The following is a 57,671-nucleotide window of genomic DNA, read 5'->3' on the forward strand; positions in this document are numbered from 1 at the left end:
CGATCACATAATCGGTGTCCAGGTAGATAGTGGTGACGGTGATATGCCCCTCGGGCTCCGAGCCGCACAGCACGTTCGCACCGAGAATCATCACGTCGCCGACGTTGACGGGCTTCTGCCCGAACTCGCTGAACAAGATCGCCGAGCCCGACCTGATGACGATCACCTTCACACAGTCGTACGCCACCGGGCCGACCGGCGAATGGATCGTCCGCGTTCGCGCGAGGATCGGTGCGAAGCCGAGTTGTTCTTCCGTGCCAGCGCGTTCGGGTGCGAGGTACATGAGGGGGTGTCATCGGGTGTGCTGGCCTGGCCCCGGCCGGCGTGCGCGTGCCCGGCTCACGACATCGGTGGATGCCGGATTGGGCACGCGCACGGCGCGGGTGCGGGTCAACGTCAACTCAGGCTCCGGCGGGCTGGTTCGTGCGCGGGGTCTTGATGAACAGCGCCAGCACCGCGGCGGCGAGCACGGTGATGATGGCGACGGTGAATACCGTGTCGAGGGCGTTCAGGAACGTCAGATGCGCCGCCTGGATGACCTCGCCGGCGATGGGGTCACCGAGTTGTTCGCGGAGCTGTTCTTGGGCACCGGCGGGGAACCCCAGGGCGACGCTCTCCCGCAGCCCGCCGTCGCCACCGAGGTCCGCGGCGAGTTCAGCGGGTGCGCTGGTCGCCCGGACCGCCTGGGCGAAGGTCTGGGCGACGATCGAGGAGATGATGCTGCCGAAGACGGCAATGCCCAGGGTGCCGCCGAGCTGTTGGGTGGCTTGCTGGATGCCGGAGGCGACGCCTGACTGTGCTTCGGGGGCGCTGCCGACCACGAGGTTAATGGCCGGCACCAGCAGGAACCCGGCACCGGCGCCGGCGAGCAGCAGTGCGGGCGCCAGGCCCAGCACGGAAGAGTCGGTGTCGAGGCCGAGCAGGATGAGCAGCGAGCCTGTGATGGCTCCGGCCCCGATCAGGACGGTGCCGCGGCTGCCGAGGCGTTCGGTGGTCCATCCGGCTAGGGGTGAGGCGATGGTGAAGATCGCGGTCAGCGGGAGCATCGCCAGGCCGGTGGCGACGGCGGTCTTGCCCTGGACGCCTTGGAAGAAGAACGTCAGGTAGAACATGATCGCGAAGAACACGAACATGGTCACCACGCTGAGCACGCAGCCGATGGCGAAGGTCCGGTCACGAAACAGGGCCAGGGGCACCATCGGTCGGCGCGCCCGGGCCTCGATGAGGATGAACACTCCGAGCAGTACGAGCCCGGCGACGAGGAAGCCGATGGTGCTGGCGGTCCACCCGTTTTCCTGGATGGCGGTGATGCCCCAGATGACGGCGACCATCGAGGCCACCAGGGTGATCGCTCCGGCGAGGTCGAGCCGGTCGCGCGACTGGGGCGGGGAGTGCCGCAGCACCCGCGCACCGACCAGCACGGCCAGCAGTCCGAAAGGCAGGTTGACCAGGAACACCAGGTGCCAGCTCCCCAGCGCCATCAACGCCCCACCCAGCAACGGCCCCGAGGCCAGAGCGGCGGCAGTGACCGCACCAAAGACACCGAGCGCACGGGGCAGCGCGCCGGAGGGAAACGCGGTGCGGATCAGCGCGAGCCCGGCCGGGCCGATCGCGGCGGCGAAGACCGCTTGCAGGACGCGCCCGCCGATCAGCATCTCCACGCTCACCGATACCCCGCACACCAACGAGGCAAGGGTGAAGCCGCCGACGCCGATCAGGAAGACCCGCTTGTGCCCAAGCCGGTCGGCCACCGTGCCCGCGGGGATCAGCAGACCGGCGAAGACCAGCAGGTAACCGGTGGTGACCCACTGGATCTGAGCCGGGCTGGCGGCCAGGTCCGCGGCGATCGCGGGGTTGGCGACCGAGACGATCGTGCCGTCGAGCTGGATCACCATGATCCCCAGCGCGACCGCCAGCAGCGTCAGCCACGAACGTCTGCTCACCCGCTCGGGAGCGGTCGGTGGGCTGTCGTGGTCGGGTGAAGTCGTCATCACAATTCCTTTCTTGTGCACTGCGCAAGTCCTACTTGTGCACCGTACAGGAGACTTGCGCACCGCACAAGAAGGCTCGTAGAGTGGGGCTCGTGGCCACCGAACGACTCGACCGGAAGCGCGTCATCGACGCCGCCGTCACCCTCTTGGACGCCGAAGGCCTCGACGCGCTAAGCACCCGACGACTCGGGGCAGTGCTGGACGCCTCGGCAAACGCGATGTACTGGCACGTCGGGAACATGGACAACCTCGTCGGCCTCGCCGCCGACACCGTCTTCGCCGAACTCGAACTGACCAGCGGCAGCGAGTCGTGGCGGGATCGGCTCGCTGCCACCTCCCGCGAGCTGCGCGGACTGTTCACCCGCCACCCCTGGCTGACCGCCGCATTCAGCGCCAACCCCCGCATCCACGGACCAGGGATCGTGCGGTTCCAGGACCACCTGCTCCAGGTTTGCCACCAGGCCGGCTTCACCGGCTTCGACCTCGACTGGGCCGGCGCGACCGTGTTCTCCTACGTCATCGGCGACGCCTGGGGCCAAACCCCGCCCCCCGGCATCCAGTCGTCGGACACCGCGGCGGAGCTGGTGGAGCAGGTCAAGGACGACCTCGCCGACTACCCGCTGCTCCTGGAGCGCTACACCGCCCTCGCCAACGCTGACCCGGCCGACGTCAACGACGCCAGCTTCGAGTTCGGACTCCGCACCCTGCTCGACGGACTCCAGGCCCACCTCGACCGCTGAGGTGCGACCGCGTAGAAGGGAAGCCGGATTCGTGAGTCCTAGTGCGGCATGGTCATGACACCGAGGCCTTGCGCCGCCTGAAGTGGGAGGACGCCGTTTCCCAGGGCGGCGAGCTGCTGATTGTCGGTGAGTCCATGATCGGGGTTGGTGACCCAGCCTGGTTCGAGTCCCATGAGCCACTCCACGAACTCCGGCGCGGGCCGTGGCCCCTTCGCCTCGCTCAGGAGCGCTGGCGTTGGCGCGCGTCTTCCGGTGATGTGTTCCCATCGGGCGATGGCTGGGGCGTAGCGTCCCCAGCGGTGAAGATGTCCTCGATCAGGAACCACAGCCTCTCGGACTCGGCGCTCTGCCTCGGTGAGCCATCGGGTCCGTGCAGGGCGAGGTCGATGATTTGGTGCGACAGCGCGATCGTCCCGCGACGGGCTCGCACCTGTTCCAGGCTCTCGCCACCGCGGGAGGAGTCGGAGGCCAACGGTGTCCGGAACAGGACGGTCGGCGAGGACGAAGACACGGAACCGCTGATGCGGAGCGCCGATGGCGGATGCCGGTAGGCCGATCCATCGCGCATCGCGCCGCAGGTCGGCCAGGTCTCCCGCCACGGCGCCAAGCGCCCGGAGAGGTCGGGCTGGCTCGTCTCCCAGATGCCACGGGTCGGGTTCCACCTCGCGAAGGGTTGCGCTCGCTTCGTCGGCGGGGGTTGCGGTGGCGGGGTTGCTTCGGGCATCGGTTGCTCCTTCCGGGAGGTTGCGGACCGCTGGTGCGGAGAGCAGACCGCGCACGTTCTCGATCACCACGAACTCCGGCTGCAACGCCTCGATTGCTGCCGCCATGTGCGACCAGAGCCCCGAGCGAGTGCCGGGTGCGAGTCCGGCTTGCTTGCCCACGGTCGAGACGTCTTGACAAGGAAAGCCGCCGCAGAGGATGTCCACTGGTGGCACGGCGTTCCAGTCGATGGTGGCGATGTCGCCCAGGTTCGGGGCGTCGGGCCAGTGGTGGGCGAAGACTCGGGCGACGGGTTGGTTGAGTTCGGAGAACCAGATGGTCTCGGCGTTGAAGACGTGCTCGACGGCGAGGTCGAGGCCGCCGTATCCGGAGAACAGCGACCCGACCCGCAAGCGACGGCCATAAGACGGGGCGGCGTGGTCGTGCATGAGGGCTCCGGCAGTTCGGTGACCCCGGGCCCGAACCCCTCACGGAGCCCATCGCCGGGCTGATCACCTGCCAGGTGCACGAACTCGCTCAACTTCCGCTGATGCCTCGCTGACGAGACGCCGAAGCGCACACGCTTCCAACCGTCAGGCCAAGGCCGATCTGCCTCTCGCTCAGCCCGCCATCGGAGCTGCCACGCCTCTTGCAGGTCGAGGGGGAAGGTCCCGAATCAACGCAGAGTTGACAGTGCGGGCGGGTGCTGGGGTGTGAATGCCTCCGTGGTCCGTGTGGGCCTCGTTGTCCGTCAAAGGCATCGACGCGGTGTGGTAACTTCAGGTTGGCATTGTCTAATCAAAGTTTACCGTTGGAGTGGGGTTGTCGATCGAGGTTCCGGGGTCCGCGCACTTGGTGCTGGCTTCCGGCGTCGTGCATCTGGACGAGCAGGCGGCGGTGTTCGAGGCGATGCTGGTCGGCTGGGAGCGGCAGCAGAAGTCGCGGCTGCTGTCAGATGCGACGATCGAGCCGCGGATCGCGTTACTGCGGCGTTTCACCGAGTTCGCGGGGTCGTTCCCCTGGCAGTGGAACGCGGGCGACGTGGAGGACTTCACGGTCTCGCTGATGAGCGGCGGCGCGCGGCTGGCGCCGTCGACGATCCGCAGCTATCACCTGACGTTGCGGATGTTCTGCGACTATCTGCTCGACGGCCGCTACGGGTGGACGACCGAGTGCGAGCAGCGGTTCCGCGCGATCCCGTCGCAGGTCTGTCACGACTTCAACACGGTCGCGCATCTGAGCGAGTACGAAGGCCGCCCGGGCCGGCGGCCGTTCACCTACGACGAGTTGCAGCACCTGTTCGACTTCCTCGATACTCGCGTCGAGCGGGTGCAACGCTCGCGCCGCAAGGGCGCGTGGGCTGCGTTGCGGGACGCGCAGATGGTGAAGACCTGCTACGCCTACGGGTTGCGCCGCCGGGAGCTCTGCAACCTCGACGTTGCGGACCTGCGCCCGAACCCGCACATGCGCCAGTGGGGCAGCTACGGCGCGGTGCACGTCCGCTACGGCAAGGGCGTGCGCGGCGGCACACCGCGCCGGCGCACGGTGCTCACCGTCCCGGAGCTCGACTGGGCCGTCGACGGGCTGCGGCAGTGGGTCGAGCAGGCCCGTCCGCTGCTGGAGCCCGGTGCGAGGGGCGCGCTCTGGCTGACCGAGCGCGGGCAGCGGATTTCGGTGAAGACGATGGATCACCGCTTCGCCTGGCTGCGCGAGCAGGCCGGGCTCGATGCGGACCTGTCGCTGCACTGCCTGCGGCACTCGTATGTCACGCATCTGATCGAGTTCGGCTACCCAGAGCGGTTCGTCACCGAGCAGGTCGGCCACTCCCACGCCTCCACGACCGCGATCTATACGTCGGTATCGAACGACTTCAAGACCAAGACCCTCAAGGCCGCGCTCGCGCGCGTCTACGAACCACGGGAGGAACGATGACGAGGAAGCTGACGATGCTTTGGCATCTGCGCCAGCTCATGGCCGCGAAGGGCATGTTCCAGACCACCGACCTGATGGAGCCGCTGCACGAGCGCGGCATCGAGCTGTCCCGGCAGATGGTGCACCGGATCGTCACCAAGCCGCCACAACGGATCAACACCGACCTGCTTGCCGCGCTCTGCGACATCCTGGACTGCACCCCCTCCGACCTGCTCGAACTGCACGTCGACCAGCAGCGCCAGGCGCCCGCGGTGGGCGATCACGGACCGGGCATCGGCGATATCAGGCCAATCCGCGCCCGAGTGCGCCGCCCTGACGGCATCGACGAGTGACCGAGTCCCGGTTTCGGGAATGCGTGCGCTGCGGGCTGGTCGGCACGACGATGATGCTCCCGACCGGGCCGATCTGCTACCGCTGCCGACGCAACATCGCCTACCACCCCGCCGTCTGCCCGGAGTGCTTCGAGCTGCGCCCGATCGCCTACCCGTCGATGTCGAGCTACGGCGTTCTGGTCTGCGCTGGCTGCGCGGGTGAGGTCTCGGTGTTCGCCTGCGCCCAGTGCGGGAGCGAGGCTCACCCCTACGGGGCCATCCGCTGCGCACGCTGCATCCTCGCCGAACGCCTCACCGCACTGCTGACCGACCCTGCCACGGGCGCGGTCCACATCGGGCTGCGACCTCTCTATGACGAACTGGCCGCCGCGGCGCGCCCGCAGAGCGTGCTCACCTGGCTGAAGAAGCCGCCCGCGACCGGCGCGAGGCTCCTCGGGCTCATGGCCCGGGGCGAGCTGCCAATCAGCCACGACACGTTCCGGGAATTACCCGCGGACCGTTCGCACAACTACCTGCGCGATCTGCTCGCCGCAACCGGCGTCCTGCCGCTCTACCAGGCTCCTATCGAGCAGATGGAACGCTGGCTCGACATCGCTCTCGCGCCACTGGCCGCCGACGACTCCGGGCTGATCGGCCGCTACGCCCGCTGGCACCTGCTACGGCACCTGCGGCAGGTTGCCGAGCGCGGGAACCTGACCAAGACTGCCCTCTACGGCGCGCGCTCGAACGTCAACGCCGCGACTCGCCTCGCCCGCTGGGCCACCAACCACCACGCCACGATCGCGAGCCTGACCCAACCGCAGCTGGAGTCCTATCTCGCCGAGCGCCCCGGCGCCCGCAACAGCCTGCAAGGTTTCGTCGCCTGGCTCGGCCGGACCCGGGCCAATCCCCGCATCAGCATCCTCACCCGCAAGTCAACCTTGCCCGAGGTCATCGTCGCCGACGCTGACCGCTGGGAACAGATCGACCAGCTCCTCCACGACGAGCAGATCGCCCTCTACGCCCGCATCGGTGGCTTGTTCACGCTCCTGTTCGCCCAGCCGTTGCAGACCATCGTCGCGATGCGCGCCAACCAGATCACCATCAAAGAAGACGGCCGGGTCCTCGTCACCTTCGACACCATCCCGATCGAGATGCCACCCGGACTGGACGAGCTGATCCGCCGCTACCTCCGCAACCCGGCACCGGCTCGATCGCCGACCGAGACCACGGCTGGCTGTTCCCCGGCAGGCACCCCGGCCGTCACATGGTCAGAGAGAACTTCCGCGCCAAGCTCGTCGCCAACGGCATCCGCCCCGGCCGCTCCCGCCACTCCGCGACCTTCGCACTCGCCACCAGCATCCCCGCTCCTGTCCTCGCCAAGCTCGTCGGCATCACCGACGGAACCGCGGCACGCTGGGCCACCCTCGCCGCCCGTGACTGGAGCGGCTACATCAGCGACCGCGCCCGCTGACCCTACTTAGCGCAGCGCTTCGATCGCGTCGGCCAGCTCGCGGACCGGCAGACGCCCGTCCAGTTCGACAGTCGCCCCTCGCCGAAGGAGAGGTTCGACATCCACCACATACTGCCGAATCTCGGCCTGCTGGTCCGTCGAGCGCCCATACGGGTTGTTCGTCCGAGTCGCGGCGCGCTCGATCAGAACCTCGACCGGAGCGCTCAGCAGCACCACATGCTCGAACCGGTCATAGAAGCGGCCCTGGTTCTCGACGGTCCCCGAGACCACCACGTCATCGTGACGATCCAGCAGCGCGCTCATCCGAGGCTCATCCCATACCGCACCGGGCAACTCCCAACCGTCGTAGTCGGTGTCAACGGTCAGACGTCCACGTCGAGCAAGCTCCTCAAGCAGCGTCGACTTCCCCGCGCCCGACATGCCGGTGACGAGGATGCGAGCCATGACCCAAGCCTACGCGGCCACTACTCGGACCACTTGAATACGGCACCTGCACCAGCAAAGCGGGCTCTGCGGCGACACGACCGGAGGTCGCTGCCGCCGGATGTCCACACTTCCTGCCTACGCTTGAAGGCATGGCAGACCAGGACCAACAGCATCTGAGTTCGCTCAAGTCGTTCGTTCTGCGTGCTCGTCGCATCCGCGCTCACTCCCTGGCGAAGGACGCCCGGCTTCTCGTGAAGCTGCACAATCCGCAGTTCAAGGTTCTCTTCACGCCGGCCACCGGAGCGATGAAGGTCGTGCTGGAGCTTCCTCCTGAGGAGCAGGTTGAGAGCGCAGCGGCCCGTGTCCGCCCACTGATCCTCAACGACGAGGACACCTATCACGCCAAGGTGATGAACGCTCTTCTCCACTTTGGCCGGAAGGGCAACCTGCCGGAAGAGGACATCAAGGTGCTGCGGGGATGGAAGAAGGAGTGGGCCAAGGTCAACCCGAAGGGAAAGACTCTCGGCTTCTACGAGGTGAGAGTTCAGATGCCGGAAGAGGCCGAGGCCCGGATCAGCGACAACGCCTTGGCCTTTTCCTGGATCTATGGAGACGTGGTTCACGCTGATGCCGCCCGGCGCGAGGAGGGGCGGATCTACGGAGTTGAAGAGCGTTTCAGAGCAGCTGTCCCTGTGGTCGTCCGACTCATGACGCTCGCTATGGTGACGCTCACTATCACGGAACGGTTGAACGCTCGCGGAGTTCTGCCTGACCTGGGTGGCGTCTTCGACGAGGACGTCGTCGTATCTGACGAGGCTCAGGAGGTAGAGACTCGCGTCTATGTAGCCGAGTACGACGAGAACGGAAACATCCCTGCTCCACCAGCGATGGATGAGGAGTTTGGAGAGGGATGGAAGCCTTTCGCAGAGGTCTTTGGCGCCTTAGCGCCCGGCCAAGAAGGTAGTCGAGAAGAACCAGAGGAGGCTTCTCCCTCCACCTCGGATTGAGTTGCATCGGCGGAGCCTTCGCCGCATGGTGTGCCTCACGTGGAGCGGCGGCTTGCACCTAGCGTCATGACGGTCTCGATGAGGGTTATGTCGGCCGGCGATGGCTATAAGTACCTGCTGCGCTCGGTCGCCGCTGTAGACGGCGACCGCAGTCTCTCGACTCCTTTGACGAGGTACTACGCGGAGGCGGGAACACCGCCGGGCCAGTGGCTCGGTTCTGGTGTCGCCGCGCTCGGCCAAGGCCAGCTTGCAGTGGGCGATCGAGTGTCCGAGGCGCAGCTTCAGCTTTTGATGGGGATGGGCCGCGACCCCATCACCGGGGACCCCCTCGGGCTGGCGTTCCCGAGCTACAAGTACGTGGCCGAGCGGATCGACGCCCGCATCGCCGACCTCGACGCGAGCCTGAGTCCTGGAGCGAAGGGTGAGGCGGTGGCACGGATCGAGGTCGAGGAGACCGAGCGTGCGACGCGCCGGGCGGTGGCGGGGTTCGACTTCACCTTCTCGATTCCGAAGTCCGCCTCGGCGTTGTGGGCGGTCGCTGACGCCGGGACGCAGGCGTTGATCGGGGAGGCGCATCATGCGGCGGTTGCAGAGGTGGTTGCGTTCATGGAGCGCGAGGTTGCAGCCACCCGTACCGGTGCAACCGCCGGTGACGGGGCCGTTGCACAGGTCGATGTCACCGGGCTGGTGGCGACGGCGTTCGATCACTTCGACTCCCGCGCCGGCGACCCCCACCTGCACACCCACGTCGTCATCTCCAACAAAGTCCCGACCGCCCTCGACGGGAAGTGGCGGAGCCTGGATGGGCGTCCGATGCACGCCGCGGTGGTCGCGCTCTCGGAGCTGCATGAGGCGGTGTTCGCCGACCACATGACCCGCACCTTCGGTGTCGAATGGGAGGCCCGTGACATGGGCCGAGACCGCAACCCCGCCTGGGCGATCAGCACCGTCCCGGAGGAACTGGTGGCCGAGTTCTCCACCCGCGCAAGGCACATCGACACCGAGACCGACCGCCTCATCGCCAACTACGTGAGCAAGCACGGCCGACGTCCGTCCCCAGCGACGATCATGAAGCTCCGCGCCCAAGCCACGCTGTCCACGCGGCCCGAGAAGGAGGTCCGATCGCTGGCCGACCTCACCGCCGACTGGCGCACCCGCGCCACCGGGGTGCTCGGCCGCGACGCCACCACCTGGGCACGTGAGGTGACCGAAAACGGCAAGCCGTTGCTGCTGCGAGCCGATGACGTACCGCTCGATGCCATCGGCGAACTCGGGCAGACCGTGGTCGAGGTGGTCGGTGAGAAACGGTCCACCTGGCGGCGGTGGAACCTGATGGCGGAGGCGTCGCGACAGACGATGGGCTGGCGCTTCGCCACCATTCAAGATCGCGAAGCCGTCGTGGGGATGATCGCCGACGCCGCCGAACAGGCCTCGTTGCGGTTGACGCCGCCCGATCTTGCGACCTCACCCGTGGCGTTCCGGCGGGTGGACGGCACGAGCGTGTTCCGCCCGAAGCACTCGACTGTGTTCTCCTCCGAGCTGCTGCTCGACGCCGAGGATCGACTGCTCGACCGCTCCCGCACAATGACCGCACCCACCGTGCCTGTAGCAGCGGTCGAGAAGACCACCGCACGGCCCGATGCCGAGGGACGGATGCTCGGTGAGGACCAGGCCGACGCTCTAATGAAGATCGCCATCTCCGGCCGCGTCGTCGATGTGCTCGTCGGCCCAGCCGGCGCGGGGAAGACGACGGCAATGTCGGCGTTGCGGCAGGCGTGGGAGAAGGAACACGGCGCCGGATCCGTGGTTGGACTCGCACCGTCTGCGGTCGCGGCGCAGGTCCTCGCAGACGACCTCCGGATCGCGACGGAGAACACCGCGAAGTGGTGGCAGAACCACCTCGTCCACGGCGAGGACTTCCGGGCCGGTCAGCTCGTCATCATCGACGAAGCCTCCCTCGCAGGCACCCTCTCGTTGGACCGGATCACGCACCTGGCCGAACGAGCTGGGGCGAAGGTGCTGCTGGTCGGTGACTACGCCCAGCTCCAGTCCGTGGATGCCGGCGGCGCGTTCGGGCTCCTCGTCGGTGACCGGGACGATGCGCCCGAGCTGGTCGACGTGCACCGCTTCGCCAACGCCTGGGAGAAGACCGCCTCCCTCGCATTGCGGCACGGACGCACGCAGGTGATCGACACCTACCTCGACCACGACCGCGTCCACGACGGTGACGCCGAGGCGATGACCGACGCCGCCTACATCGCCTGGCGCGCCGACCGGGAGCGCGGTTTGGTGTCGGTGCTGGTTGCTGAGACCCGCGACCACGTGACCACCCTCAACCAGCGCGCCCGTGCCGATCTGATCCTCGAGGGCACGTTGAAGCCCGGTCGGGAGGTCGAGTTGAACGACGGCACCATCTCCGGGGTGGGGGACACGATCATCACCCGACGTAACGACCGCCGCCTACGCAACGGGACGACCTGGGTGCGCAACGGTGACACCTGGACCATCACCGACGTCCGTGACGACGGGTCGGTCACGATCCGCAAGACCGGCCGCCGGTTCGGTGGCTCCATCGTCCTCCCCGCCTCCTATGTGACCGATCACGTTGATCTTGGTTACGCGATCACCGCCCACCGCGCACAGGGCGTCACCGTCGATACCGCGCACGTCCTGGTGGAGCCGACCACCACGCGGGAGAACCTCTACGTCGCGATGACTCGCGGCAAGCACTCCAACCGCGCCTACGTGATCCTCGACCGCGCCGACGAGCACGCCCACCCGCATCCCGCTGACGACCCCGACGCCACCGGCAGGTCGGTGCTCTACGGCGTCCTGCACCATGTGGGTGCCGAACTGTCCGCGCACGAGACCGTCACCGCCGAACACGAGCAGTGGGGCACGATCGCCCAGCTCGCCGCGGAGTACGAGACCATCGCCGGCGCAGCCCAACACGACCGCTGGGTGACTCTTGTCCGCGCCGCCGGCCTCACGTCGGAGCAGGCCGAGGCGGTCGTGGAGTCGGAGACCTTCGGTGCGCTCACCGCCGAGCTGCGCAGGGCGGAGGCCAACCACCACGACCTGGACCGGTTGTTCCCGCGCCTGGTCGCCGCGCGCGACCTCGCCGACGCTGACGACCTCGCCTCGGTCCTGCACCACCGGCTCGCCCGCGCCACCACTCGCCCGGCCGGGTCCGGGCGCGCCCGCAAGAGCCCCAGGCTGATCGCTGGGCTCATCCCGCCTGCCCAGGGCAAGATGAGCGACGACATGCGTCACGCCCTCGATGAGCGGCGTGACCTGATCGAGCACCGAGCCGATACCGTCCTCGACACCGCTCTCGACCAGGGCGCCGCCTGGATCACACCCCTTGGGACACCGCCGCGGACGGCAGCCCAGCGGCGGGCATGGCGCCGGCAGGCCAGGACGGTCGCGGCCTACCGCGACCGATACGGCATCACCGACGACACACCCCTGGGTGCTCTGCCCGCGTCGACCGCGCAGAAGATCGACGCCGCCCGCGCGAAGATCGCCCTCGACCACGCCAGCCGAATCATCAACAGCGCGCATGAGCCCACGACGCGTCGCACGCAGGAGCGGGACCCGCTCAGTCTGTAATCACATGAACCTGAAGCAGGCTTGGCCGATCCACAAGACCCGCACCACGCAGGTCCAGCCTCTGAGCGACCGTCTCGATCACAGGCCCGTCACGGTGCCGTCGATGGAGACGGGGGCTGGGTCGGGTTCGTTCACGTAGACCTGCGGCGGGGTCCAGGCGGCCCGCAGACGTCGCGCGCCCTGGTGGGAGGGGCCGAGCGCGAACGAGTCGATCCTGGACGCGGCCTGGTCGGTGATCAGCTTCTCGGCGAACAGCAGGCGCGCCACCGGCCGCAGGACGCTGTCGTCCAGGCCCAGTCCCCGCAGTGGCGCCAGGGGATCGATCGGCCGCGCCATCCACCCCATCTGTTGACCGAGCAGCGAGGTGCCGAAGAGCCCGTCGGACAGCGCCCGCTGCCCGACCTCGTCGGCCGATATCCCATTGATGGAGGCGCGCATGGTCGAGCCTCGCTGCTCCTGGGTGACCAACGTCAGCCGCTCCTCATGACCGATCGTCGAGACGGTCCTAGTGGATAGCTCCACGATCTGCACCGGCAGCGCGGTATGAGGGGAGGCGAACGGGACACCGCCGGCCCGGTTGTCCCGCAGCCGCACCAGCTCGGCATGGACCGCGTCGCTGCGCACCGCCGCGGTGAGCGAGATCGTCTTCCCGTCGTTGGTGATCTCCCGCGCACGAAACAGCGTCCGGCCCGCCCGCACCCACGGCGCCAGCTCCTCCGCAGCCAAGTCCTCCAGACGACGCCGCACCCGCCGACCGAGGTCGTCCGGGTCACTCCACGGACTCGTCGTGTACAGGTTGCGGGCACCCTGGATCAGATCGCGCTGCGCACCATCCATCTCCCCGCCGGTCTCGCCGTGCACGAACAGGCACAGCCGCAAGCCGTTGCGCTCGGCCTCCAAGAACTCAGCATGCGTGGCCGAGTACCCGTCGGGCATCCGCACGCCGTAACGCGAACCCCACATGCCCACGTAGACCTCGGAGCTGCGAACCCCGGAGAGGTAGGCCTGCTCGGCCGAGATGTCCTGCGCTCCGAGATCCTCGAACATCACCGCCATCGCCCCGACCGACTCGATCGCTGCCCGCACCGCGGCCCGCTCGTCGGGCATGTCGGTGATCAGGCTGGACACGAACACTCGCCGCCCGCTCGCCCACGCCCGCACATCCTCCCCGGCGGCAGCCAGGGAGGCCGAGCGCTGGTCGATCAGCAACGACGCATCATCCATGCCTCAAGTCCACCACGGACACGCCCAGACGCGGAGCGCACACGCGAGCCGCACACCCAGCGAGGGCGGGCGCCAGGTCACCTTCGCCTCTTCCCGGTGTCTGCGCGGCGTCGTAAAGTAGTTCCTGAGGCGGCCTCTTATGCGGCGCTGTCGCTCCTCGCGACGGTATGACCTTCCCGGGAACGGGCGGTCCTTTCAGGTTCTTGTCGCCGAACCCTTGAAGAGGTCTGTCCATGTTCCGACTTATCTGGGCTCTCAGCGTCCACACCCGCTACTTCCTGCGCCGCTACATGCCCACCAACGTCCTGCTCGACGCCATCCGCACCCGCCGCGGACTGCGCTGGGGCCTGCCGGCGATGCTGCTGACCATCTCGTACCTGTACGCCGTGAACCTCTGCGTGCAACTCATCGCCGGCGGCGGTCCCGGGTGGCTGCACCTGCTCGTGCTGCTGTTCATCTACAACGCGATGAAGTTCGCCATCATGGGACCGGTCAGCCTCGTCCTCCTGCTCCGCGCCCGCCTCCGCGAGCACGCCGCCCGCCGCCGCGAGCAGCGTGCCGACCACCGGCCTATGGTCGCCGCGTAGGAGCGGGTGTGTGATGGGCGCGTACGTGAAAAGACCGCCCGGCGCCGCTACGACAGTTCACCGTCCGCGCGGTGCCCCGTGACCCGCCCGACCTGCACAAGCTCTGCGAAGCCCTGATCCGCCTCACCCTGCAAGAGGTCGGCCAGTCACGGGCGCACCGCCGCGCAGATGAGGCTCCCGAGACCTACCGGAGCCCAGGACAGCCGGACTCAGCACGAGAGAATGACTGAGCCCCGGCGACGTGACCGAGGTCAGAGGTCCACGGGGGCTTGCGGTGTTCAGGGTAGCCGCGGTGTCGGCGAGGCTCGCTAGCCTCAGAGCCGCCGCCGGTAAAGTAGTCAGCAAACGATGACGGGCAACTGAGGGAGGCAGACCATGGCGCGTGCGGACCTGCTTCTGGACCTCGTCGAGGCCGAGCGCCGTGGCGATCGCGACCGCTTCCGCGTCCTCGTCGAAGCAGTCATCGCTGAGGAGCGAGCCAACCAGCATCATCTCGTCGCCGACCGCCTCTCCGAGCTGATCACCACCACCGGACAGAGCGCCCCGCGTGATGACCGCGCCGCAGCCATGCGTGACCTGGTGCAGGAGATCGTTCCTCATCGGCGCCTGGACGAGTTGGAGCTTGCTCCGGTACCGCACCGGGTCGTCACCGAGCTGATCGAAGAGCAGAAGCGCGCCGAGCTGCTGCGCAGCTACGGGATCGAGCCCCGCAATCGACTGCTGCTGTCCGGCCCGCCGGGCAACGGCAAGACCAGCGTCGCCGAGGCCATCGCCTCGGAGCTGATGCTGCCGTTCTACGTCATCCGCTACGAGGGGGTTGTATCCAGCTTCCTGGGCGAGACCGCCGCACGGCTCGACAACGCCTTCGAGTTCGCCCGCACCCGCCGCTGCGTGCTGTTCTTCGACGAACTCGACACCATCGCCAAAGAGCGATCAGACGAGCACGAGACCGGGGAGATCAAGCGGGTGGTCTCGACCCTGCTGCTCCAGATCGACCAGCTTCCCCCACATGTGCTGCTGGTCGGAGCGACCAACCACAGCGAACTTCTCGACCGGGCCGCGTGGCGACGCTTCCAGATTCGCGCTGAACTCGAACCGCCCAGTCGTGCACAGGCCACCCGCTTCCTGGAACGCCTCGCCGCCCGCTTGGGCGGCGACCTCGGATTCGCCCCCCGGACCCTGGCGGACAAGCTCGCGGGAGCGAGCTTCTCCGAGCTGGAGGAGTTCGCGTTGGACGTGCGCCGCAGAGCCGTGCTCGACCTGCCCGACAGCAACCTCCGGCGGATCGTCCAGGAGCGTCTTGAGCACAGGCGAGATCAGGCGGCGGGGTGACCGCGGAGCGCCGGCCGCTCCTGGCGTTCGGGTTGCCAACGGTGGTAGATCGGCCCAAACAAGGGACACCGAATATGCCGCGCGTGTCCAGACCCAGCGCCGGTCGGCAGGCGCAGCGGCTGACGCCGCAGTTTGGTGAGCTGAGCGCAGCGTTCGATGCCGAGCGGGCGCGTCTTTCCGCTGACACACCCGACGAGGTCGACCCGGCGCTGGTGGTCGTCTTCGACCTCGCCGGCAGCATCAAGGACTTCCGCAACGCGATCGACCAGATCGACGGACTGGAGTTCCTGTCCGAGCTGATCGGAGATCAGTCCGACCCAGACGACGACTTCCACATGACCAAGTCCGAGAGCGGCCGCACGGACAAGCCCGTCCAGCACTCCCTGTACTTGATGATGTCGAATGCCAAGGCGATCGACGAACTCCTGCGCCTGTTCACCGCCTGGCAAGCAGACCCGTCAGCGAAATTCGCCTACGGCTTGGGCAAGTTCAAGAACGCGTTCCAGCAGCTCACCGCGATCCGACGGTGGGGACCAGAAGATCGCATCCGAGAGACCGGCCTGCGCGAGCAGTGGCAGGAGAACCTCGACGTGGTCGGTCAGTCCGTCAGCACCGTGATGGTCGAAGTCGAGCTGTGGTACCGCCGCGACGCCACACAGCGCACCACAGCACAAGCACACGTCGAGCAGGTCATCTCCGACAGTGGCGGCCGTGTGCTCGACCGCTCCCAGATCGGCGAGATCAGCTACCACGCCCTGCTCGCGGAGCTGCCGATCCAACAGGTTCACTCGCTGCTGGCCTACGGGGCCGCGTCGATCCGGCTGCTGACCACCGACGAAGTCATGTTCGTCAACCCGTTCACTCCCATGAGCGTCGCACCGCCGACCACAGAACCGGTCAGCGAGGTTCGCCTGCCACCCGGAGAACGCACCGACGGCCGGCCCAGAGTCGCCCTGCTGGACGGATTGCCGTTTCCCAACCACGACGCCCTCGCCGGCCGGCTGGTCGTCGACGACCCCGACGGGCTCGGCGAGAACTACCCGCTGGCCGCGCGCCACCACGGCACCGCGATGGCCTCCCTGATCATCCACGGTGACCTCTCCGCCGACGGCGAACCGCTCGACCGGCCACTATATGTCCGGCCCATCATGCGACCCCACGAGTTCATGACAGGACACGAGCAGATCCTCCCGGACCGGCTGCTCACCGATCTGCTGCACCGCGCGGTGAAACGAATCGTCGAAGGAGAGGCCGGTCGGGGTCCGGTCGCGCCAAGCGTGCGCATCATCAACCTCTCCATCGGTGCGCAAGCCCGAGCGCTCGTGCGCCGGATGAGCCCTGTCGGACGGCTACTCGACTGGCTGGCCCACTCCTACAACCTGCTGTTCATCGTCAGCGCCGGCAACCACCTCGGCCCGCTCACGATCCCAGCCGATGCCACCAGTAACGCCGACGCGGCACGATCCGCCGCGCTCCGGTCCGTCTACGACACCGCACTGCTGCGGGGCATCCTCCCTCCAGGCGACGCCCTCAACGCCCTGACCATCGGCGCCACCCACAGCGATGGACTCGGCGACATCGACGTGCCGGACACCGCCTGGGACATCACCCACCAGGACGGCCCAGCCCACTACGGCGCGACCGGCCCCGGGGTCGACCGCTCGGTCAAGCCCGACCTTCATTACATCGGAGGCAGGGCGCTCTACGCCCGCCCTGTCACACCGCCGGGCGGGCAGGCAACCGTCGCGGTGGAACTGGCTCAGACCGCAACCACCGGTCCAGGCCTGCAAGTAGCCGCGCCCGGGCGAGCGGGCGCAACCAACAACACCGTCTTCACCATCGGCACGAGCAACGCCACCGCGTTGGTGGCCCGCGAAGCCAGCCGCCTGTACGACATCCTCGAAGCCGGCTCCGACGATCCCGAAGACGTGCCGCTGCCGGACCCGCAGTACCACCCGCTGCTCGTGAGAGCACTCCTCGCCCACGCCAGCAGTTGGGGCGAATGGGAGGCGCGACTGCGCCGCGAACTCGGCCTCACCAACCAGCAAGCCCGCCGCCACCTGACCGCGCTCCTGGGGTACGGCCGGCTCGACACTGACCGGCTCGGAACCGCAGCCACGAACAGGGCAGTGCTGGTCGGCGGGGGACTGATCGCACGCGACCAACGCCACACCTACGAGTTGCCGCTGCCGCCTTCGCTACGTGCACGCGCAGAGTGGCACCGCTTCACCATCACCCTCGCCTACATGGTCCCCACCGTCGGCCAGCTCAACCGCTACCGGGGCGCCAAGGTCTACTTCGCCACGCCAGACATGCAACTCGCCGGCGGCGACCGGATCGATGCCGAACACAACTCGGTCAGACGCGGAAGCCTCCAACATGAGATCGTGCAGGGCACACGCACGATGGTGTTCGGCGACGATGGCACCTTCCCGATCCACGTCGAGTGCATGGACGATGCCCAACGGCTCGGCGCCGGCAAGACCGTGCGATACGCGCTCGTGGTGTCCGTAGAGACCGCGGAGCAGACATCGACCACCATCCATGACGAGGTACGGGCGAGACTGCGCCAGCAGGTTCGCGATCGCGCACGCGGTCGGGTGCAGAGCTGATGCGCCCGCGAAGCGAGCGGGCGCTGCTCACACATTTGCGAAGCGAGTCGCTGTGAACACCGACGATGCAGACTTCGACGCACGTCTGGCGCACTCAACAGGGATGATCCGGTCGTTCGGTGCATTTGCAGTCATCGGCGCGGGCCTCTCCGCTGGTGGATACCCCATGACGGCCCAACTTCCCCCGCTACTTTGGCAGGCAATCGAGACTGTCCCCGACGCTCTTACTGCGCTACGCGAAAATTCGGGCACCCCCGGTAGTGCGAAAGAGATCCTGTCCTCAGATGGCAATGCATTGCAGGAGGGGTGGCGACTAGTCCGAGCATTTCCCCTTGTTAGGAAAGCGTTCCAGGAGGCGTTCACCGCACTTGACGCTGACCGCGAGCCGTCTAGCGCACACTTCGATCTTGCCCGTCTCATCAATAGCAGGCACGTGGAGGGAGTGGTGTCCTTCAACTGGGACACCTGTCTGGAGCGAGCACACGAGCGCATGTTCGGAGTCGGACTGGCTCCCGGAATACTTCACAAGCCGCACGGCGACGCGGCCCATCCAGAAGGTGAATGGGTGCTCCCAGACGAGGAGGGGCAAGTTCCCGCCGGCGTGCTCAGCCACGTTGTCCAGTTGTCAGATCGGCCGCGAACGCTCCTTGTGCTCGGGTACAGCGGCAGCGACGCAGCGGTTGTGGAGTCGCTGCTAGCTCCACTGGAGGAGCGATGGCCCGTTGTGCGAATTAGTCCTTCTGCCTCGGGAGAGGGAGCACTCCGCGGCACGGCGGATGCCATCCTCTCCTCTGTCACATCGCAACTTGCTCCTCCAGACCCGCTCAGTGGTTGGAAGTACGTCACTTTCCTACGGAGCAGAAGTTTCCTCGCGGCACTGCGAGGCGAGCGCCTTCGCCCCACAGACGTGAACGCCTGCCCCGAGCTGCCTGCTGTTTCGAGGCTCGCGGAGCGATTGTCAACTTCAAGGTTCGCAACTCTGTCGGGCTCAAGCGGTACCGGTAAGTCCATCACCGCATTTCACGCTGCGCGCCGCCTCAACCGCGACGGCTGGAAGGTGCTCGAACTGAAGCAGGCCGGAGTCGCCACCACGACTGACGTTGACGAATTCACTCGGCTGCGCGGTCCTGTACTTGCGGTCGTCGATGATGCTCAAGCGATAGACCGAAGCGTAATCGCACTTCTCGAGTCATCTGTCGACGACGATCATGCGGTCCTGTTGGTCTCAACTGAACGGCTTGAAGCACGCGACGGCGAGACCCTTCTCGCAAGCCAGGCCGTAGAAGTCCTGAATGCATACTGCCGATCCAATATCGCTGACGTCGGTCCACTGCTAACTCAACTTGACGATCGAGTGCGGTGGTCCGTGTTCTCCGACACCCCGGAACAGCGGCTCGAACTCGCGGTCCGCACAGGCACGGAACCTTGGCTGTATATGTTCGTAGCGTCCGGTGGTGAACGTCGCATTACAGGTTCGCTCGATCGCGCAGTTGAAGACATCGATGCTGCCCTCGTACTTGCCTTCATCTGCGTAGCGCAGATGACATCGCGCGATGCTGGGGTCACGAGAGGGGAACTCGAATCGACCGCAGGGAAACTCGCGCCAACGCGCTTCTCCATGGACGGCTCGCTTGGGACCGATCGCATTGATCGCGCCCTCCTGTTCCTCGCCAACGACAGACTCATCCGCGAACATGACGGCCGTATTCGCGCTTCGCACATTCGCGTCGCTGAGCGGGCTCTACAGAACTTGGGCCAACGGGAAGACTCGGGAATCGGGTCGATTGTGCGTCAGTGCGTACGTGCGGCTCTTCTTGACGAGAAGATAGACGCAGCAGGGAAATTCTGGCTTCTTCGAGTGTTCGACCGGATCGACGTTTACCGCTATCGCTGGGCTAGCGTCATCCTCGACGAGGAAGTCTCGTCAACTCTAGTGGAACAGTGCTTAAGTGCCGACCCAGGGAGTGACCGCGGCGTCGCGCTCAACCTGGTTTGGACTTCGGAGTGGTTTCATGAACTGTCCGAGACGGCCGCAGAGGAGCTTGCCAGCGGCATCATCGACTGGTTACCGGCGATGACGTCTGAAGAAGCCAACGGTTACAGATGGATTCTCAGCGGACTTCGTTCGCACCACGAAGCCGCCTACGAACGCATCCGCGACGCCATCCCAGCGCGTTTGATTGCTGCGAGGCTGTCGATGGCTGGAAATCGCCGGGCTGCGATGGACTGGACCCATGTTATCCAGGAACTCTGTCCAGACTGGCGAACCGGAAATCTACATACTTGGAGCGATGAGTTCGAGGGAGCTATCGACTCTGATGCCCTCGCGCGGTGGTTGTCTGATCGCGATTCACGCTCGCACCCACTTGAGGTTTACGACCTCATCGATGCGCTCGCCTCCATTGCTCCTCGGACGGCAGGAACGGTGTTTGCGGTCTGTGCCGATGAGATCCGTGATGCGATGGAGCATGACCTCGCTGATGCGGCCAGCAACTTCGCTGATTGGGTGTTCGGCACGATGCTTATCGTTGCCATGCTCGCAGATGCGCCATCAGCAAGAGATGCCGAAGATTACGAGGATGAGCGCGAAGCTCACGAATCTGATGGCGCTCGTGCAGATTTCATGGAAGCCAAGGAGCCCGCCCTTCGTGAACTCGCTGATGCTGTCCTCCGTGTGATGCAGAAGGTCGATTGGAGGACTGCCGCGAGGTCTCTTGAGTCGAAGAGGAAGTACCAGCTTCACAATCTGGACATGCTGCTCGGCTGGCTCTCTTACCTGTCGACCGACATCACGGACGAGATAGCGACGAACCTGTCGACCGAATGGCTCCTAAGTATTGTTGCCGCAGCGCGGCAAGAGGAATGGCCGAAGGGCCGTCCGTTCGGCGCCATTGACCACCTGCTTCATCATCTCTCGTTCGGAAAACAAGGAGCGGCCGTGGTGCGTGGGTTCCTGATGGAACACGAGAACGAGATCGAACCGTTCCCCTCCACGCTCGTGCGGCTCTACCCCGACCTTGCAGTCCGGTGGCTCCGCCAGGGGCGCCTCGTAGAGGTTCACGGTCCGCGAGGTTCCGGGTGGAGCCGCCTCACCGCTGACTTGGAGACCGTCGCGTCGATTGATCGCGACGTTGCAGCGAGCTGGCTCGATCAGATGTCTGATGAGTTGCTCGCCGCGCTCAACCAACCGCAGAAGCATGACTTGGCCGGGGTGGCACGCTTTGTCTCCCTTGCGGACGATCTGAATTCGTCCGCGCTCGACTCGGTCATTGCACGACTCGATAGCGAGATCACGCAGAAGAGTTGGCCAGCGAGATGGGAAGACTCGCGCGATGCTCTACGCCCCGTGCTCCAGCGAGTCTCGAGAGTTGACTGCCCCGAGGCCGACCGAGCGTTGACGCTACTGCGTGATGAGGAGTCTGCCACGATAGCTGGCGGAGACGGCTGAGGGGATGCGGTCGAACTTGTCGCACCAGTGGCTGCGGGCGAAGTGGACCAATGAGGTGACCAACAGCTTGCAAACCCTGCAAGACGAGACATCCAGAGCAATCGGCTGAAACGCAAAACCCCAGGTCAGGGGCGGGAGGGTCGTCGATTCCGGCACCTGGGGGATAAGGGGTACAAGCCCCCCGCCAGTCGGCCCGAACAACTGAATATGAACGTCACGGGCTGTGGCGCAGCTTGGTAGCGCACATGACTGGGGGTCACGGGGTTCAGGAAGCCGAATCGGTCTGGCTTCTCGGGCCGGCAGCTGAGCACGGCGCAGAAGATCGACCAGGCCTGAGCATAGGCTGCGTTCCGCCAGCTCGCTCCCGAGTCGGAAGCCCGCCAGCATCACCAGTCCGCCCCAGTACACTCGTGATCCAGCTTGTATGCCCCGCCGTGACCGGCGAGTCAGGGGCACTATCGAGTCAGGGTCGCGAACACACGTATCAGTCGACTGGCGTGTTCACAGCGAGAGGCCATCGCGCCCACCGGTGCAGCGGGCATGGTCACGAGAGAGCGTCGAACCGAGCGGCGGGCGCTGCGGACTTTCGAGGAGAGCTTCCCGCATGTGGAGCATGTTGATGATTTCTCCGGCGTGAGTGACGATCCGCGCCCGCTGCTCGCCAATGAGCTGGTGAGGGCCCGCACTGGCGGCGCTGGTCACCGCACCAGGCACCGCGCCGACATTGCGATCCAGCTCGTGAGCTTGCCGGGCGGTGTGCCGGGCACCAGAGCGTGCCCCCGCCTCGACCACGACGGTCGTGTTCGACAACGCGGCCAGAAGCCTGCCCCGTGCCAAGAACCGGTGCCGGGTCGGCGACGCACCCGGCGGCGTCTCACTGACCAGCAGCCCGACCCCAGCGATCTGATCGAGAAGGTCACGATGCCCTGCCGGGTAGGACCGATCGATACCGCCGGCGAGGATTGCGATCGTATCTCCGCCGGCAGCCAGTGCGGCGCGGTGCGCAGCACCCTCGATCCCGTACGCACCACCGGCGACGACCACCCGCCCATCGCGGGCCAGATCAGTGGCGATCTCCCCGGCAACACGCTCACCGTATGAGGTGGCGGCTCGGGAACCGGTGATCGTCAGTAGGTCCGTCACCGGACGCGACAGGAACGACGCTGCCCCGCGCGTCCACAGCACGAACGGTTCCCGGTCATACAGGTCTCCCAGTGACGCCGGCCAGTCCCGGTCGCCGGGGACCACTACACCAGTCCCGGACGCCTCGACAGCGCGGAGGCGCCCGGCCAGCTCGTCGGGCCGTGACGCCGCGCTCAACCGGTCGCGCCAGACCTGCGCATCGACCCGGCCCATGCCCGGTACCTTCCCCTCGCTCTCCAGGAGCCCCAGCATTTCCACCCCACCCAGGCGAGACAGCAACCGCCCCGTCACTGCATCGTCGGGCTCAGCCAGCATCGATAACATCATCCGCGCCGTGCGGTCATCCTTCGCAAGATTGCTGAACGAGGTCATGATCGGGGTCCTCTCGGTGAGACGTCACCGAGGAGGTACGCGCGTAGCGACGGGGTTCCGCATGTCCGCTGTCGGGAGTAAAGTGGAAACAAGTAGAGGCGACTTTCATCAATGTGTCGCCGTCGCCCCCAGCGCGACGGCACGACCGCCCGGAACCACCTCGGGTAGTCCTTCAAGGTTCTTTGTCGCCAGAACTGTGGAGAGGACTGCCGTCATGTTCCGACTCATCTGGGCCGCCAGCGTTCACACCCGGTACTTCCTGCGCCGGTATATGCCCACCAACATCTTGCTTGATGCCATCCGCACCCGTCGCGGCCTCAAGTGGGGCGTGCCCGTCATGCTTCTGGCGATCCCGTATCTCTACGTCGCCGGCATCCTCACCGTGGTCATCCGGGACGGCGGACCCGGATGGCTCAACCTGCTGGTGATCCTCGCTATCTGGAACGCTTTGAAGATGATCTGGATCGGCCCGATCAGCCTTGTCCTCTTGGTGCGTGCACGTCTTCGAGAGCTAAGTGAGCGCCGCGCGTCGTGGGCATCCGCCTCATCGGCCGGTGAGAGCCAGAACCTCGCCGACGCTGCAGTCGGGGCGCACTAAGACTGTCCGCACAGCGACCCTGCCTGTCAGTCGACGGACTCAGACAGCTCTAGCCACCGCTCCTCCAACTGCGCCACTTCGGCCTCCATCTCGCGCAGTTCGTCAGTGTGATGCTGTAGGCCTTCATAGTCGCTCTGGTCGTGCTCGGCCAGGCGCCGGTGTACCGTCTCGATGCTGCCTGACACCTTCTCTAGCCGGCGCTCGATCGCGCTGATCTCCTTCTGGGCCGCTCGGCGCTCCGCACCGGACAACCCCGACGCGTCCTCAGGCTCAGTTGACGTCGTCGCGAGGTCGGGCCTGTCGGTCGGCGTGCTCGCCTGCTCCTGCCGCAGCCGCAAGTACTCATCGACCCCGCCCGGCACATGCCGCAGCCGACCGTCCAAGATCGCATACTGCTGATCGGTGACCCGCTCCAACAGGTACCGGTCATGGGACACCACGATCAACGTTCCTGGCCAGGAATCCAGCAGATCCTCCATCGCGGTGAGCATCTGAGAATCAACGTCGTTCGTAGGTTCATCTAGAGCGATGAGATTAGGTTCGCTCAGCAGCAACAGCAGTAGTTGCAGCCGCCGCTTCTGGCCTCCGGAGAGATCGTCGACGCGCGCGGAGAGATGTTCACGAGCGAAACCAAGACGTTCGAGCAACTGCGCCGGGGTGTGGTCCTTGCCGTCGATCGTGAACGTGGTCTTGGTCCGGGCCAGCACCTCACGTACTCGGTCGCCCTTGATCTCGTCGAGTTGGGAGAACTGCTGGTCCAGCACACCGACACGAACCGTCTTGCCGACCTTGACCCGCCCGGTCGTCGGCTGGAGGGTGTCGCAGATCAATCCCAACAGGGTCGACTTGCCCGCCCCGTTCGCCCCCAGGATGCCGGTGCGCTCACCGGGCGCGAGCCGCCAGGTGATGTCCCGCAGCACCTCATGGTCACCGAAGCTCACCGAGACGTCCTCGATGTCCACCACATCCTTGCCCAGCCGGGCCACGGCAAGGCGCTGCAACTCGATCGGGTTGCGCACCGGGGGAACGTCCTCGATCAACTGGTTCGCCGCATCGATGCGGAACTTCGGCTTGGATGTACGGGCCGGCGCGCCGCGGCGCAGCCACGCCAGTTCCTTGCGCATGAGGTTCTGCCGCTTCGCCTCGGTCGCCGCGGCCATCCGGTCGCGTTCGACCCGCTGGAGCACATAGGAGGCGTACCCGCCCTCGAACGGCTCCACGATCCCGTCATGGACCTCCCACGTCTCAGTGCACACCTCGTCCAGGAACCACCGGTCGTGGGTGATCACCAGCAGGCCACCGGTGTTCTTCGCCCACCGGCGCTTCAGGTGCTCGGCCAGCCAGGCGACGCCCTCCACGTCCAAGTGGTTCGTCGGCTCGTCCAGCGCGATCAGGTCCCAGTCGCTCACCAGCAGCGCGGCCAGGGCGACCCGGCGCCGCTGCCCACCGCTCAGCTCGCCGATCTTCGCCTCCCACGGGATATCGGAGGCCAAGCCGCCGATCACGTCGCGGATGCGCGCATCACGCGCCCACTCGTGTTCCGGCCCATCGCCCACGATCGAGCGGCCGACCGTCTCATCGGCGTCGAGGTCGTCGCGCTGATCCAGCACCCCGAACCGCACGCCACTTCGACGTGTCACCCGGCCCGCGTTCGGCTCGATCTGTCCCGACAACATCCCCAGCAGGCTCGACTTGCCGTCACCGTTGCGACCGACGATCCCGATCCGATCGCCCTCCTCCAACCCAAGAGTCAACGACTCGAACACCACCCGCGTCGGGTACTCCAAGCTGAGCCCCTCGGCTCCAAGCAGATGCGCCGCCATCAGGCCACCCCCACCCGATCGCCGGCCCCACGACCACGATCACGACTACCTCCGCACTGTCCGAATCGCCCGCTCAGCCGGGAAATCCGCGCCTCACAGCGGTAAGATGAAGGAGTCCGATCCCAATACCCTGTCGGAGTGTTCGGCTCATCGAGCATCAGCACGTTCGGTTCTCCGGTGAGCAGCTTCAGCAGCTGCAGCCGGCGGCGCTCCCCGCCGGAGAGATCACCCACCGGGGTCCACTGCCGGGACCGGCTGAAGCCGAGGGTCTCCAGCAGCTGGGCCCCAGAAAGCTCCTTGCCACCGACGTCGAACACAGACTTCTCCTCGGTCATGACCTCCAGGGTGCGCATATGTTCACGCTCACGCAGTTCGGTGACCTCCTGAGTGAGGATCGCGGTGCGTACCGTCTTGCCCCGCTTGACCCGGCCCTCTGTCGGCTCCAGCTGGCCGTCGAGCAGACGCAGCAGGGTGGACTTGCCGGCCCCGTTGACCCCGACGACGCCGACCCGCTCACCAGGGCCAAGCCGGAACGTGACATTGTCGAACAGCAGCGGACCGGACTCACCGGCTCGATAGGTGATCTCTTCCAGATCGAGAACATCCTTGCCGAGCCGGGCGGTGGCCATCTTCTTCAGCTGGACCTCATCGCGGTGGACGGGAACATCGTTGATCAGAGTGTTGGCGGCATCGATCCGGAACTTGGCCTTAGTGGTGCGTGCCGGTGCGCCGCGGCGCAGCCAGGCCAGCTCCTTCTTCACCAGCTGCTGACGCTTCTGCTCCTCCACGGCTGCGGCCCGGTCTCGCTCGGCCCGGGCCAGGGTATAGGCGGCGTACCCACCCTCGAAGTGGTCCACCGCGGCGTCGTGCACCTCCCAGGTGCTGGTGCAGACCTCGTCCAGGAACCAGCGGTCGTGGGTGACCACCAGGAAAGCCGTTTGCTCCCCTCCCGAGCCGCGCCGCGCGCGCCTCGGTGCCCCGGTCGCTCTCTTATGACCTGCTGGTGTTCGAGACTTTATATGCTCTGCCAACCAGGCCACCCCCTCCACATCCAGGTGGTTGGTGGGTTCGTCCAGCATGATCACCTCATGCTCGGCCATCAGCAGCGCCGCCAGCGCTACCCTGCGCCGCTGGCCGCCGGAGAGCGCCCCAACCTCGGTTTCCCAGCCGAGTCCGCCCAGCAGTCCCTCAGCAACGTCCCGCTTGGCCGGGTCGGTGGCCCACTGGTGGTCGGCGGCGTCACCCAGCACCGCGGTACGAACGGTGCTGAGGTGGTCCAATGTGTCCTGCTGGTCGAGGAACCCCACGGAGACCCCGCCGCGCCAAGTGACCCTGCCTGCATCGGGCTCGGCGGTCCTGGCCAGGATCCGCATCAAAGTGGACTTACCGTCACCGTTGCGGCCCACAATGCCGATCCGGGCCCCGGAGTCGATCCCGAGGGTAATGCTCTCAAGTACTTTGCGTGTGCCGAAGGAGATGGAGACGCCTTCAGCACCGAGGAGATGAGCCATAGGGGTCCAGCCTACCCAGACCCGCCCGGGTATGGTCATAGTCAACAGCGCTACTCCCCAAGCAGCAGACCCGCGGCAGCGGTGGTCTGGCAGGTGTCCTGCAGGAAACCGTCCCTGCGCATCCGCATCCTGTTGCCGGTCTCACTACTGTGGCGGCGATAGGCTTGGCCGATATGGAGATCATCGCCGGGATCATGGTGCTGCTGGTGGTCGCCTCTATCCTGCAGCGGGTCACCGGGATGGGCTTCGCCCTGCTGCTGGCCCCGTTTCTGGCGGTGATGGTAGGCCCGCACTCCGGGGTGATCCTCACCAATGCGCTGAGCTTCCTTGCCCCGCTGCTGATGATCGCCGCGGTGTGGAAGGACATCGACTGGCGGCGTCTGGCGGTCATCGTCCCGGCGGCCCTGCTGGTGATGCCGCCCTTCGGCTGGGTGATGGCCAATACGCCCCAGGGGCCGCTCTACATTGTGGTGGGCTCGATTGTGATCCTGGCGCTGGCGGTGACCCTGTGGCTGAATCGGATTGATGTGCACGCCGACGGTAAGGGGCTCTTGGTGGCCACTGGTGTGGGTACCGGCGGCGGAGTGGTGCTGGCCGGGGTCGGTGCACCGGCGATGACCTCCTATGCTGTGCTGGCCCGTTGGAACATCACCAGTTTTGCCGCCTCCCTGCAGCCGCTGTGGGCGCTGACAGCCCTGACCGCCTTCGGGGTGAACTACTTCTACAGCGGTGAATCGCTGCCGAGCTTCCCTTGGTGGTTCTGGCCGCTGTGCGTGCCAGTGATCCTGGTGGGGATGTGGGCCGGCGGAGGTGTGCGCAAGCTGGTCAGCGAGTCACTGGTGCGCAAGCTGGTCATCGGCCTGGCGCTGTTCGGCGGCCTACTTTCGCTGATCACCGGCATCCGCGATGTCGCAGGACTGTGATCCTCTAGCGCAGCCTGGCACCGGGGGCGGGGCCGTGCAACGGAATAGCCCAGACATCCAGGCGCTCCTGCAGGCCGGTGGCCAGCTGAGCGGCCGCGGCGGCATCGCGGGCTAGGAACATCACAGTGGGACCGGAGCCGGAGACCATGCCCTGCATGGCGCCCTCTGCCATCCCGGCGTCCATCATGTCATCCAGATCAGGCAGCATGCTCACCGCCGGGGCCTGCAGGTCGTTGGCCATCAGAGTGGCCACCAGCTCAGCATCCCCGGTGCAGGCGGCCCGTACCAGGTCATTGTCCAGGTCCGGGTTCTCCTCCTGAAGCCCGGCCTCGGCGCGCATCTGATCAAGCTTCTGATACACCGCGGGTGTGGACAGCCCGGTGCTGGCGGGCACAATCACCAGGTGCAGCTCCCCGCGGGTCAGCAGCGGAGAGAGAGTCTCCCCCGCCCCTTGGCCCACAGCTGCCCCGCCGAGGATCGCGAAGGGCACATCGGCACCGAGCTTCGCACCCAGCTCGGCCAGCTGCTCCTTGGTGAGCCCGGCCTCCCAGAGCGCGGAACAGGCCATCAGCGCAGCGGCGGCGTCGGCCGACCCCCCACCCATACCCCCGGCCACTGGCACGTTCTTGGTGATGGTCAGGTCAACCCCGTAGCTGGGCGATTCTGTCCCGGGGAAGGTGAGCACCGCGGCGTCTCGCTCTCGTAGGGCATCACGCAGCAGGGCGGCGGCCCGGTAGGCCAGGTTGTGCTCGTCCACAGGGATCTGGCTGGTGATGATCTCCCCGGACTCCGGGTCGGTATGCGTGGTGCCGGTGAAGCTGGAGCGCTCGGAGACTGAGACGGTGATGGCGCTGTCCTGACGCGGAGCGGCGGTAACTTCTTCGAAGAGTGAGACCGCGTAGTAGAGGGATGCCACCGAGTGGTAGCCGTCGGCGCGCAGCGGACCGACCCGCAGGCTCAGGTTCACCTTGCCGGGGGCCACTGCCGTCACATGGCCGAAAAACTCGCTGTCTCTCACAGCTTCTACACTAGCCCCGGGGTAGAAGATCACAGTCCACCACCACGGATAGACTGAGCTGCTGTGAGTGATGCTGCTGTGATCCCCGGACAGACCCCTGCCGCGTATCAGCCTGGTGAAATGGCTTCGGCTGAGGATGCTGGCGGGCCGGCGCGCAGCCAAACGGAGGCGAAGTCCAAGAAGAAGCGCCGTCTGGAGTACCCGCCGGCTCCTCAGCCGCTGCCCGTGCCGGTGATCGACAACCACGCACATCTGGACTTCCGCGACGGGCAGGTCCAGGTCTCGGTGGCGCAGCATCTGGACACTGCTGAGGCACTCGGTGTGGCTGGGGCAGTTCTGGTGGGGTACGACGTCGCCAGTTCCGAGTTCTCGGTGGCCGCCGCCCAGTCCGAGCCGCGCGCCAAGGCCGCAGTAGCCCTGCATCCCAATGACGCACCCCGGTTGAACGAACAGGGCCAGTACGACGCCGCCTTCGCCCGGATCGCCGAACTTACCACCCAGCCCGAGGTAGTGGCCGTGGGCGAGACCGGTCTGGATTATTTCCGCACCGGGGACTGGGGTCGGGACTTCCAGCGCCGCAGCTTCTACGACCACATTGCCCTAGCTGAGCAGCGCGGTCTGGCCCTTCAGATCCACGACCGCGAGGCCCACAACGATGTGGTCTCCGTGCTGAAGGATACCCCTGAGCTGCCGCGCTCAGTAGTCTTCCACTGCTTCTCCGGGGATGCTGAGCTGGCCAGAATCTGCAATGCCAACGGCTGGTACATGAGCTTCGCCGGGACAGTGACCTTCAAGAACTCGGCCGGACTCCGGGAAGCGCTGGCGGTGGCCGATCCCCAGCTGATTCTGGCGGAGACCGACTCTCCGTTCCTCACCCCGCACCCTTACCGGGGGCAGCCCAACGCTCCGTATCTGATCCCGCAGACCATGCGGCTGATGGCAGAGGTGCGCGGTGCTGAGCTGGGTCAGTTCTGCCAGCAGATCATGTTTAACACCCACCAGGCCTACGGACACTGGGTATGACCGACGCTGCCGCCACCTCATCCCAGGGACTGCCCGAGCTGCTCTCTGCCGCTCATGTCAGAGACCTGGCAGGGGCGCTGAGCATCCGGCCCACTAAGCAGTGGGGGCAGAACTTTGTGATCGATCCCAATACAATCCGCCGGATTGTGGGCCTGGCTGAACTGGACGGGAGCGAACATGTGCTGGAGGTTGGCCCGGGCTTGGGCTCACTGACCCTGGGGCTGCTGGATGAGGCAGCGCAGGTCACCGCGGTGGAGATCGATCCCAAACTGGCCGCTCAGTTGCCGGAGACCGTGCAGCTGATGCGCCCGGAGAAGGCCCAGAACCTCACCGTGGTGCGTCAGGACGCGCTGAAGATCGGTGCCGGAGAGCTCACCGGCAGGGTGATCGGTGCCGATAGTTCTCGCGGTGATGCCGCGGCTCGAACCGGTGAAGTCCCGCCGCAGCTCGGGGAGCCCTCCGTACTGGTCGCCAACCTGCCGTACAACGTGGCGGTGCCGGTGGTGCTGCATCTGCTGCAGGTGCTTCCCAGCCTCACCAAGGGTTTGGTGATGGTGCAGGAGGAGGTGGCCGACCGGCTGGCCGCCAAGCCCGGCTCAAAGATCTACGGGGTGCCCAGTGTCAAAATGGCCTGGGACACCACAGTCCGCAAAGTCGGCGTAGTAGGGAAAAAGGTGTTCTGGCCCGAGCCGCGGATCTCCTCAGGGCTGGTGCGCTTCGACCGCGGTGATCCGGCTGGACTGAGATCAGGGTCCTGTGCAGATTCGGCAGACTCCGTGGCGGCCGCGTCTGGGAGGTTGCCAGTTTCCCGTCAGGAGGTCTTTGCCGTGATTGATGCCGCCTTCGCTCAGCGCCGCAAGACTCTGCGTGCGGCCCTCAGCGGCCTGGCTGGCTCCGGTGTCGCCGCCGAGCAGGCACTCCGCACTGCTGGGGTGGACCCTCAAGCTCGGGGCGAGACTTTGGACATCCACGCCTTCACCCGTATCGCCGCTGCCCTGGCCTGCACCTCAACCACCTCGAGTGCATGATTTGTGCAGTGCTTTGGGGCTTCTGAGGTCAAGAATGCTGCACAAATCATGCACTCAGCGAAGACGTTAGGTCAAGGGCCCTTGACAAGGGCCGCAGAGACAAGGACTGCAGACAACGAGAGCCGTAGAGTTTTCCCCAGGGGCGGGGGCGGTGGGGCGACGCGCCCGAGGAATCCACAGAAGCGGCACGGGTCTGCTCCAGGGCCGCGATCAGCCCGCATGCTGGGGCTATGCGCCGAACAGCTACCCGAACATCACCAAGACGCCGTCCGCCCTGGCCCAGCCCAGTCCTGCCACCCAGACCGTCCCGGCGCACCGAAGAATCGGAGCCCTTCCTCCCGGAAAAGCCCCTACCCGCTAAGCGGTCGCGGCGGAACCTGCAGCACCGACGGCCACCACTGCCGCACACCGGCGCACTCTTCCCTGCGCGCCGTACCCGTGGCGCAGCGACCCGTGAGAAACCGAAGCCTGCGTTGCGGCCAGCCCAACCCCAGCCGGGCACCCGGCGAACCCCCAAGCCGCCCCAAGTGCGGCGGCGGCTCAAGCCCGGCGGGCTGTACCGACGGGTCCGGCGATTCCGCATCCCGCTGGCCGCAGTCCTGGCAGTCTGCGCCGGGCTGGCCGCGCTGCTCGCCGGAGAACACTCTGACACCGAGACCACCGCAGCAGTGCGGGTGACCACCGATGTAGCAGCCGGTGAGGTGCTCAGCACCGCTGTGTTGGAGGAGACTGAAATCGACGCCGCGGCGGTTCCCGAGGGCCAGCCCGCCCCGTTGGAAGATCTCCTGGGCGAAACCCTGGCGGTGGCCCTGCCGGCTGGAGCGCTGGTGCACCATACCCAGTTAGTGGGCCCCGGGCTTCTGGAAGGCTATCCTCCCGGCACCGTGGCAGTGCCGGTACGCCCATCCGATACCGCTATCATCGGGCTGCTCACCCCCGGCCAGCGAGTAGCCGTCACGGCCTCGTCCGATGCTCCTGAGGCTCAGGAGGGCCCACAGCGGATCGCTGAGGCAGCGCCGGTGCTGTGGATTCCGCAGGATGAGTCGGAGAACTGGCTGGGTACCTCCAGTCAGGACCGCAATGTGGTGATCTTGGCGGTGGACTCTGCCACCGCCGCGCAGATCGCCGAGGCCGGCCATTCAGGGCGGCTGCATCTGAGCCTGGTGTCCAGCTCGGAATAGCCGCCCCGACCGGACGACTCAGCTGGCCGAGGCTGCGGGGGTCTTGGCAGTGCTGCTGGAGCTGGATGAGGATCCCGAATCGCCGGGGCCTGAGGACTTGGCGGAGTCTGCGGAACTGCCGCTGGTGCTCTCTGAGCTCTTGGCCCCGGAGTCACCGCCGGAGGTCGCGGAGGAGGAAGACCCCCGGGAGTCGGTCCGGTAGAAGCCGGAACCCTTGAAGGTCACTCCCACATTGCCGAACTTCTTGCGCAGCTGTCCGCCGCACTGCCGGCATTCGGTCAGTGAGTCATCGGAGAAGGACTGCACAATATCGAAGGCATGACCGCAGGCCTTGCAGACATAGGCGTAGGTGGGCATCGGCGAGAATCTCCTGGGTCGGTGCTAGCACTCAGAGCTGTCGAGTGCTAATTCTATACCTGCTCGCCGCCGAGCTCATCACCGCCCAGTACGACGACGCCGGCCTCAGTCACTGCCCGCCCCAGCCTCAGGTCATGCTCCTCCACCGGGAAGGAGCCGACCGGCAGAATCTCTTCGCTGTGCACCACGGCCCAGATGTGCAACGCTTCGTGCGTGAAGTCCGCGGCAACGCGGCCGAGGCGGAGTCCTGGGAACCCGTGCCACCGCGAAACGGCTGTGCGGGCCGCCTCAGGGAGTAAGCGGGCGACCCGAGTAAGCCGAGGGAAGAATCGTGCTTGCCCACGATCTTCCGCGGCGATTGAGGATTGCGTGCCGCCAGGCACGCCGCTACCGCTGAAGAGAGCATCGTAATAGCCGCCGCCCTGGCCCAGCCGAGCGCCCTTGCCGTCAACTGCCAATGCTGGCACGAGCAGTGCCACAGGTGCTGAGGCGGTGGAGATGAGCTGATCCATGCTGAAGCGCTCGCCGGTCGGCTCGAAGACAGGAGCATGCCGACTACGGCGCAGCTCAGCCTCCGGGCTCCAGCTGGTCCAGAGCAGGCGCCGGGCTGCGGGATCGGCGACCACCGGCACCCACACCTCTCCCCCGCGCTCAGTATGCGCTGCAAGAAAAGGCCGCAGGTCCGGCTCCCCGGGCATGGGCAGAAAACCCAGCACTATGGCCTGCGCGCCTTCGGCGCTTACACCCTCAATCGCCTCGGGATACCCCGCGCAAGCGTGGGTCTCCGCTCGGCTCAATCGGGCCCCGTCCACTACTTCTAGAAGCACATGTTTCAGCAGTTCGCCGCGACGGTCGAGCTCCTGCTGGGACAGCTGGGCGCGAGCAGCGCGGAGACGCTGCCGAACCTGGGCTTTGCTGGGGGGACTCATCAGATCCAGGATTGCAGCCACATGCGCAGCCGCCATTGGTCGTAGGAGATGAACTCCGCAGTCCAGACGGGCCAGAAGAACACGGAGACCGCCACTGCCAGCAGCACGAAGCAGATCACCAGCACGGTGTTGCGCTGCTGGGCGGAGACAATCTGCTTCTGGGTCCGTTCCTTGCCTGAGGCCGTCACTGATCCGGTGCCGATGCGCAGCACCAGGGCGGCCAGCACCACCAGTGTCAGGATCACAAACGGGTGATAGCTGATGGTGTAGAAGAAGAACATGGTGCGGTCCGGGAAGGCCAGCCAGACCGCAAAGCCCGCGGCGAATCCGGAGAGGATGGCCCCGTGGCGCCAGTCACGGCGACCGATCCAGAGCAGCAGCACGATGACCAGGCCCAGCATCCCGGCCCACCAGATCAGCGGATTGGCCAGATCCAGTACTGCTGAGGAGCAGGAGGTGTACGCGCAGGTCTCCCCGGTGTGCTCGTAGACCTCTCCCTGGTCGCGGCCCTGGTAGTGCATGGAAACCGGCCGGCCCATGAACAGCCAGGTCCATGGGTGGGAGGCGTATTCGTGCTCAGAGTCCAATCCGGTGTGGAACTCGGTGGCCGAGCTGTGGTAGTTCCACAGGGCGCGCAGCGGTGCCGGAAGCAGCCCGATCAGACCTGAGCCCTCCGCATTGTCCCGGCCCCACCCACCGGAGCTGGCCAGCCATCCTGACCAGGTGACGATATAGGTAGCGGCCACCACCGGCAGCACAGTGACCACCGCGAGCAGCCCGTCATAGAGCAGGCCAGCGCTGCACCAGCGGCGGATCCCCACGGCACGCCGTGCATTGACATCCCAGAGCACCACCATGAGGCCGAAGACTGCGATGAATGCCAGGCCGGAGAATTTGACCCCCACCGAGCAGCCCAGCAGCACGGCGGCTGCCAACCGCCAAGGCCGCCAGAGCAGCAGCGGGCCCCAATCCCACTCCCTAGAATCTGCCGAGGCGCGGGCAGCCCAGGCAGCCAGGCGGCGGCGTCCGCTGTACCGGTCGGCCAGCAGGGCGCCGAAGGCGGCGAGCACGAACAGCATCAGGAAGATATCGAGCAGGGCGACCCGGGACATCACCAGGTGGTGGCCGTCCACCGCAGTGAGCACCCCGGCCACCGCACCTAGGAACACTGAGCGGAACATGCGCTGGGCGATCAGAGCGATCAGCAGCACCCCCAAGGCGCCGGCCACCGCAGAGGAGACCCGCCAGCCCAGGGCATCCTCAATGCCGAAGACCGCGATGCCCGGTGCGATCAGCCATTTTCCCAGCGGCGGATGCACCACATAGGAGCCTTCATCCAGTGGCTGCGGGTTTCCGGCCTCCCATTGGTCGTTGGCGTCCTCGGGCCACTCCAGCTCATAGCCAGCCTGCAGCAGGGCATAGGCGTCCTTGGCGTAGTAGGTTTCGTCGAAGATCAGCGCGTGCGGGTTGCTCAGCCCGTCCAGTCGCAGCGCCAGGGCCACCGCTGTCACGGCCAGCGGCACCAGCCAGCCCCAGAGCCCGGCGCGGAATCGGTCAGCACCCAGACGCAGCTCGAGTCGGCTGCGAGTCAGGGTGTCGGTCACCCTGGATATGCTACTTGCCAGGGAACAGACGACCAGGGAGGCCGAGGCCGTGAGCTGCGAACAAAGTGATGCAGCGAATTCAGGCGTGAAATCCGGCAAGGCTCTGCCGGACGAGAGCGGCGGCGACATGTGCGCCGCCAGCGGGACCAGCCCTGACTGGCTGTGGGAGACCCCGCTGGTACTGGCCGCCACGCCTATCGGGAATCTGGCCGATGCCACGCAGCGGCTGCGGATGCTGATCCGCACCGCCGAAGTCATTGCCTGCGAGGACACCCGCAACACCCGTCACCTGATCCGGAGACTGGGCGAGCAGACCCCGGCCAGGCTGGTCAGCCTGCACGAGCATAATGAGGCATCCCGCTCCGCAGAGCTGGTGGAGCAGGCCGCGGCCGGCACCCGGATCCTGGTGGTCTCCGATGCGGGAATGCCAGGAGTCTCCGATCCGGGGCTACGGCTGGTGCGCGCGGCGATTGATGCCGGAGTGCAGGTCACCGCGGCCCCAGGAGCCTCAGCGGTACCCACTGCCCTGGCCCTTTCCGGACTGGCCAGTGACCGGTTCAGCTTCGCCGGATTTGTGCCGCGTAAGAAGTCTGAACGCACTGCCCTGCTGGACCGGCTGCGCGGCGATGCCTGGACCACTGTGCTCTTTGAGTCTCCGCACCGGGTTGCGGCCACGGCGCGCGAGTTCGCTGAAGTCCTCGGCGCGAACCGGCCTGCGGCGGTGGCCCGGGAGCTGACCAAGAAACACGAGGAGATCCTCCGCGGAAGTCTGGGCGAGCTGGCCGATACATTGGCTGCCCGGCAGACGGGCTCAGGGCCGACTCGCTCAGGGCTGAAGGGCGAGTTTGTGCTGGTGGTGGGGGGAGCCTCCACCGGTGACGGTGAGCCGGGCACCCAGAAGACAATGGGGATGGAAGCCGCCGCGGACCTCGTCATACGCCGTGCCGAACAGGGCGAGCGCCTCAAAATCGTGGCCAAGGAGATCGCCGCAGCCCATGGTCTGAACACCAGTGAGCTCTACGACTCGGCTAACCGGCTGCGCAGCCGGGCGCGTTAGATCCTGCTTGATCGCCGGAATCACAGGGCGAGCTGTGGTTAGACTGGCCAAGTGACTACCACCGCTGAGACCACTGACGCTGAAACCATCCGTGAGACCACTACTGAGCTGATTGCCCGGATCAGCGATGACGTCAATGTGACCCACGGGGTGCTGGCTCTGGCTGAGGCCCAGCCTGACCAGCCGGTCTACGCGGTGCGCAATGGTGCCGGCGGCTGGCTGGATGTGACCATCAGCAGCTTCCTGGATCAGGTGCGCGCGGTGGCCAAGGGGCTGATCGGACTCGGCGTGGAACCTGGCAGCAAGGTGGCGGTGATGTCTGCCACCAGCTACTCCTGGGCCGTGGTGGACCAGGCCATCTGGTTTGCCGGCGGGATCTCGGTGCCGATCTACGAGACCAGCTCCGCCCATCAGATCGCCCACCTGCTGGCCGACTCTGAGGCCAAGCTGGTGCTGATCGGTGATGAGGCGCTGCGCACCAAGGTGCAGTCCGGGGCGAATATGGCCCACGGCAAGAACTCCGGGCTGGAGATCTACTCGATGGCCACTGCCGCGGATCTGGAGGAGATCGCGGCCAACGCCACCAATGTGACCGGCTCCCAGCTGGAGGCAGCGCGGAAGACCGCAGCAGCCGACGACGTCGCCACCCTGGTCTACACCTCCGGCACCACCGGCAAGCCCAAAGGGGTCAGGATCACCCACCGCAATCTGGCTGAGGGGGCCGCCAATATTGCGCCCTTCGCCTCCGACATTCTCGGCGAGGGTGAATCGCGCACGCTGCTGTTTCTGCCGCTGGCCCATGTACTGGCCCGGGCGGTGCAGCTGATCTGTCTGCACCGGGGTATTCAGGTGGCCCATACCGGAGACACCACTACCCTGCTTGACGATCTGGGCAGCTTCCGGCCCACCTGGCTGCTGGCTGTGCCCCGGGTTTTCGAGAAGGTCTACCACTCTGCGGCCGCCAAGGCTGAGACAGACGGCAAGGGCCGGATCTTCGAGGCCGCCCGGGCCACTGCAGTGGCCTACTCCAAGGCACTGCAGTCCGCTGCTTCCGGCTCCGGTCCGGGTCTTGGGCTTCGGGCCAAGCATGGGCTGTTCTCTCGGCTGGTCTACGGCAAGCTGCTGGAGAAGCTGGGCGGCGAGGTGACGCATATGGTCTCCGGGGCCTCCCCGCTGAGCCCGGAGATCGCGCATTTCTTCACCGGGATCGGGGTCCCGATCCAAGAGGGCTATGGACTCACCGAGTCCACTGCGCCGATCACCCTGAACATCCCAGGTGCCACCCGGATCGGTTCGGTGGGACTGCCGGTGCCGGGCAATACGGTGAAGATCGCTGAGGACGGCGAGGTGCTGCTGAAGGGGCCGGTGATCTTCGACGGCTACCACAATAATCCGCAGGCGACTGCTGAAGCGTTCGACTTCAGCGACACACCCGGAGAGCGCTCTCCTAATCCAGATGGCGGATTAGGGCCCGGGCGTGGCATGGGATACTTCCGCTCCGGGGACCTGGGTTCCCTGGACGCCGATGGGTTCCTCACCATCACCGGGCGGAAGAAGGAGCTGATCGTCACCGCCGGTGGGAAGAACGTGTACCCCACTCCGATGGAGGAGTCGGTGCGCAGTCATCCGCTGATCGCCCAGACTGTGGTGGCCGGGGATAACAGACCCTTCGTCTCCGCGCTGATCTTCCCTGACGCTGAAGCCGTAGCCGCCTGGGCACAGCGCAAGGGATACGGCGAGGAACTCACCGTGACAGAGGTGCTGGCCCATGAGGAGTCCGGGACTGCGCTGCGTGCGGAGGTCCAGCAGGCAGTCCAGGCGGCTAATGAGCTGGTCTCCCGGGCTGAGTCGATCCGGGAGTTCAGGATCATCGACGCCGCAATCTCCGAGTCCTCAGGGCATCTGACGCCTTCGCTGAAGCTGATCCGCGGCAAGGTGCTCAAAGATTACGCTGAGACTCTGGAGGAGATCTACCAGTAGCCGTATGCTGTGCCCTCACTGCCGTGCCTAGAGCTGTTGACACCGCCGAGAGTTATAGCTCTAGGCAACGCAATCAGCTCTAGGCAAATGAGTGGCAGACTCCCCAGCAGGACGGCGGTCTGGGCTTGTGCGCAATTGGCCCACTGCCGGTTCACCAGTGGGGTGGCCGTTCGGACTTCATCCACTCGTCCAGGGAGTCCCCTTCGGGCTGCTCAGCGCTGCTCTGCCGAATCTTCTGGAGCGGATCGTAGACCTCCGCTTCCAACTCCTCGGGCTGACCCGAGGTGCCTGGTGCGGTGACCCGGCGGTTTCCCCGTCGGCGGGGCTGCTGCTGGGCGGGGCGGGCGCCGTCGGCCTGGTGATCGGTCACGGCTGGAAGCGACGCTGGTCAGGGGCCGGGTACTGCTTATTGCGGCGGTGGGCATCCTCATCCTCCGTGTCAGCTGCCCCGCCGTAGCGGATCTGGCCGGTGCTGCTGCTCAGCACAGCGCGTCCATGCTGGGCGAACTCAGGGCCCGCGCCGAGTCCCACCTTCTCGGCGACCAGCTCAGTGGTAGCGCCGGGATCACTGAAGACCTCAATGGTCCATAGCACCAGGAAGTCCCAGCCCAGTTCCTCGAATCGGTCCGGGCGCAGCCGGGATCGCTCACGCACCGGCAGCTGGGCATAGTGTTCGGTGCCATCGGAGACCATGGCCACCGGTGTCACCGGGGTCTCTGCGGTGATCCGCCGTGGGCAGGCTGCCAAGTCCAGAGTGCCGCGGAAGCCATCCTCCACCCGGCCGCCGCGAGCGCGAATCCGGTCCACCAGGTCAAGCACCAGTGGATCGGTGAGCTCCGCGGAGCTGGAAGGGTTGGACTCCAGCCCGCCGGCTCCGAGCCTGAGCAGGTCGTGGACCAATACGGCGCCCTGCTGCAGCCGGGAGCGGTCCAGATCCTCCGGACCGATAGAGCTGACCACGGTGAGTCGGCCACGGGCACGGGTCACCGCTTGGGCGAAGTACTGACGACCGCGCGAACCGGAGAGCTCGCCCAGCTCGTGGGCCGGCTCCCCCTTCACACTGCGGCCATAGCCCACTGAGAAGATCACATCATCACGGACCACCCCGTGGGCACGTTCCACCGGAGCCACCACAAAGCTCTCGCCGGTGCCGGCGCCGGCCGCCCCGGAGCCTGATCCGCCGGGGACTCCGGCGGCACCATGCTCAAAGAACGGCGCTGCCCACTGGTGGTTGGCCAGGTGCAGCCTGATGGCATCGGCCACCCGTTTGGCGTGCCATTCCGATCCGGTGACTACCGCCAGCGAGCGGTTGCGGCTGCGCCGGATATGGTCGAACACCAAGTCCACCACCCGGTTGACCTCTGCAGTGGGCGATTCCACCGGCTCCCGGCCCCCGGCGCCTGTGACCTGCTCCAGACTCAGCCGGCGGCCCTGCCCAGTCAGCTGGGCGGCGTCGGGCAGGCGGAACAGCCTCCCCTCATAGAGCGCCTCAGAGAGCAGCTCCGTCAGCTCCTGGTCCACCCCACGGTGCACCTGGCGCAGCCGGTACTCCGGAAGAATCCGGGCCAGCTCCGCGTAGATGGACGCAGGCACCTGTGCCTCAGCCTCCCGGGCAATGGGATCGGCGGAGACGATCATCGGCTTGGGTACACCGGAGGCAGGGTCGCCGAAGACCACCACCTGCTCAGCCCGGGCGAGCGCGCCGAGGGCCGCCGGGACAGCCAGAGTCTCGCCATCCAGCAGGATCACCGCATCAAAGCTGGGCTTCTCTCCGGCGGGCGGGAAATGCGTGGCCAGCCCCAGGGGGGAGGTGGCCCAGACCGGGACCAGCGGCTGGGTCAGTTCCCGGTCCGCTGATTCCAGAGCGGCCACTGTGGGCCGGGACTCCCGCAGCAGGCTGCGCAGTTGGACGGCAGCCTGGGGATTGGCTTCCACAGCGGACTTCCACCGTACGGCCAGCGTGTGGTTGAGCCGCTGGGAACCTGAGGCGATATGGGCGGCGTCAGCCTTTCTGAACTCAGACTCGATGCTGCGCATGTTCTCTCCGGAGGTCATCGCCAAGTAGTCATCCCCGGAGATCATCGCCTCCAGGGCGGACTGCCACCAAGCAAGCTCCAGCTCATCGGCCACCCGATCTGCCGGCACCTGGCGTGCGGCCAGATCCTCTAGCAGCTCAGTGAAGCCCTGCTCTCGCAGCTGTTCGAAGACCAGAGTGCGCTCCGGCAGGGTCTGCAGGGAGCGTTCGTCCTCTGCGAGCACCTCCACGACGGCGAAGAGCTGCTCGGCGGGCACGTCGAACAAAGTAGTGCCGGCCTCATCCGCCGGGACCAGCACGGTCACCAGCTTCTCCAGCCGTGTCTGGACCTGACCCACCCGATCCACCAGGGCATCGAGATGGCGGGGCACTTTGGGCAGCGAGTTGTTGACCGCGCGGGAGACCCACTCCTCGCGCTCGGACTGGACATCCACCAGGGATCCGTGCAGATCGCTGATCGAGGCTCCAGGGCGGAGGTACTCCTTGGCCACCCGGCGCAGCCGGGAGCGGGCCATCGAGCTCATCTCCACACTGTGCTGCCGGCGCCACCAGCCCGGTGCGGTGGCTGCGATGAGATCGTCCACGTCCCAGGCGTAGATATCGTGGCTGAACCGGCCCAGCGACTCCTGGACCCGCTGGAAGAGCAGCACCTGGGCATGCCAGTCGGCGAAGCTGTCTCCGGGGCGGACCTCCACGGACTCGCAGGCGGTGACCAGCTGCTCGCGCAGCTGCGGAAGCTCAGTGCGCAGTTCGGTCACCAGCTGCTGGGCGTCACGGGTCTCCTGCCGGTTGGAGAGCTTGGCGCCGAACCAGGGGCTGTTCCGAGTCTCTGCGGAAAACTCGCCCAGCTCAGCAATCCGCTTCAGCTTCACCGCTGCCGGGGAGCGGTCCACCGTATTGTCCAGCACCGAGCGCTTCAGCCGCACGGAGGTGCCCGGCGCAGGGTTGAGACTGGTCAGCGCGGCCAGGGCCTGCATGGCCTGGTAGGGGGAGCAGCTCCACCGCTGGCGCACTTTGTGCAGGCTGGCCACGTGATCGCTGAGCTGCAGGCGCCGCTCGGTGAGTTTCTTATGCAGTTCGGCCAGCCGGGGCGGCTCGGCGCGCTCAGCACGTTTGATCGCCCGAATCACCTGGGCTTTGAGCTCCTCAGGGGACGACGCCCCTGAGGTCACAGTTGCTGCCAGGGTGCCCGCCTTGGCTGCTGAGAGCCGCTGGTTGAACTCAGTGAGCGTGGCAGTGCGCTCGGCCACCACCAGCACTCGCTTGCCGGACCAGGCCAGGCCGGCGGCAGCGTTGACCGCAGTCTGGGTCTGCCCAGTCCCCGGCGGGGCTGAGATAACGGCGGAGACCCCGGAGAGCACGGCGTCCAGAGCTTCCTGCTGGTCCTTATCAGCATCAAGGACCAAGCGCTCGGAGGCCGGAGAACGTTCGTTGAGCGGAGGCATGGCTGCCGCTGCGGCCAGTGCCTCATCCTGGTCCCACTCTTCGCCGGAGGCCAGCCCCTGCAGCAACGGGTGGTCCAGATGCAGGGCGGCGGGATTCCCCAGATCGGCGATATCGGCGAAGGTGGAGACATAGAGCTGCTTCCAGACCTGCAGGCTGCCCAGCGGGGAACCGGGTTCCTCTTCGGTGACCTCGGCGGCGACTCGGACCAGCAGATCGGCGGTACGGGCGGGGTCAAACCGAGCAGTGGCATAGCCGGCCTGGTGAAACGCCTGCGGATCAAGGGTGACCCCGTGGGTCTGAGCCAGGTGACGGGCCAGGGCAGGGTTGAGGCCTGCGGGGCCGGTGAACTGCAGCTCATAGTCAGTAGTGGCCGAGCGCGCCTCAGAGCGGTGCCGCAGGCTGACCGGGATGAGCATCACCGGGGCGGTGAAGGACTCGGTGCCAGCCCCTGTGGTCTCGGTCCAGGAGGCGATGCCGGCGGCCAGATACCCCACTTCGATGCCGCGCTCCTCGGAGAGCTCGCGGATCTTAGCCCGGATGTTGGCCGCCGCCTTGGCCCCGGGGTCGAACACACTGGGATCGTTGAGCAGGGTGGAGAGCCGGGTGCGGCGGCCCCCGAAAAGCTGCATGATCCCGGATGAGTTGGCCTCGGTGAGGTCGATGCTGTTGTGCTGACTAGGGGTGAAGCGCAGCATCGTGTCATTCTCGGTCCCGGTGCCGTGAGACTCGATCCAGCTGACGATGGGCGCTGTGGTGTGCTGAGCGGCGTCGGGTGACTCTGCACCGGGAGCAGGGTCTGGGCTCTCTGGCGAAGCCACGGCGTCGGGGGATTCGGCACTCATGCCGGACTCTGCTCGGCTCAGTCGGGCACCGTCTTCAAAGTCCTCGTGGACAGGGGACTCCGCCGAAGATGCGGATGTTTTCTCAGGCACCGATTCCCTCCACAACACTTACAGGTCTGGAAGGCAGGGTACCGCTACTCCCACTCGATCGTCCCCGGTGGTTTCGAGGTCACGTCGAGGGTTACCCGGTTGATCTGCTCCACCTCGTTGGTGATCCGATTCGAGATGGTGGCCAGCAGATCGTAGGGCAGCCGGGACCAGTCGGCGGTCATCGCGTCCTCGGAGCTGACCGGGCGCAGCACCACCGGATGGCCGTAGGTGCGGCCGTCGCCCTGGACACCCACGGAGTGCACATCAGCCAGCAGTACCACCGGCATCTGCCAAACCTCGGCGTCCAGGCCGGAGTTGGTGAGCTCCTCACGGGCGATGGCATCAGCAGCCCGGAGGATCTCCAGACGTTCCTCGGTGACCTCGCCGATGATCCGGATGCCCAGCCCTGGGCCGGGGAAGGGGTGGCGCTGGACGATCTCGGCGGGCAGACCCAGCTCGGCTCCCACTGCGCGAACCTCGTCCTTGAACAAGGCGCGCAGCGGCTCCACCAGCTTGAACTGGAGGTCCTCGGGCAATCCGCCCACGTTGTGGTGGGATTTGATATTGGCTGCGCCCTCTCCCCCGCCGGATTCGACCACATCCGGGTAGAGAGTGCCCTGGACCAGGAACTCAACCTTGGCACCGTCTGCCTCGGCCTCCTCCAGGATATTGCGCTCGGCCTCCTCGAAGGCGCGGATGAATTCGCGGCCGATGATTTTGCGCTTCTGCTCCGGCTCGGTGACCCCGGCCAGCGCGGAGAGGAACCGCTTCTTCTCGTCAGCCACATAGAGCTTGGCACCGGTAGCAGCTACGAAATCGCGCTCCACCTGCTCGGCCTCACCTTCGCGCATCAAACCGTGGTCGACGAACACGCAGGTCAGCTGCTCGCCGATGGCTTTCTGGACCAGGGCTGCGGCCACTGCGGAGTCCACTCCGCCGGAGAGTCCGCAGATGGCCCGGGCGTCACCGACCTGGGCGCGGATGGCGGCCACCTGTTCTTCGACGATATTGCCGGTGGTCCATTCCGGGATGAGCCCGGCGCCGTCGTATAGGAAGTTCTCGATGACCCGCTGGCCCTGTGGGGAGTGCTTGACCTCGGGGTGCCACTGGACCCCGTAGAGCCGGCGGTCCTCATCGGCGAAACAGGCCACCGAAGCACCCGAGACGGCCAGCACCTCGAAGCCCTCAGGAGCCTCAGTCACCGCATCACCGTGGGACATCCAGGTGGTCTGGACCGGGTCGGTGCCATCGAGCAGCCCGTATGGCGCCGTGGTGCTGCGCACCTCGGTCTTGCCGTATTCGCGGTCTCCGGTGTGAGCCACTGTGCCGCCCAGTGCATAGGCCATCACCTGGAAGCCGTAGCAGATGCCCAGGACTGGAACACCGGCCTCGAAAAGCTCGCGCTCTACCGCGGGGGCGCCCTCAGCATAGACGCTGGCCGGCCCCCCGGAGAGGATGACAGCGGCGGGTTTACGGGCGATGATCTCGGCGGTAGGCAGGGTGTGCGGAACCACCTCGGAGTAGACGCGGGCCTCACGGACCCGGCGGGCGATCAGCTGGGCGTACTGGGCGCCGTAGTCCACCACCAGCACAGTCTGCGCGGCATGGTCGGGGCGCTCGGCGGCAGGGGCTTGAGAAGTCACTTAGCCATTCTACTGACGCTGGTCCCGGTGCCGGGTATGCCACGAGGTGGCCCGCACCACCGCCGCACACTGGCACAGGTCCCTGACCTCGTGGTTTCCATCCTGGCCCCTCTCGGCAGTCTTAGGTCAGCTCACACCTGAAGCTGATGTCTTCGGCGCGCTCAATACCTCGGAGCGGCGTCGGGATGGGCTTCCACGTCTGTGCGAACCAGGTGGGAGACCTTGCGCTCCACGAAGAAGCTGAAGAACGGCACCAGGCCGCCGGAGATGATCAGTGCCAGCCGGCCCGAGCCCCAGCGGATCATGTACCAGAGCCGGAACCCGGTCACCAGGTAGATGATGTAGGCAACCCCATGGGCCTGGGCGATCATCGTGGAGGTTGACCGTGCATCCTGCAGCGAGTCCGCCGGGTAGAAGCCGATGGCGTTGGAATCCCCGTCCACTGTGGTGCCGCCGATGTAGAGCTCATAGCCGTCCCAGAAGGTCCAGCCGAACAGAGAGCCCGAGATCAGGATCTTGGCCACCATGATCAGCAGAAAGATGCCGGTGATGATGGCCATCACCCGGTAGAAGCTCAGTGCGCTGCGGATCTGAGCGTGGGTGCCATAGAACCGTTTGGCGTTCTTCCCCGGCCGGGGAGGCGGCACAGTGTTAGTCCCGCTGGCGGCGCGTGCCACGACCTGGCCCCCACCAACGCTGTCGCGTTCGCGCGGGTCCCTGACGTCGCGGTTCCCGCCGCCGCTCTCATCGGCGTTGCCGCTGACTTCACGCCCAAAGTCGGCTCGCTCGCTGCGCTGGCGAGCCTCAGTGTCATCCATCACTTTCGCTCCTGTTCTCCTGCTGCTTGGCCAGCTGCTCGCGCCGCCACTGTGCTTCCCACTCGGCATCCAGTCGAGCTTCCTCCACCTGACGCTGCTGGGCATCGCGCACCATTCTCCACCAGAAGTAGAAGGCGAACCCGGCGAAGACCACCCATTCCACCGCGTAGAAGAGGTTGAGCCAGTTGATGCTGCTGCCCTCAGGCTGGGTGCCCACCCAGACGCTTTCAAGGGACGACGACGCCTGCTCCCCGGCATCATCACCAGCACCTGCCTCGCCGCTGAAGTCCACCAGAAAGCCGGAGTAGGAGTCCTCATCCCACAGGTTGATCAGCTCCGCCACCGACAGAGTGGCCAGCAGTGGGTAAGGAAGCTCGCGCGGACCCGGGGCAGGGGCCTCGGTGGGCAGCAGCCTGCCCTGGAGGGTGAGCTGCCCCTCGGGAGGCAAGCCGACGTGGTCGTAATCTTCTGCCCATCCACGCACCACGGGAATCACCTCATCATCCGGGGCGCCATCGACTCGGAAGGCGGCCACCGCCCAGTAGCCCTGCACACCCTCACGGAGGCGCTCAACAATGAAGACCTGGGTATCCGGAACGAACTCACCGGTGACATCCACAATGCGGTCAGCCTCATGGACCGTGATGGAGCGAGCCGGCTCGTAGATGTCGGTGAGCTCCACGGGAGTCTCAGTGTCCTCATGCTGGACGGCCTCACTGCGGGATGCTCCGAACTGCCAGGCCGAGAGCACCACGAACACGGTGGCCAGCACCAGGGCGAGGACCAGCATGGCGATCCACTTGGGCTGACGGGCAACGGCCCAGAAAGTCGGCGGGTGAGGCACCGTACCAGGATACGCGGGTGCGAGGCGGAGTTCTACGCGAGGTAGAACTCCGCTGCGTCATCTCGATTTCGGGTATCCCGGCTCCCGGTGTGAAGATAGGGGCATGATGCGACTGGATCACGTCTCGTTCGCCGTAGGTCCCGATGGCATGGACGCCACGGTGGACCGGATCACCGAAGCCCTGGGCGTCGAGCGGGTCAAGGGCGGCATACATCCCAGATTCGGCACTGCCAATGCGATCATTCCGCTGGCTGGGCAGCAGTACCTGGAGATTGTGGAAGTGCTGGACCATCCCTCTGCCGATAAGGCGCCGTTCGGGCAGGCGGTGCGGAACCGCTCACAGATCGGCGGCGGCTGGATGGGCTGGTGCGTCACGGTGGATGACCTGGAGCCTTTTGAGCAGCGGCTGGGCCGGCGGTCAGTGCCCGGCAACCGCAAATTCCCCGACGGCCAGGAGCTGACCTGGCAGCAGATCGGCATCAAGGGGCTGATCGCCGATCCGCAGGTGCCCTACCTGCTGCGCTGGGATGAGGGCACCGAACACCTGCACCCTTCCCGCGCCTATAAGCCTGAGGCCAAGCTGGAGAAGCTGTCGATTGCCGGCTCGCCGCAACGGGTGGCGGACTGGCTGGGTTCCCCCGAGGCAGACCCGTTCGACGACGTGGAGGTCGAGTGGGTGGCCCCCTCCGGCACACCAGGAATCATGAGCGTCACCTTCCAGACCCCCAAAGGAAACATCACGATCTAAGCAGCTGTTCGGGATTTCAGGGCTCTCAAGCGAAGAGCCAGAGCACCAGGGCCAGCAGTGCGGTGTAGACGGGCATCATGAGGATCGGCACGTAGCCGGTCCAGCGCACAGAATTGGCCCGGCGGATCACCGCTTCCTCATCCTCCAGCGGCGTGGATACCATATCTTCGGTGAGGCTGACGCTCCTCATGCGCAGCACACCCCACACTGTGGCCACGGTCAGCATGACTGCACCGAAGATCAGCATCGGCACTGGGGACAACTCCATTACTGGGGCCTGCAGCAGCCATACCGCGAGCACCATCAGCCCCACCAGTGCAACGCCAGAGAGGACTGCGACTACGGGGCGGCGCAGAACGAACTGCACGAACTTCAGCACCCGCCAGGTCATCAGCACGATGGCGGTGAAGACGATGCCCAGCAGGGCAATCTGTCCGGTGCGGATCACGACCTCCTGACCCTGGGACAAGGCAGGCAGCGCCCACAGGACCGGAAGCATGCCGAGGATCTGTCCCAAGATCGGTACAACGGTCATCAGCTGAGAGCCTTCCTGCTGCTGAGGTGCGGGCAGCTCCAGCTCCTGGGCATACTCTGCAGGCGAGCCGAATGCCTCGGCCGCGGACTCTCCGGAGTCAGCGCAGTATGAATCCACCTCGGCAAGCGCCTCACCGATCGTCTCCCCCGAGGCTCCTCGGAGCCGCAGCTCCACGGTGAGCTCCTGCGCCCATACGGGGTCCACATGGGGAGCAAGTTCTTGTTCAAACCGGTATTTCCGCGGTGCACGTATTCTGCTCATCGCTCCTCCTCAGGTTCCGCTCCTCGGTCAAGGATCTGGTCTATGACATGGGCAAAGCTCTGCCAGTGCTGAGTCAGCTCCTGAAGGGCGCGGCTGCCGTCCTCGGTGAGCACGTAGTATTTTCGGCCCGGTCCGCCCTCGCCGGGCCGCCACTCGATGTCCACTCTGCCCGAGGCCTCAAACCGCTTGAGCATCGGGTAGAGCGTGCCGCCTTTGACCGTGCCGAGACCGCTGGCTGCCAACCGGGCAGAGACCTGGTACCCGTAGGTCGGGCCGTCTGCCAGGATCCGCAGTGTGCAGAGCTCCAAGACTCCCCGTAGCCATTCACTGGGCCACTGCTGTTCTGAACTCATAACTAGATCGTATGTCTATCTAGTTATTTTTTCAAACTAGATCCTGGATTAAACCAGAATGTACATCGTCACCGGTGTGCGGCTGCCGCTAGCCTGGAACTGTGAAGATTCAGGATTCCGCCGATGAACCTCCGCTGGAGGGCTCAGAGGTGCTGGCACGATCACCCCTTACAGAGCTTGTGCAGGATGCCTTCGTCTTTGGCGCCGCACGCCAGACTCTCACCCGGCAGTACCTGCGGCACAAGAGCGCCGTGGGCATTCTGGCAGTGAACGACGCCGATCAGATCCTGCTGGTGCGCCAGTACCGGCATCCGGTACGCGCTCACCTCTGGGAGATTCCGACGGGACTCCTGGACTCTGAGGGCGAATCGATGCTTCAGACTGCCCAACGCGAGCTGGCCGAGGAGGCGGACCTGTCAGCTGAGAGCTGGCATACCCTGGTGGACTTCTTCACCACGCCTGGAATCTCTGATGAAGCGATGCGCGTATACCTGGCCCGGGACCTTCATGCGGTGCCGATGAATGAGCGGCACATCCGTGAGGATGAGGAAGCGGAGTTTGAGTTCGCTTGGATCACCTTCGAAGAAGCTCTCCAAGCCGTCATGAGCGGGGTAATCCGTAACCCAGCAACCGTCACCGGGCTGTTGGCCCTGCATGCAGTCCGCACCGGGGCTGGCAAGCTCAGAGACCCAACGTCACCGTGGCCCCTTCACCCCCGCAGCATCAGCCCCTAGCTGACCCCGTGTGGCGTGCTCTCATGTCAGGCCCCGCTGCGGGACCTCGGCATGTCCTAAGGTAAGGAACAAGGAATGCTGTTCAGGAGCGCTGACGACACGACCAGTCTTATCTATCAGCCTCTGGCGGCTTCCTCTTCGAGCTCCTGGCGGGCCTTGGCCAGCTTACGGTCACGGACCTCGGCAAGGCGGGCGGCACGGCGCTCACGGCGGCGCCTGGTAGGCCAGGTGATCAGGATGGTGATCAGGCTCATCAGCAGCAGCAGGCCGGCCAGCCAAATACCTGCATCGATCCAGAACTGCTCCGGGTAGAGTCGGATCAGTGCCGACTCCGAGGAGAAGGCCCAGTTGCCCTGCGGGAAGAAAAGGTTGTGGAACTCGGTGAAGAATCGTTCCCAGCCGATGATGAACGGGACAGCCACTCCGGCTGCCATCAGGCCGATAGTGGCCCAAGCACCAGCGAAGAGGCCGCGGGCGAAGCCTCCGGGCCGCCAGGCCCGCAGCAGCAGTGCGAGCAGCAGGGTAATCAGCAGCAGCCCGACGCCGATGATCATTGCATACCAGACCAGGATCTTCACATCTGCCATATGTGAGACTTCTGCCTCGGTGAACAGTGGCTCCCCGCCCGGGGCGAGTTCAGCCAGGTAGCGGGAATCTGCGGCGTTCAGCAGGAAGTCGGTGCCGTAGGAGCCGTAGAGCAGGCGCTCAGGCAGCTCCCATCCACCTGGATCCTCCGGGAAGCCGGGCCGCCAGTAGGTGGCCATCAGGAACAGCGGGCTGGCCACCAACCGAATGGCCAGCACAATGAACATGAGCGGAGTGAAGATGGCGATCAGCACGGTGAAGAAGCGGGAGACGCCTCGTTTGTCCTTCTCCACAAGTTCCTGAAGCTCACTGTCATCAGCCAGCTCAGTCGGGTGCTCATGGCGGACGGGCGGAGATGGGGTCACAGGGTCGCTGCTGAGCTCCGGGAAGCCGGCCGACTGGGGTGAGGCGGCTGTCCCGGGCGACGTGCTGCGCACCGGGGCGGCAGCACCGGCCTTCTCCTCGCGGGGCAGGGTGGCAGTGGCCTGCTCTTGAGGCATTGGCAGCGCGGTAGTGGACTGTTCCTCCGGAGACGGCGCTGAGGCGGCAGCCGGGCTCTGCGGAGTTCGCTCAGCAGACTTTCCACGGCCGCTGACTGGGGGGACGATCGCTGTGGGCTGGGAGTCATCATCTGCAGTGCCTTGGGCAAAGCCGGCCGGGGCGGCGGCGTCGCTCCGCTCACTCTCCTCAATCGCCTCGGGAGACTCCTCGCCAGCGCGGGTCTCCACTCGACTCAGTCGGGCGTCCTCTGCCTTGTCGTCAAGGTGGTCCTCGGGGAAGTCAGGCTCATCGGAGACGAAGGCGCCGTAGTCCAGGCCGGACTCGAACTCCTTCTCCTCCGCCGAACTCTGGCGGTTGTCCTCAGGATTCTGGCTCATTATTCGCCTCTCGACACGCATTACTGGCCAGAATCAACACTAGAGCCCGGAAGTGCCGCTAGGCCGGAACGCGCCCGGCAAGTTGCGGAATTGGTGCAGGATCTCAGTCGGCGGGCAAGCTAGGTCAGGCCGTCAGCTCATGGTTGCCGGAGTCGTAACGCCCCAGGTCGCCAGTGACCCCAGCCAGATAAGCACGGCGCCCCAACAGCAAGGTGTAGACCCAGTAGGCGCCCAGCACCAGTGCACCGATGCCGATACGCAGCCAGTCCGGCCAGGGGGCGGGGGTGACAAAGCCCTCCACAACACCAGAGACCAGCAGCACCAGGCACAGCCCCAGCGCCACGGTGATCAGCCGCCGGGCCTCTTCCGCCACGGAGGTCAGCCGTTTCTTCTGCCCCGGGGCCACCCAGGCCCAGAAGATGCGCAGCCCGGCGGCGGCAGCCACAAACACCGCGGTCATCTCCATCAGACCATGCGGCAGGATATTGACCCAGAAGGACTGGGCAGCCTCTTGTTCATACATCACCCCTGCGGCGACACCCACGTTGATCGAGTTGAGCCCCAGAATCCAGACTGGCCAGATCCCGGTGACGCCGAATGCCACGCACTGGGCGGCGATCCACGCATTATTGGTCCACACCTGGGAGGCGAATGCGGAGCTGGGGTGCTCGGAGTAGTAGTTGACGAAGTCTTCCTGGGCGTACTGCTGCCGGGCCGCCTCCGGCATGATCAGGTCAATCTGCGGATGGTGATAGACCCAGTAGCCGGTGGCTGCAGCAAGTCCGATGAACCCCACTGCAATGATCAGAGTCAGCCAGCGCAGCCGGTAGAAGGCCACCGGGAGCGCCTGGGCGAAGAAATAGGCGATTGAGGTGAAGACGTTCTCCCCTGCCCCAGTCAGATGGGCTCGGGCCCGGCCGATCCGGGCTGAGAGCTGGGCGGCAACCGGAGAGTCAGGCTCCACCGCTTGGATCATCGACAGATGAGTGGAGGCGCGCTGGTAGAGCACCAGCATCTGATCAGCCTCAGCCGCGCTCAGCCGGCGCCTGGTGGCAAGCTGGTCGAGGCGGTCCCACTGCGGCTGATGCACCGCGATAAAGGCGTCGATGTCCACGGTCACCACACTAGCAACAGCGTAGCGGCGTCAGGCCACTATTTCCCCGCCACGAATCACCGTGCGGGAACGTGTGGTGTCCCACAGGACTTGCGGTTGAATGAGCGGGTCATCGCGGAGTATCAGCAAGTCTGCTGGTGTTCCGGGGGCTAAGGTTCCCAACTCCGGTGCGCCGATGAGTTCCGCGTTGATCGTAGTCAGTGAACGCAACAACTCTAGAGGCTTCTGGACTTCAGCTTGCAGGGCGATGCCGCACAGTTGGTCGTCTTCTAAGTCACCCATCAGATCACTGCCAAAGCCGATCTGCACCCCGGCCGCAGCGGCCATCTGGATGGCATGCTTCCCAGCGTCGAGCACTTCGACGTTCTTCTTCTTACCCTCCGTGGAGAGCCCCACCGCATCACCTCGCCGGTTCATCGCATCATAGGCGACTAGGGTAGGCACCAAATAGGTCCCGCGCTCTGCCATGATCTCTGCGGCTTGAGTATCGATGAGATTGCCGTGCTCCACCGAGAGCACCCCGTTGGTCACCGCGTGGATGACGGCATCGGCTGTGTAAGTGTGGGCGGCCACGTAGCTGCCGCGCCGGGTCGCCTCGTCGCATGCAGCTGCGATTTCCTCGGGTGAGTACTGCGGGATGCGCAGCGGGTCGGTGGGCGAGACTACCCCGCCAGAGGCCATGATCTTGATGCAGTGGACACCGATGCGGAACCGTTCACGCACCGCCCGGCGGATGTCGTCGATGCCGTCGACCACCTCACCGAGATGTCCGTGGTTGAGGCAGATGTCATACTCGGCTGGGCGCGCGTCACCATGCCCGCCAGTTTGACTCAGAGCAGGTCCCGTAAAGAGATACCGACAGGCCGGTTCCTCTCCGATCTCAAGAGCCTGCTGGAGGCCCAGGTCACCGCCAGCAACGTCACGAATGGTTGTGAATCCGCGACGCAGGGCCTTGCGCAATCTGCGCATGCCGTTGATAGCCACATAGCTTAGATGCCGTGTCTCTAGCTCGGGTCCGCCGATGGTGTGGGCGTAGGCATGGAAGTGCGCGTCGATGAGTCCTGGAATCACCGTCTGGCCAGTGACGTCGAGTTCGGTATCGAAACCTCCTCGGACGTTCTCGACTGGGATAATCATTCCGTCTGCCACGCCAAGATTCTCTTGAACGCTTTCTCCACTGAGAGGGTCCAGCAGGTGCCCTCCGCGCAGTAGCAGTGTGTTCGATGCGCTCATGGTTGTTTCTTCTCTCCCCCGCGGTCGCGCACCAGGGTGCGCAGGTAGGTAAACGTCTTGCCTGAGCTGATCCCGTCGTGCTCGAGCTCGTTGGTCACCCAGGCCTGGGAGTTGCCAATCCTGCTGAGGGTATCCAGCTGCAGGTGTGCGTCGACGAACATATCGTCGTAATAGACGGCCGCAGCCACGGGGATGTCATTGGCCGCCAGCCTGGAGTAGTCATAGATCTTCGAGTAGTCACTCCGGTTATGGAGGGCGCTGACCGCCGCAGCGGCGGGTTTCAGTGCTCGGATTTCGTTGAACATCCACGGGAATGCCATTTCTCCGGTGAAGAGCAGCGGACGTGCATCTTCTGCGAACTGGGAGTGCTTGTCTCGTTCGGCTTGGGCCGCCCAGCCGGTGGACCCGGAGTCTGGGTCTCCGTAGATAGCTTCCTGCAGACCCCAATAGATGGGGCCGTCGACGGCGGAAGTGATGTTCATGGTGTTGGCGAGGAACCGTTCGGAGAGACGGCCGGGGCGGGCGAAGGCGGTTTCGATCAGCCAGTGCACCTGCTCGAAACCGGGCTTCATCCCGAAGTCCTTGCCGAGTGCCTGGAAGCGGCGCACGGTAAGCCGGTCGCCGTCGGGCAGCCGGATATCTTCCCTGGCCAGCAGGTCGGCGATCTCAGCGACCACCGGCTCGTCTTGCGGGAAGCGGCGGTAGTACTCGGCGGTCTTGGCTCCCGCCCGGGGGAACGTTCTACGGTAGACCGCCGCGGCCCGCGGCGGAGTGCCAGGGATACCGCCGCAGATGTAACAGGCGGTCAGTGCCTCCGGGGCGGCGGAGAGGTACGTCAGTGTCAACCACCCGCCGTAGCTCTGCCCGAGTGTGGTCCACTTCCGGCCGCCGTAGAGTTCGGCCCGAATGTGTTCCATATCCTGGATAATTGAGTCAGCCCGGAAGTGCATCAGGTAGTCAGCGCCTTTTTCGGCTGAACCCCGGGCAGCGACGTCGCGGGCCTCCAGTGGCGTGGACTTACCCGTGCCACGCTGATCTACAAGGACTATCCGATAGTGCGGCAGGGCCTCGGCGATCCATCCAGTAGGTTCCAACGGGCGTGGACTGGCTCCCCCAGGTCCGCCTTGAAGGTAGGTCAGCAGCGGAAGTTCGGCGTCCTTTTTGTCCGGGTCAACAATTTCACGCACGAAGAGCTGGAGAGATTCCCCTCCGGGATCCTTCCAGTCCAGCGGCACAGTGGTAGTGTGCTCGGTGACCCACAAACCAGGAATTGGGTAACCCAATATAACCCTTTCTCTTGATGTGCTGTCCTGGGAGGGCCTGCGCTTTCCCAAATAAAGAACCTATTGTGCAATTTTACATCTTACAGAATCAGCGCCTCGCTTATGGGCCAGACAGTTAGATAGTGGTGCGCAGGGGTTCCTCAGGCATCAGTGCATTAGCAAGAACGGCTGGGATCGTCGCACATGCGCCTACTAAGAAGACGGTACCAGCAGCCTCGGCGTATACAGGATCGCCGCTTCCGACCGTGGGCGCAGCCACCGCGAGCCCACCGACCTGTAGTGCCATGACGGAGCCGAGCACAGAGTTCCAGCTCGCCGCACCGAAGGTTCGGGAAAAGGAAATGATCGAGCTGGCCTGCCCCACCTGAGCTACTTGGACGGTATTCTGTACGGCAAGCATGAGGTTCTGCATCTGGGCCCCGAATCCCAGCCCGATAAGAAACAGAATCACAGCCACCTCCCAGGTAGCGGCGGCCCCTGCCACGAGAGAGAGCCCGAAGAACGAAACCGTCAGTATGACTGCTCCGCCAATAAGCCACCCCTTCCAACGGCCTGTACGGGCGATGAGCCGCCCGCTGATCGTTGTGGAAACTAGATTTCCGCCGATCAGCGGAACCAGCATCAGTCCCGCTTCTGTGGGACTGAGTCCCCGACCCAATTGTAGGTACTGCATCAAATAGGGCGGCAGCGCCCCCAAAGCTACTGCGATCGAAACCGAGGAGATCACAGCCAGGAAGGTGACACGATTGGTGAGCATACGCAGGTGGATCACAGGCTCACGGCTGTGTCGCTCCACTACTACGAACACAATCAACAGCACAGCTACCGAACCCAGCAGCACCGCAGACTGCCAGGAAGTCCACGGGAAAAACTCCTCCAGTCCTGCAAGGGACAGCCAAATCGTCACCGCGGATACGACGGTCACCAGCAACGCTGCACCCATCACATCGAGCTTGACCTGCCGTCTAACGGCCTGAAGCTTCAGCATGACGGAGAAGACCACCAGCGAGACGAGGGTCATCGGCACCCCGGTGAGAAAGCACCATCGCCAACCGATCGTGTCGACGATAAGCCCGCCGATTAGTGGTCCACCCATCGTAGAGGTCGTCATGCACAGGCCCAGCCACCCCGCATAGCGCCCGCGCCGTCTAGGGGAGATTAGAGAGGCGATAATGGCCATGGTGAGAGTAAGCACCCCGCCCATAGCCACGCCTTGGAACAGGCGTCCGAGCAGGAGTATTTCCATGGTCGGAGCGAATCCGGCGATCAGGCAGGCAAGGATGAAAATGACACCGGCGGCCTGGAAGAGCTTCTTCTTCGAGACCGTATCTGCCAGCTTGCCCCAGATAGGAGTCGAAGAGGCATTGGCGAGCAGGTTGATAATCACGACCCAGGAGTACTGAATCTGGTTGCCGTCCAGTTCCCCGACAATCACCGGCAACGCTGTAAGGACGATGTTCATGGACAGTCCCACGGTGAAAAACACCGAGAGCAGCCCGGCTATGGCCCAGTTCACCTGTCTCCGGGTCATGCCCTCCGGGATATCGTCAAAATCTGCCGTCGACTGACTCACGGCGCTTTGAGCGGCCTCGTCTGAGCTCGGCTCTCCGCGAGGTCAGATAGCCGCACGGGAGCGGCGAGTGGGCGCTTCGCCACTGCTCGGGCGGCTTGCTCCTTTCTTTGATCACCGGAGCTCTTTGCGAGGCAGATGGCAGCGGCACCGCATATCCGCCCCTGGCACCAGCCCATCCCAGTCCGGGTGGTGCCCTTCAGCCCGCGCGGCTCCTGAGCCGAGAGAGTCTCGGTGGATTCACGGATCCGATGGTAGGGCACCTCCTCGCAGCGGCATACCGTGGTCTCCTCCTGCATCCAAGACTCCCAACCAGCCGGCAGCGGATGGGCAGTATGCATGGCGCGGGCGAAAGCCCGGTGGTTGGCACGTAGGATCTTGTCCCGCTGCGCTGCGGCTGCTTGGCGAGCGCCACGCACCCGATACCCGGCCATCCACGCCGCAGCGTATCCGGCGATTCGCCCCTCGGCCACTGCTGCAGTGGCACCTGCCACGCCGGTGATCTCCCCGGCCAGGTACAGTCCCTCCACGCTGGAGTGCTGGCGGGTGTCCACCACGCCAATGAGCGAGCCGTCGATGTCGATCCGGGTTTGCGCGCCGAACTGGACCACCAGTTCCGACTGGGGCACGAACCCCCAACCGAGTCCGACGAGGTCGACGTCGTTGAAGTGCTTCTCCGTACCTGCCACCACAGCACCGTGCCGGTCGAGACGCGATACCGTGACCTTTTCCGCCCTCTGTTCTCCGTGAATGGCGGTTACTGCGGTGCGCCGTAAGTACGGCACCCGGTGCTTGGCAAGCAAGCTGATGTACTCAGCTCCCTCAAGACCTTTGGAGGGCACCAAGGCCGCAGCCACCCCGTGGGGCACCCAGCCGGTGAGATCAGCGGCTTCACACACGGCCGCGACTTCTCCCCCCGCTTGAATGACGGAGGCAGCGGCCGAGAGCAGGAACGGACCAGTCCCGGCGAGCACAGCCCTGCGGCCAGGGGCTGCTCCCTGAGTCTTGATGAACGCCTGCACACCGCCAGCAGCCATGACCCCGGGCAAGGTCCACCCCGGCACAGGCAGCTGACGGTCATAGGCTCCGGGACAGAGCACCACCGCGGGTGCCTCAACCGTGATGAGCCCGCGGACACCGTCAGCGAGCTCCGGAACCGGCTGGACAGTCAGCCCCAGCCCGGTGCCAGTACGCTCCCCAGTGAGCACGTGGTGCCCGGAGAGGTGCTCAACCCGTCCGGTGCCAATGGCCCGCTCCAGCACCTTGGCGAGTTGGGTGTAGGTGTTCCAGCCGTGGTGCCAGCGCCCGGGATCGGCGTCGTGCTCTTCACTGGCGTGACGCCAGAATTGGCCGCCCGGGCGGAGAGATTGGTCGATCAGCAGCACCTGCGCCCCGGCGCCAGAGGCCTGGGATGCTGCAGCTAGTCCGGCGGGCCCGGCACCGATGACGACGACGTCGCAGTGCTTCTGCCTCACGGAATTTTCCTTGCTCACCGGGTGCCCCTCTCTGAGGTTTCGATGACCATGCCGTCTTCAGCCGGGATGAGGCAGGCCCGTAGGGAGGCTTCCCCGTTGACAGTGACGAGGCAGTCAAAGCACACTCCGATCCCGCAGAAGAGCCCGCGGGGTTCGTTGTTGAACCGTGTACGCCGCCAGGCGGGACGTTCAGCCGCCAGCATGAGCGCGGCGGCGACGGTCCGCTTGGGCTCTATGGTGATCTCTTCGCCGTCGACAGACAGGGTGATCGTCTCGCTCATGCGGCCACCTCTGTCAGTTCGCCGAACCGAGTCGGGGAGAAAACCTCAAGGGACAGGTCGGTATCCTCGCCGGCCACCGCCTGAGAGATAATCTTGCCAGTGCCCACCGAGAGCCCGATGCCAGCCCCTTCGTGCCCGCAAGCGTGCCAGAGCCCCGGGGCGCGGGGGTCCGGACCGATGACCGGCACGTGGTCGGGCACATAGGGGCGGAAGCCGAAGTAGTACCGCAGGACGCGAGTCTCAGCCAGGAATGGGAAGAGCTTTACCGCATTCGTCGCAATCCGTCCGATCGCCTCTGGGTTGAAAGTGGTGTCAAATCCGCCCCTTTCCCGAGAGGACCCGATGAGGACGGATCCTGCCGGGGTGCCTTCGACCACTGGGGAGGCTTGGAGCCCGCCGTCGGAAGAACCAACGTTGTCGATGTACTCGGCCGCATAGACCTTACGGAAAATCTTCGGCTCCATCGGCTCGGTGACCAGCACATATCCGCGGCGAGGTTCGACCGGCACGTTGACCCCGGCAAGCCTGGCCAGCTGGCCACCCCACGGCCCGGCGGCATTGATCACGGCGTCGGCCCAAAAGCTGCCGCGAGCAGTGATGACGCCTCGGACCTCATCACCGCTGCGGAGGAGGCCGGTGACTTCGGTATATGGCCACATGTGAGCACCGGCCTCGGAGGCCATGCGCATCAGGTGTGCAGTGACCAGCATGGGCATGACCTGGGAGTCATCAGGGTAGAACGCGGCGCCGACGGCCTCGTCGGTGACGTTGGGTTCGTAACGTTTCAGCTCGGCGACGTCGATCTCCTCGACCCGAATGCCGTGTTCACGCTGAACGCGCAGAGCCCGCTGCAAGGAAGCCATCGAGGACTCCTGGGAGGCAACGATGATCCCACCCTTGTTCTCGAACTCCCAGAGGTGGGAGTGCTCGGCGAGCTCTCCCTGCCAAAGCTTTAGGG

45 protein-coding genes and 2 pseudogenes (1 of these 47 running past the window's edge) are annotated in these 57,671 nt (G+C 65.7%); 20 read left to right on the top strand and 27 right to left on the bottom strand.

The features are described from left to right. Both F0311_RS14445 and F0311_RS14450 read right to left on the bottom strand, forming a co-directional pair. Window positions 1-283: pseudogene (locus F0311_RS14445) on the bottom strand (AraC family transcriptional regulator); the annotation flags it as partial. Between the two features lie 118 nt (window positions 284-401). After that, window positions 402-1,991, bottom strand: a complete 1,590-nt coding sequence (locus tag F0311_RS14450) for an MFS transporter (RefSeq protein WP_150462656.1) — start codon at window positions 1,989-1,991, stop codon at window positions 402-404. Here F0311_RS14450 and F0311_RS14455 point away from each other — a divergent pair. Next, a complete protein-coding gene (locus F0311_RS14455) occupies window positions 1,979-2,731 on the top strand; it encodes a TetR/AcrR family transcriptional regulator C-terminal domain-containing protein (protein WP_191089950.1) in 753 nt (250 codons plus the stop codon). The genes F0311_RS14450 and F0311_RS14455 overlap by 13 nt on opposite strands. 38 nt (window positions 2,732-2,769) lie before the next feature. On the opposite strand, the gene F0311_RS14460 is transcribed toward F0311_RS14455, so the two are convergent. Further along, a complete protein-coding gene (locus F0311_RS14460; protein WP_150462658.1) occupies window positions 2,770-3,882 on the bottom strand; it encodes a DNA cytosine methyltransferase in 1,113 nt (370 codons plus the stop codon). A gap of 373 nt (window positions 3,883-4,255) precedes the next feature. Between F0311_RS14460 and F0311_RS14465 the strand changes: the two genes are divergently transcribed. The 3 genes from F0311_RS14465 to F0311_RS14475 are packed head-to-tail and all read left to right on the top strand — an operon-like array spanning window position 4,256 to window position 7,160. Next, the gene (locus tag F0311_RS14465) at window positions 4,256-5,365 is read left to right on the top strand and encodes a tyrosine-type recombinase/integrase (protein ID WP_223881383.1); all 1,110 of its coding nucleotides are present in this window, start codon (window positions 4,256-4,258) and stop codon (window positions 5,363-5,365) included. Further along, window positions 5,362-5,697 carry a helix-turn-helix domain-containing protein gene (locus tag F0311_RS14470; RefSeq protein ID WP_150462659.1) on the top strand — a complete coding sequence of 112 codons (336 nt, stop codon included), beginning with the start codon at window positions 5,362-5,364 and terminating at the stop codon, window positions 5,695-5,697. The genes F0311_RS14465 and F0311_RS14470 overlap by 4 nt, the downstream gene beginning before the upstream one ends. Next, on the top strand, window positions 5,694-7,160 hold the full coding sequence (locus tag F0311_RS14475) for a hypothetical protein (protein ID WP_150462660.1): 1,467 nt from the start codon (window positions 5,694-5,696) through the stop codon (window positions 7,158-7,160). The genes F0311_RS14470 and F0311_RS14475 overlap by 4 nt, the downstream gene beginning before the upstream one ends. Here the strand turns inward: F0311_RS14475 and F0311_RS14480 are convergent. Further along, the gene (locus F0311_RS14480; RefSeq protein WP_150462661.1) at window positions 7,157-7,594 is read right to left on the bottom strand and encodes an AAA family ATPase; all 438 of its coding nucleotides are present in this window, start codon (window positions 7,592-7,594) and stop codon (window positions 7,157-7,159) included. The two genes, F0311_RS14475 and F0311_RS14480, sit on opposite strands and share 4 nt — an antisense overlap. Before the next feature lie 131 nt (window positions 7,595-7,725). Here F0311_RS14480 and F0311_RS14485 point away from each other — a divergent pair, with 131 nt between their 5' ends. After that, window positions 7,726-8,583: a hypothetical protein gene (locus F0311_RS14485; RefSeq protein ID WP_150462662.1), complete on the top strand. Its 858-nt coding sequence runs from the start codon at window positions 7,726-7,728 to the stop codon at window positions 8,581-8,583. Between the two features lie 78 nt (window positions 8,584-8,661). Further along, window positions 8,662-12,195 carry a MobF family relaxase gene (gene mobF, locus F0311_RS14490; protein WP_223881410.1) on the top strand — a complete coding sequence of 1,178 codons (3,534 nt, stop codon included), beginning with the start codon at window positions 8,662-8,664 and terminating at the stop codon, window positions 12,193-12,195. Window positions 12,196-12,273: 78 nt separating this feature from the next. Here the strand turns inward: mobF and F0311_RS14495 are convergent, their stop codons facing one another. After that, a complete protein-coding gene (locus F0311_RS14495; RefSeq protein WP_150462664.1) occupies window positions 12,274-13,419 on the bottom strand; it encodes a DUF4062 domain-containing protein in 1,146 nt (381 codons plus the stop codon). 233 nt (window positions 13,420-13,652) lie between these two features. Between F0311_RS14495 and F0311_RS14500 the strand changes: the two genes are divergently transcribed. The 5 genes from F0311_RS14500 (at window position 13,653) to F0311_RS14520 (ending at window position 21,398) form a co-directional block, all read left to right on the top strand. Further along, entirely contained in the window at window positions 13,653-14,006 is a 354-nt protein-coding gene (locus F0311_RS14500; RefSeq protein ID WP_150462665.1) for a sulfate permease, read from the top strand. 71 nt (window positions 14,007-14,077) lie between these two features. Next, window positions 14,078-14,236 carry a hypothetical protein gene (locus F0311_RS14505; protein ID WP_223881384.1) on the top strand — a complete coding sequence of 53 codons (159 nt, stop codon included), beginning with the start codon at window positions 14,078-14,080 and terminating at the stop codon, window positions 14,234-14,236. A gap of 145 nt (window positions 14,237-14,381) precedes the next feature. Continuing rightward, window positions 14,382-15,338, top strand: a complete 957-nt coding sequence (locus tag F0311_RS14510; RefSeq protein ID WP_150462666.1) for an AAA family ATPase — start codon at window positions 14,382-14,384, stop codon at window positions 15,336-15,338. Window positions 15,339-15,412: 74 nt separating this feature from the next. After that, entirely contained in the window at window positions 15,413-17,950 is a 2,538-nt protein-coding gene (locus tag F0311_RS14515; protein WP_223881385.1) for a S8 family peptidase, read from the top strand. Window positions 17,951-18,002: 52 nt separating this feature from the next. Further along, window positions 18,003-21,398, top strand: a complete 3,396-nt coding sequence (locus F0311_RS14520; RefSeq protein ID WP_150462668.1) for a P-loop NTPase — start codon at window positions 18,003-18,005, stop codon at window positions 21,396-21,398. 501 nt (window positions 21,399-21,899) lie between these two features. Here the strand turns inward: F0311_RS14520 and dprA are convergent. Further along, the gene (gene dprA, locus F0311_RS14525) at window positions 21,900-22,868 is read right to left on the bottom strand and encodes a DNA-processing protein DprA (protein ID WP_223881386.1); all 969 of its coding nucleotides are present in this window, start codon (window positions 22,866-22,868) and stop codon (window positions 21,900-21,902) included. 259 nt (window positions 22,869-23,127) lie between these two features. Here dprA and F0311_RS14530 point away from each other — a divergent pair, with 259 nt between their 5' ends. After that, on the top strand, window positions 23,128-23,511 hold the full coding sequence (locus F0311_RS14530; RefSeq protein ID WP_150462670.1) for a sulfate permease: 384 nt from the start codon (window positions 23,128-23,130) through the stop codon (window positions 23,509-23,511). 26 nt (window positions 23,512-23,537) lie between these two features. On the opposite strand, the gene F0311_RS14535 is transcribed toward F0311_RS14530, so the two are convergent. Further along, the gene (locus tag F0311_RS14535; protein ID WP_150462671.1) at window positions 23,538-25,334 is read right to left on the bottom strand and encodes an ABC-F family ATP-binding cassette domain-containing protein; all 1,797 of its coding nucleotides are present in this window, start codon (window positions 25,332-25,334) and stop codon (window positions 23,538-23,540) included. A gap of 143 nt (window positions 25,335-25,477) precedes the next feature. Continuing rightward, window positions 25,478-26,845, bottom strand: a pseudogene (locus F0311_RS14540) (ABC-F family ATP-binding cassette domain-containing protein); the annotation flags it as partial. 173 nt (window positions 26,846-27,018) lie between these two features. Between F0311_RS14540 and F0311_RS14545 the strand changes: the two are divergent. After that, the gene (locus F0311_RS14545; RefSeq protein WP_150462673.1) at window positions 27,019-27,768 is read left to right on the top strand and encodes a sulfite exporter TauE/SafE family protein; all 750 of its coding nucleotides are present in this window, start codon (window positions 27,019-27,021) and stop codon (window positions 27,766-27,768) included. Between the two features lie 4 nt (window positions 27,769-27,772). Here F0311_RS14545 and F0311_RS14550 read toward each other — a convergent pair whose 3' ends face one another. Continuing rightward, complete coding sequence (locus F0311_RS14550) at window positions 27,773-28,786, bottom strand: 4-(cytidine 5'-diphospho)-2-C-methyl-D-erythritol kinase (protein WP_150462674.1); 1,014 nt, start codon at window positions 28,784-28,786, stop codon at window positions 27,773-27,775. Between the two features lie 120 nt (window positions 28,787-28,906). Between F0311_RS14550 and F0311_RS14555 the strand changes: the two genes are divergently transcribed. The 3 genes from F0311_RS14555 to F0311_RS14565 all read left to right on the top strand — a co-directional run bounded on the left by F0311_RS14555 (window position 28,907) and on the right by F0311_RS14565 (window position 32,018). Next, window positions 28,907-29,809: a TatD family hydrolase gene (locus F0311_RS14555; RefSeq protein WP_150462824.1), complete on the top strand. Its 903-nt coding sequence runs from the start codon at window positions 28,907-28,909 to the stop codon at window positions 29,807-29,809. Continuing rightward, a complete protein-coding gene (gene rsmA / locus F0311_RS14560) occupies window positions 29,806-30,837 on the top strand; it encodes a 16S rRNA (adenine(1518)-N(6)/adenine(1519)-N(6))-dimethyltransferase RsmA (RefSeq protein ID WP_150462675.1) in 1,032 nt (343 codons plus the stop codon). The genes F0311_RS14555 and rsmA overlap by 4 nt, the downstream gene beginning before the upstream one ends. Before the next feature lie 473 nt (window positions 30,838-31,310). Continuing rightward, window positions 31,311-32,018 (top strand): RcpC/CpaB family pilus assembly protein, encoded by a 708-nt coding sequence (locus F0311_RS14565; protein WP_191089951.1) that lies wholly within the window; start codon window positions 31,311-31,313, stop codon window positions 32,016-32,018. Window positions 32,019-32,036: 18 nt separating this feature from the next. Here the strand turns inward: F0311_RS14565 and F0311_RS14570 are convergent, their stop codons facing one another. From F0311_RS14570 to F0311_RS14580, 3 genes are read right to left on the bottom strand one after another with little or no spacing between them, the layout of a single operon-like run. After that, window positions 32,037-32,375: an FmdB family zinc ribbon protein gene (locus tag F0311_RS14570; protein ID WP_150462677.1), complete on the bottom strand. Its 339-nt coding sequence runs from the start codon at window positions 32,373-32,375 to the stop codon at window positions 32,037-32,039. A 53-nt stretch (window positions 32,376-32,428) separates the two neighbouring features. After that, window positions 32,429-33,304 carry a 5-formyltetrahydrofolate cyclo-ligase gene (locus F0311_RS14575; RefSeq protein ID WP_191089952.1) on the bottom strand — a complete coding sequence of 292 codons (876 nt, stop codon included), beginning with the start codon at window positions 33,302-33,304 and terminating at the stop codon, window positions 32,429-32,431. Then, the gene (locus F0311_RS14580) at window positions 33,304-34,908 is read right to left on the bottom strand and encodes a dolichyl-phosphate-mannose--protein mannosyltransferase (RefSeq protein ID WP_223881387.1); all 1,605 of its coding nucleotides are present in this window, start codon (window positions 34,906-34,908) and stop codon (window positions 33,304-33,306) included. The genes F0311_RS14575 and F0311_RS14580 overlap by 1 nt, the downstream gene beginning before the upstream one ends. An 85-nt stretch (window positions 34,909-34,993) precedes the next feature. Between F0311_RS14580 and rsmI the strand changes: the two genes are divergently transcribed. Both rsmI and F0311_RS14590 read left to right on the top strand, forming a co-directional pair. Continuing rightward, on the top strand, window positions 34,994-35,965 hold the full coding sequence (gene rsmI, locus F0311_RS14585) for a 16S rRNA (cytidine(1402)-2'-O)-methyltransferase (protein WP_223881388.1): 972 nt from the start codon (window positions 34,994-34,996) through the stop codon (window positions 35,963-35,965). A gap of 51 nt (window positions 35,966-36,016) precedes the next feature. Beyond that, on the top strand, window positions 36,017-37,945 hold the full coding sequence (locus tag F0311_RS14590) for an AMP-dependent synthetase/ligase (protein WP_223881389.1): 1,929 nt from the start codon (window positions 36,017-36,019) through the stop codon (window positions 37,943-37,945). A 151-nt stretch (window positions 37,946-38,096) separates the two neighbouring features. Here F0311_RS14590 and F0311_RS14595 read toward each other — a convergent pair whose 3' ends face one another. The 5 genes from F0311_RS14595 to F0311_RS14615 form a co-directional block, all read right to left on the bottom strand. Then, a complete protein-coding gene (locus F0311_RS14595; RefSeq protein ID WP_150462680.1) occupies window positions 38,097-38,315 on the bottom strand; it encodes a hypothetical protein in 219 nt (72 codons plus the stop codon). Next, window positions 38,312-42,358, bottom strand: coding sequence for a DUF4011 domain-containing protein (locus F0311_RS14600; protein WP_150462681.1), 4,047 nt, complete (start codon window positions 42,356-42,358; stop codon window positions 38,312-38,314). The genes F0311_RS14595 and F0311_RS14600 overlap by 4 nt, the downstream gene beginning before the upstream one ends. A gap of 44 nt (window positions 42,359-42,402) precedes the next feature. Beyond that, a complete protein-coding gene (gene guaA, locus F0311_RS14605; RefSeq protein ID WP_150462827.1) occupies window positions 42,403-43,950 on the bottom strand; it encodes a glutamine-hydrolyzing GMP synthase in 1,548 nt (515 codons plus the stop codon). Window positions 43,951-44,162: 212 nt separating this feature from the next. Continuing rightward, window positions 44,163-44,819, bottom strand: coding sequence for a DUF3817 domain-containing protein (locus tag F0311_RS14610; RefSeq protein WP_191089953.1), 657 nt, complete (start codon window positions 44,817-44,819; stop codon window positions 44,163-44,165). Beyond that, window positions 44,812-45,663, bottom strand: a complete 852-nt coding sequence (locus tag F0311_RS14615) for an SURF1 family protein (protein WP_150462683.1) — start codon at window positions 45,661-45,663, stop codon at window positions 44,812-44,814. Before F0311_RS14615 ends, F0311_RS14610 begins: the two co-directional genes overlap by 8 nt. Window positions 45,664-45,766: 103 nt before the next feature. On the opposite strand from F0311_RS14615, the gene F0311_RS14620 reads away from it, so the two are divergent. Continuing rightward, entirely contained in the window at window positions 45,767-46,411 is a 645-nt protein-coding gene (locus tag F0311_RS14620; protein WP_150462684.1) for a VOC family protein, read from the top strand. A gap of 25 nt (window positions 46,412-46,436) precedes the next feature. On the opposite strand, the gene F0311_RS14625 is transcribed toward F0311_RS14620, so the two are convergent. Next, on the bottom strand, window positions 46,437-47,207 hold the full coding sequence (locus tag F0311_RS14625) for a DUF1129 domain-containing protein (protein ID WP_150462685.1): 771 nt from the start codon (window positions 47,205-47,207) through the stop codon (window positions 46,437-46,439). Beyond that, window positions 47,204-47,560: a PadR family transcriptional regulator gene (locus F0311_RS14630; RefSeq protein ID WP_150462686.1), complete on the bottom strand. Its 357-nt coding sequence runs from the start codon at window positions 47,558-47,560 to the stop codon at window positions 47,204-47,206. Before F0311_RS14630 ends, F0311_RS14625 begins: the two co-directional genes overlap by 4 nt. Before the next feature lie 101 nt (window positions 47,561-47,661). Between F0311_RS14630 and F0311_RS14635 the strand changes: the two genes are divergently transcribed. After that, window positions 47,662-48,294, top strand: coding sequence for an NUDIX domain-containing protein (locus F0311_RS14635; protein ID WP_150462687.1), 633 nt, complete (start codon window positions 47,662-47,664; stop codon window positions 48,292-48,294). 116 nt (window positions 48,295-48,410) lie between these two features. On the opposite strand, the gene F0311_RS14640 is transcribed toward F0311_RS14635, so the two are convergent. The 8 genes from F0311_RS14640 to F0311_RS14675 all read right to left on the bottom strand — a co-directional run. After that, the gene (locus F0311_RS14640) at window positions 48,411-49,757 is read right to left on the bottom strand and encodes a lipoprotein intramolecular transacylase Lit (protein ID WP_191089954.1); all 1,347 of its coding nucleotides are present in this window, start codon (window positions 49,755-49,757) and stop codon (window positions 48,411-48,413) included. A 124-nt stretch (window positions 49,758-49,881) separates the two neighbouring features. After that, complete coding sequence (locus tag F0311_RS14645) at window positions 49,882-50,871, bottom strand: stage II sporulation protein M (RefSeq protein ID WP_191089955.1); 990 nt, start codon at window positions 50,869-50,871, stop codon at window positions 49,882-49,884. A 30-nt stretch (window positions 50,872-50,901) separates the two neighbouring features. Next, window positions 50,902-52,104 (bottom strand): metal-dependent hydrolase family protein, encoded by a 1,203-nt coding sequence (locus tag F0311_RS14650; RefSeq protein WP_150462689.1) that lies wholly within the window; start codon window positions 52,102-52,104, stop codon window positions 50,902-50,904. Continuing rightward, window positions 52,101-53,339 (bottom strand): alpha/beta fold hydrolase, encoded by a 1,239-nt coding sequence (locus F0311_RS14655; protein WP_223881390.1) that lies wholly within the window; start codon window positions 53,337-53,339, stop codon window positions 52,101-52,103. Before F0311_RS14655 ends, F0311_RS14650 begins: the two co-directional genes overlap by 4 nt. Before the next feature lie 163 nt (window positions 53,340-53,502). Further along, window positions 53,503-54,918, bottom strand: a complete 1,416-nt coding sequence (locus F0311_RS14660) for an MFS transporter (protein ID WP_150462690.1) — start codon at window positions 54,916-54,918, stop codon at window positions 53,503-53,505. Between the two features lie 38 nt (window positions 54,919-54,956). Then, window positions 54,957-56,432, bottom strand: a complete 1,476-nt coding sequence (locus F0311_RS14665) for an FAD-dependent oxidoreductase (RefSeq protein ID WP_150462691.1) — start codon at window positions 56,430-56,432, stop codon at window positions 54,957-54,959. Between the two features lie 14 nt (window positions 56,433-56,446). After that, window positions 56,447-56,713 (bottom strand): (2Fe-2S)-binding protein, encoded by a 267-nt coding sequence (locus F0311_RS14670; RefSeq protein ID WP_150462692.1) that lies wholly within the window; start codon window positions 56,711-56,713, stop codon window positions 56,447-56,449. Further along, window positions 56,710-57,671, bottom strand: partial view of an NAD(P)/FAD-dependent oxidoreductase gene (locus tag F0311_RS14675; RefSeq protein ID WP_223881391.1) — the 3' portion only. It continues 196 nt past the right edge of the window; only the last 962 of its 1,158 coding nucleotides appear in the window; its start codon lies beyond the right edge, outside the window — the gene reads right to left on this strand; its stop codon occupies window positions 56,710-56,712. Before F0311_RS14675 ends, F0311_RS14670 begins: the two co-directional genes overlap by 4 nt.

It is taken from the genome of Nesterenkonia ebinurensis, from assembly GCF_008711175.1.
In the GTDB taxonomy this organism is placed as follows: domain Bacteria; phylum Actinomycetota; class Actinomycetes; order Actinomycetales; family Micrococcaceae; genus Nesterenkonia; species Nesterenkonia ebinurensis.

Excerpts from the sequence above, each read along its gene's own strand:
- F0311_RS14460 (WP_150462658.1), bottom strand. The coding sequence starts at position 3,882 with ATGCACGACCACGCCGCCCCGTCTTATGGCCGTCGCTTGCGGGTCGGG.
- F0311_RS14515 (WP_223881385.1), top strand. The coding sequence starts at position 15,413 with ATGCCGCGCGTGTCCAGACCCAGCGCCGGTCGGCAGGCGCAGCGGCTG.
- dprA (WP_223881386.1), bottom strand. The coding sequence starts at position 22,868 with ATGATGTTATCGATGCTGGCTGAGCCCGACGATGCAGTGACGGGGCGG.
- F0311_RS14610 (WP_191089953.1), bottom strand. The coding sequence starts at position 44,819 with ATGGATGACACTGAGGCTCGCCAGCGCAGCGAGCGAGCCGACTTTGGG.
- F0311_RS14545 (WP_150462673.1), top strand. The coding sequence starts at position 27,019 with ATGGAGATCATCGCCGGGATCATGGTGCTGCTGGTGGTCGCCTCTATC.
- F0311_RS14620 (WP_150462684.1), top strand. The coding sequence starts at position 45,767 with ATGATGCGACTGGATCACGTCTCGTTCGCCGTAGGTCCCGATGGCATG.
- F0311_RS14625 (WP_150462685.1), bottom strand. The coding sequence starts at position 47,207 with ATGAGCAGAATACGTGCACCGCGGAAATACCGGTTTGAACAAGAACTT.
- F0311_RS14480 (WP_150462661.1), bottom strand. The coding sequence starts at position 7,594 with ATGGCTCGCATCCTCGTCACCGGCATGTCGGGCGCGGGGAAGTCGACG.
- F0311_RS14575 (WP_191089952.1), bottom strand. The coding sequence starts at position 33,304 with ATGAGTCCCCCCAGCAAAGCCCAGGTTCGGCAGCGTCTCCGCGCTGCT.
- F0311_RS14640 (WP_191089954.1), bottom strand. The coding sequence starts at position 49,757 with ATGAGCCAGAATCCTGAGGACAACCGCCAGAGTTCGGCGGAGGAGAAG.
- F0311_RS14570 (WP_150462677.1), bottom strand. The coding sequence starts at position 32,375 with ATGCCCACCTACGCCTATGTCTGCAAGGCCTGCGGTCATGCCTTCGAT.
- F0311_RS14530 (WP_150462670.1), top strand. The coding sequence starts at position 23,128 with ATGTTCCGACTCATCTGGGCCGCCAGCGTTCACACCCGGTACTTCCTG.
- F0311_RS14500 (WP_150462665.1), top strand. The coding sequence starts at position 13,653 with ATGTTCCGACTTATCTGGGCTCTCAGCGTCCACACCCGCTACTTCCTG.
- F0311_RS14470 (WP_150462659.1), top strand. The coding sequence starts at position 5,362 with ATGACGAGGAAGCTGACGATGCTTTGGCATCTGCGCCAGCTCATGGCC.
- rsmA (WP_150462675.1), top strand. The coding sequence starts at position 29,806 with ATGACCGACGCTGCCGCCACCTCATCCCAGGGACTGCCCGAGCTGCTC.
- F0311_RS14660 (WP_150462690.1), bottom strand. The coding sequence starts at position 54,918 with ATGACCCGGAGACAGGTGAACTGGGCCATAGCCGGGCTGCTCTCGGTG.
- F0311_RS14535 (WP_150462671.1), bottom strand. The coding sequence starts at position 25,334 with ATGGCGGCGCATCTGCTTGGAGCCGAGGGGCTCAGCTTGGAGTACCCG.
- F0311_RS14630 (WP_150462686.1), bottom strand. The coding sequence starts at position 47,560 with ATGAGTTCAGAACAGCAGTGGCCCAGTGAATGGCTACGGGGAGTCTTG.
- F0311_RS14485 (WP_150462662.1), top strand. The coding sequence starts at position 7,726 with ATGGCAGACCAGGACCAACAGCATCTGAGTTCGCTCAAGTCGTTCGTT.
- F0311_RS14555 (WP_150462824.1), top strand. The coding sequence starts at position 28,907 with ATGGCTTCGGCTGAGGATGCTGGCGGGCCGGCGCGCAGCCAAACGGAG.
- F0311_RS14650 (WP_150462689.1), bottom strand. The coding sequence starts at position 52,104 with ATGAGCGCATCGAACACACTGCTACTGCGCGGAGGGCACCTGCTGGAC.
- F0311_RS14450 (WP_150462656.1), bottom strand. The coding sequence starts at position 1,991 with ATGACGACTTCACCCGACCACGACAGCCCACCGACCGCTCCCGAGCGG.
- F0311_RS14495 (WP_150462664.1), bottom strand. The coding sequence starts at position 13,419 with ATGGATGATGCGTCGTTGCTGATCGACCAGCGCTCGGCCTCCCTGGCT.
- F0311_RS14510 (WP_150462666.1), top strand. The coding sequence starts at position 14,382 with ATGGCGCGTGCGGACCTGCTTCTGGACCTCGTCGAGGCCGAGCGCCGT.
- F0311_RS14670 (WP_150462692.1), bottom strand. The coding sequence starts at position 56,713 with ATGAGCGAGACGATCACCCTGTCTGTCGACGGCGAAGAGATCACCATA.
- mobF (WP_223881410.1), top strand. The coding sequence starts at position 8,662 with ATGAGGGTTATGTCGGCCGGCGATGGCTATAAGTACCTGCTGCGCTCG.